We start from the raw sequence: 57,671 nt of genomic DNA on the forward strand, positions 1-57,671 counted from the left end.
ATCGCAGTGCGAGCTGATCGACCAACAGCAGTAAGGTTGCACCGGTGAGCATGCTGGCGATCAGCTGTTGTGGGAAGCGGCGCAGGCCGCAGGCTTTAACCATCGCCGGGGCAGCCAGCCCAATAAAACTGATAATCCCCACCTGGCTGGTGATCATCGCACTCAGAAATACCGCCACGCCCAGCGCAATAAAGCGTATCTGCACAGTGGCCAGGCCCAACGCATGGGCATTTTGCTCGGATAATCCCAACACCGTCAGCGGCCTGACCAGCAACAGGCTGGCGATCCATGCGCAAGCCAGCGTCACCGCCAGCACCAGACTGCTGCTCCAGCCGCTCTGCGTCAGTGTCCCGGCTTGCCAGCTAAACAGATCGCTGAGGTAATCGTGGTTGAACAGCACCAATAGCGTGTTCAGCGCGTTGCCGTACAGGCTGAGAACCATGCCAACCAGAATCACGCTCAGTGGCGCGAATCGGCGACCCGCGGTGAGCGTCATCAGGATCAAAATGGCGACCATCGACCCGATCAGCGCCAGCAGCGGCAAGCCAATGACCAACAGGCCCGGCGCGAAAACCAACGCGGCGGACATCGCCAGATTGGCACCGGCAGCCACGCCGAGCGTTCCCGGTTCGGCCAGCGGATTTTGCAGTACCTGCTGAAACAGCAAACCGGCTAACGCCAGGCCCGCACCGCACAGCAGGCTGACAGCGATGCGCGGCAGAAGGCTTTGCTCAACCAGCAGCGATGACAGTGAGACGGGGTAGCGTGCCAGCAGCGTGGTGTAATTGACGGTGACCAGCGTCAATGCCGCAATAAAAGCGGCGCACAGCAGCACCATGGCGCTTATCGGTTTCATGATGCTGTTTCCAGCACGCGAGTGATATCGTCCGCCAGCCCAAGCGCCGTCGCGAGGCTACCAAACGGGAAGAAATGATCCAAACGGGTGACACGCCCTTGCGCCACCATCGGCAAGTGTTGCCATAGACCATTCGGCTGTCGGGCGCGCATCAAACGTGTCATCGCCGTCGGTAACTCGGTATAGAAAAGCCAGTCGCACGGCAGATCGGCCAGTTCCTCAATGCGCACTCGCGCGACGTGCGCAGCATTCACTGATTTTTGCCAGGCGTTTATCAAACCGAGCTGGCGTAAAACGGCATCGGCAAGACTGCCGGTGCCGTAAAGCGTTGCGTACTTGCCATCCTGATCCAGCACCATTACCAGCACGCGCTTGTGTTGAGGGGTAATCAGGCGCTGGCGATAAGTGTCCATTGCCGTATCGACCTGTTGCAGCCACTGTGTCGCGCGGGAGGTAACCTTCAGACGCGCGCCCAGTTGCTGGGTCCAGTCATGCAGGGTTTGCCATAAATCACCAGACGTCGCAAACGCTGTGACGGTTTCCACCGGGGCGATGGTCGCCATTTTGGTCATGACGGCGGCGGGGAGTGCATCGCTGATAATCAGTGCGGGGCGCAGGGCCGCGAGCATTTCCAGATTGGGCTCCCAGAAAGGCCCAATATCCTGCACGCTGTCAGGCAACAGCGGGCGCGGAATGCGTTGGCGAAAATAATGGCTATCGGATATCGCCAGCGGCGTGACGCCCAGGCTCAGCAGCGTTTCCGCTGCCGCCCAGTTGATCGCCACAATACGGTGGCGATCGGGAATGACCTGGCCCGCACGTGCCGCGATGGGCAGCACGACGAGCATTTTCAGGCAGGTACGACGACTGATGTTGAACATCAGAAGTTCAGCTTCAGCGAGCCTATAAAGGTGCGTTCCTGGCCAGGATAGCAGCTGGTATCGCCATCACAGGTGCCGACGTAGTGATGGTCAAACAGGTTTTGTACGTTGAATCCGACCTGAATGTTTTTGTTCACCTGATATTTCACGCCCGCATCGACCAGGGTGAAGTTCTTAACCGGAATGGTGTTGGCGTTGTCGCCGTACATACTGCCGATATAGCGCACGCCAGTGCTCAGCAACAGCCCATCGAACACGCCCTGATGGAAGCCATAGTTCAGCCATGCCGATGCCATGTTTTTCGGTACGTTAGCCTGCTGCTTGCCCTGATCGCCATTGTTACTTTTGCTGATCTCGGCATCGGTGTAGGTGTAGGAAGCCAGTACATCGAGGTTGGCGTTAAGCTGGGCCTGAGTTTGCCACTCGATGCCGCGTGAGCGCACTTCACCTGATGCCACCTGATAACCGGTGGCGAGGCCATCGACGATTTCATTGGTGAGCACGTTGGATTTGGTGATATCAAACGCGGCCAGTGTCATGAGCAGATTACTGTCCGGTTGATATTTCAATCCAATCTCATACTGGTGCGCCTTGCTTGGGTCGAAGGTGCGGTTCTGGCTATCGGTGCCGCTGTTGGGCACGAAGGATTCAGCGTAGCTGATGTACGGCGCCAGTCCGTTGCCGGCCAGATAAGTTAATCCCGCGCGCCCCGTCCAGGCATCTTTGTCCACCCATGAGCTGCTGCCACTGAGGTTGTTCTGCGTGCGCATGCTGATATCGTCATGACGACCGCCGAGCGTCACCAGCCATTGATCGGTCAGATGAATTTGATCCTGCATGTACACACCCAACTGGGCGGTGGTTTGATCGTTGTTATTTACTGCGTTGGTGGGATCGGCAATATCCAGACCGTAAACCGGATTGGTGATGCTCAGTGAAGGCGCAACGGCGCTGAAGCGCTTGGCGTTGGCATCCAGCCAGCTGTAATCCACCCCGGCCAGTAGCGTATGGGCAACAGATGCCGTGTTGAAATCCATCTGCAACTGGTTATCGATGTTGAAGGCTTTCATGTGCTCATCAAAACGAATGGCGTTGCGTGACACGGTGTTAGTGGTGAAGTCCGGATCGCCCGGCAGCAGGTTGTTCAAAATGGTATCAGTCTGGCCATAGCGCAGGTTCTGACGGAATTTGAGGCCTTCTGAGAGCTGCTGACTGAACTCATAGCCCACGCTGTATTGTTCCTGGCGGAAGCGGTTGTAGCTGTAATCCCCCAGCAGGGTGTCGGTGGTTTTGTTGCCTGGATTGGTCAACACGGCCACGGTGCCGCCGGAGGTGTCACGCAGATAATCAGCACGCAGCGTCAGGCTGGTATCGGCGGAGGGCAACCAGGTTAAAGTGGGGGCGAGGTAGAGGCGATTATCTTCAACATGCGGGCCATCGCGATACTGGAACTGGGTATCGCTATCACGTGCCAGACCCACGACGCGATACAGCCACTGACCTTCATCATCCAGCTTATCGCTCATATCAAACTGCGCCTGACGGCGATTGAAATTCCCCAACTGGACTTCCACTTCATGCACACCGCGCGCGTCAGGCATTTTGCTGACGCGGTTCACAATGCCGCCTGCATCGCCAAGACCAAAAAGCGTAGAGGAAGGACCGCGCACAATATCAATACGCTCCAGCGCGTAAGGCTCGGTGCGGAAATAGCTATAGCTGTTGTTGAGTTGGCGCAGACCATCACGGTAATCATTAGTGGTCAGGGCGTTAAAGCCACGGATATAAATCCAGTCATAACCTTTAGGATCGACGCCATAGGTTTCAGTCTTCACTCCCGGCACATAGCGCAACGCTTCGGTGACGCTTTGGACATTCTGGCGGTCCAATTGCTGACGCGTGATCACCGAGACCGACTGTGGCACTTCCAGTAGCGGCGTATCGGTTTTGGTGGCGCTGGTGGTTTGTTGCGGCACGGTGGAAGCGCCACTCAGGGTTTTCGTTACCGTCAGCGTCTCTTCGCCAGCTGCCGAGGGCGTGACGGAGACGGTGTCAACGTTCTGCGTCCACTCCAGTCCGCTTCCCGCCAACAGTTGACCCAGCGCACTATCCAACGTCATCGAGCCTTTCACCGCCGGTGCGGTTTTATTGGCGAGGGATGCCGGTGCGGCAATCAGTTGCACGTTAGCCTGTCTGGCTAACTGGTTGAGTGAGGTCGCCAGTGGCTGCGAGGGCAGTGACAGTGACAGCGTTGCTGCGGCGAAAACGCCGGCAGCGGGAAATGCCACCGCCAGCGCGACGGCAATGTGCGAAGGTCGAAACGCACGTGAAACAGAAAAACCAGCCATTCAGGATCCCCAGAGTTAAGATGAATAATAATCATTCTCTTCTGAAGACGAAGCGCGGGGTAAAACCCTGACGTCGATTTTAATTATTTTTTAACGTCATGCCGGTTGTGACCACAGTGGATTGATTTTTAATGTTTTTTATTTTTACCGGCAGGACGCGAGGCAATGCGTTAGCAAAGCTATCCACCCGATCGGTATCAAAACTGCCGCTGATGCGCAGTGCGGCAACAGCTGGGGAATTGAGTTTGAGCGAAACATCGCCGTAACGGGCGAACTCTGCCAGTGCCATATCCAGACGCGTGTCATCCAGCACGATGCGGTCGTCACGCCAGGCGGCGATGCTGTCTGCGGGCAGCGTCGAGCGTGAAATCAATCGTCCCTGGGCATCGGTCAGCGATCGTTCCGAGGCGTGCAGCACACTGATATGCCGCTGTGCATGTGGAATGTGTAGATGCTGCATTGCGCGCCACCAGCGGTTCTCCCAGTTGCCGCGTGGACCGACGCGCACCGCGCCTGAGCTCACGGCGACATCACTGCCTTCACCACTCATGGTATGCGGCAGGTAACGGACCCGGAATTCGGTGCCCACTACGGTTACGCGGGTTGGGCCACTGAGCACCTCAAACGGCTGGCTCGCATTGTGCGTGACCTGGAAGAAGACTTGCCCCTGCGCCATCTCCACTTCCCGGCGATTGGCAAAGTAGCGCACGTTGAGCTGGGTACCGGCATCCAGCGACAGTGTGGTGCCGTCGGGAAGTCGCACGGTGCGCATCTCGCCACGTCCGGTGTGCCAGCTTGCGCTGTAAATCGGCGGGGCGAAGGTGTTACGCAGCGGGAAGTAAAGCACGGCTGCCAGTAACAGCAGCGCACAGGTCGCGGCAACCGGGCGCCAAACATTGCGGCGCGTTGGCGCGGGGCGCAGATGCGCAACGGCAGCAGCAGGAATAGCCGACGTCTGTTGCCACAGCCCGCCTAAATCCTCGTATTCTGCCCGATGGGCGGGCGTTTGCAGCCAGCGCTCGAAAGCCTGCTGCTGCTCTCGCGTCATGCCCTCCTGCTGACGGAGTAGCCAGTGGATCGCCTGTTCGGCAATTGTCTGCTCATCATGACGCGTCATCGTGCCTTCCCTGTCGATTGTTCGTCACGCCAGCTGTCGCGGCTGGCACGACAGGCCAGCATGGCGCGAATGATGTGTTTTTCCACCATGTTGGTTGAAATTCCCATGCTCGCGGCCACTTCGCTTTGCGACTGCCCCTCAATGCGATGACGGATAAAAGCCTCCCGGCAGCGCGGCGGCAGGGTCTCAATGGCAGCCACAATGTGATCGATATATTGTTGGTTCTCAAGGCGATTGTCCGGTTGCTCGTAACCGGGTGCCAGTAACTCGTCGGTGTCAGTATCTTGCGAGGGATCATACTGTTTCTGCAGGCGATAGCGGTCGACCAAAAGATTTCTGGCGATATGGTAAAGCATTCCGCGGTGCGAGGAAATCTGTTCCGGTGCAGCCAGCGCACGGCTGAATGTTTCCTGGGTCAGTTCCTCCGCGAGGTGTTTATCCCGCAGTTTACCGCTCAAAAAGCGGAACAGTTCCGTGTAGTAACGCTCAAACGCTGACAAGATGGATTCCCAACAACCGCACAGTGATTCATGCATGAAAGAGTGGCAGGCTGTATTTGAATGAAAATCGTTATCGTTATCAAGATGGGATGAGTGGAAAAGGTAAAAAAAGCGTTGTGGAGGAAGATTAGGGGCGCGGTAGGGGCTTTGGGTGGTCTTTGCGGGGAATTACCTGGCAAGTTCGGACAATTTATACACGATTAAGCTTCTTCCTTTCAGCAGCGATTTCACGCAGTGAACGCGGGCTTTCGCCGCTTTCCAACCCTTCAACTACGGCATTTCGGACAACTTGATCATGTGATTCCTGTTGTTCCAGCAACCGTAAAGCCGAACGCATCACTTCACTGGCTGATCCATAGCGCCCTGAATCAACCATTCGCGAGATGAAGTTATCGAGTTGTTCACCCACGCTAACCGACGTTATTTTTCTCATTGAACTCACCGTGTATTAACTGTTAATACAAAGGAGCATAGTTTGCGCAAGTAGTGATGACCAGTCAAATGGACTTTCTAGATTTGGAACCTCATTCGCAAGGCGGATTTTTACCCATAAAAAAGGGGAACCGAAGTTCCCCAATCTACCTGCCACTTAACGTAAAACGATTACGTCAGTTAGAAATTCACCTTCACACCCAGCAGGGCGCTGGTATCCGAATAGCCTTTGTCGCCCATCTGTTGAGCGATGTTGCCCCACAGGTTGACGTTTTTGGTGATCTGTCCTTCAACACCGACTTTCAGCTCGCCCAGGTTACGCGTGCCTTTCTGGCTGACCTTCACGCCGTTAAGTTCGCTGCCAAACTCCTGGGTGTTGTGGATCCAGTTCGCTTCAACAAACGGCTGGAACACACGATCTTTGCCGTCATCAATCACGTTGTGGCCTTTGATAAAGGCACGGACACCTAAACGGGTCTGAATGTTTCCATCACCAGTGCCTTTAACGCGGGTGCCATTTTGCTCGCGAATTTCATCCGCTTTGACACCCATCCAGGTGACTTGCGCCTGAGGCTGCACGTAATAGCTCTCACGCTCGTTCTTCTCGCCAATTTTCCAGGTGTAACCGGTCTCAAGTGACGCGGTAATCCCTTTCGATTTGTAAGACTCAGCCGCCAAAGAATCGCCTTTCACGGTGTTGTCGAACCAGCTGTACTGCGCCCAGCTATCAAGGTAAGCGCCAGATTTCTCTTCATTGTCCTGTAACCAGGTCGCGTAGATACCCGTGCTGTAGCCATTGATGCTGCCATCCGCTTTCTGACCAGACAAATGGTTGCGGCTGTTACTCTGCTGGTTGGCATAACCGGCCATCACACCAAGGTGATAACGGTTGGCGCCATCCGTGGTCCACTGCGCAATATCGCCACCCATTTGCATCACATAGCGGTTGGCCTGCGTTTTCATCTGGCCACTGCTGTCGCTGGAACGGGTGTGACCACCGACGTTGCGCAGCCACATGCTGGTGACTTTCTCCTCGCCCGTCAGCGCATCGACATAGTGGGTTTCACCCAGGCGGTCATGTAAACGCGTGTTGAACAAATTATTTGCCGCAGCCATATTCGCGGAGTAGGCGGCTGATTCCGGGCGGTAGATTTTGATGATGTCATCTTTGTCGCCGTTATCACCACCATCGCCTGGGTCTACTACACCACCGAGCACGTTAGTCAGATACCAGTTATTGCTGTTACTGCTCTCACCGCGCACCAGGTTGTAATCATACGCCCCGGCGACAATACGGCCGTCCTTCACAAACTCACCGTCAGATTTGCCACCAACATTGATGATTTCGATGCCGTTGATGGTTTTGGCACCGCTGCCGCCCGCATTATTGACGCTGACTCTCGTTGTGCCGCTGGTATCACCAGCAACGATCATTTTATCAGTGACCGAATTATCATCGCCCAGAGCGGTGTTCAGAGTGATATGACCGTTATTACCGCTGTAGTTGCCCGCGATATGCAGCTGATTGCCTGCCGCTGCGCCAGCTCCACCTACAATGATGTCGCCGCTGTTGACTAAATTGCCGCCAACGTTGAAACGCACCGCGTCAGCCGTCGCTTTCACCGAAACCGAGTTCAGGCTTCCCAACTGCAGGGTACCGCTGTTGTTCACGTTGCCCGCAGTGCCGCCAAAGCCACCGGCAACGGCACCTTTAGCAATATTCAGGTTGCCGGAAGAGAGCGTGACGTCATTACCTGCGCTGCCAAGCTGTAAACCACCTGCATTGACCTGCGTATCACCGCTGTACTGCGCCGCCTGCTGGCTGAGCGTTACCACTCCTGAACCGTTTTGGTTTAACTGACCGCTACCGGTGATGGCGTTGTTCAACAACCAGCTGTCGCTGCTGGCAAGATTCAACGATCCTTCATTGGCGATGTCAGCTGAACCGAGGCTCGACTGAGCTGAAGCCGTTAATGTGGATCCGTTTTCAATGCTAAATTTACCCGCAAAATCACTGTTATCGCCCAGCAGTGCAACATCACTGTTCTGAGCGATACTGGTTTCACCCGCACCACTCAGGCTGTTAAACAGTGCACCGGCCGCGTTTTTCAGCGCCAGCAGACCTTCGTTGACAATATCACCGCTGCCCAGACCGCGGGTGTTGTTCAACTGCACGTCCGCGCCAGAGGCAATTGAAGTCGTTGCATTAAGTCCAGTATTGCTGCCATTGACTGTCAACGTGCCGCCGTTGACATTCAGGGCACCGCTGCCCTGCAGGCTGCCATCAACCGAACCGCCGTGAGTGATACTCAGCGCGCCGCCGTTGAGGTTTGCCACTGATCCTGTCGACGTGTTTAATGCGCCGATAGTCTGGTTGTAGCCATTCATGTCAAAGCCAGTATTGGCCGCCATTGCCAGCTCTGAAGTCTGACCCAGCACGTTGTCATTGTTCATCAGCAGGGTGCCACTGCGCACATCCGTTTTGCCGCTGTAGCTGTTGTCCATATTAGATAGTGAGACAGTCTGACCCGCGCCGGTATCAATCGCCAGATCGCCGGTGCCAATCAGTTTCGCGCTCATATCCGCAGCATTGCCGTTTTTACCAAAGGCGTTAAGCACCAGCGCATCGCTGCCCTGAGTTAACAGGTCCAACTGCGTCAGGCCATACATCACATACAGTCCGTCATCAGCCTGACCGCTGGTCAGGCGATAGTCGTAAGTGGCATTCGCCACCACGTTGCCATCCTGCAGCACACTCGTGTTCAGGCGATCGGTGATCAGGTTGCCGCTGGTGTCACGCAGCTCCAGGTTACCGCCTGATCCATTAACAGGAATCGCGCTACCCGCCAGTTTGATGCCCTGATCGCCTTCATCCTGCTCCAGTAATGAAACGGTTTGCGGTGGTAACACATGGTGGTTGTTAACCGAGCCAGGATTGATTTCAACGGTACCGCGTCCGCTGATATCCATCAGTCCAGAGGTTTGCACTACGCCTTTAGCAACGGTATCGCCCGGTGTACCGGTATCGAATACCACGGTGCCACCGTCAAAGTTCAGTCCACCGATTTGCTGCACGCCATCGGCTACGGTGACTCGGCTATCCGTTCCTGCAAGCAGGGTGGCATGGGTGAGGGCCTGAGTATTCAGTCCATCAAGTCCGAAAGTACTGTCAGTCAGCGCCAGCGTACCAGTGAAGCTGTTAGTCGCGTTATTGGACGTAAACTCGAAAGCATTGCCGCCAGTGCTTGCCGCAATTGTCCCCGCACCACTGATGTGGCTGGCAAACTCGGTATCGGTGTTCTGTTTCAAGGCCAGTGTGCTGGCTTGATCAATGTTGAAGCCCGTACCTGCTGCATCATCCTGCGCATCACCCAATGGCAACAGGATGTTGTCCAGCGTTAGCGTTGAGCCATTTTTCAGGTTGACCGTTTCAAAACCGGTGATGGTTTTGCCGCTGGCTGCCAGCGTCAGATCCGATTTGTCCAGATTCAGCGTATCGCCTGTGCCGTTACCCGCATTCAGCGAGGTGAACAGGTTGGTGTCCGCCGCCTCAATGTTGACCAGGTTGAAGGTATCGTTACCACCTGCGGTGGTGACATCCGTTGCCGTACTCCCTTTGTGCAGATCGACGGTGTGATCGCTGGCCGTGGTGAGGTTGACCTGACCGACGATATTGCCACCTTCTGCATTGGTAAAGTGAACTCCTACTAAGCCACTGGTGATTTCCATCGCCACCTGTGCCGCAGAGTTGGCAATGATATCGCCACTGTTGGTGAAGCTTGTCAGCGAGCCGTTGTCGACATCCACCACCGGATTTAGCGTTGATTTAGATACCAGACGGCCACTTTGCTCGACTGACGAAGTAGCGCCAGTCACTTTCAGTGCGGAAACGCCTGATGCATTGTTCACGTTGACGCTGGCACCGGATTTAACATCACCGGTCACATTGGTCACAATACCGTTGCCGTTAGCGCTGTTGACATCAATCACCAGTGCGCGGGAATCTGACATATCAATGCTGCCGGTCGCGGTAGAGCCATCGACATTTTGCAACAGCAAGCCGGTGCCGCTTCCATTAACCGTAATAGTGCCGCTGTTGGTCTTGTCCATGCTCGCAGCCGTGCGTACACCTGCACCGTTATCAACAGTGATATGCGTGTTATCGAGTTTAATGCCGGCAATTTCAGCGCGATTTTCAATCCCGTTGCCGTTGCCAACAGGGTTCATTTCAATGGTGGCATCTTTTACCGTCAAGCCAGTCGCGCCGCTGTCCAGCAGAATGCCGTTTGCGCTACCGCTGGCCTTAACAATGCCGTTACCGTTGAGGTCGAGATGAGCACCACTGCCGACTTTAATAGCAGCTTCGCCGTCAGTGGCTTCAATCGTACCGGTATTACTGACGGTAGAATTTGCGCCCTGAATATCAACCGCTACACCGTTGACATGGATGTCACCGATATTATCCAGCGTGCCGCCATTCACCAGCACACCGGTGGTACCCGCAGCGGTGAAATTGATATTCCCACGATGCTCAAGGGTGCCGCCGTTACGGGCAATGTAACCGATAGCATTTGCCGCTGTGGCAACGCTGCCGTCCAGAGTGGCGTAGCTGATCAGTTTCGCATTGCCACGGTATGACGCATCGCCACCACCAGTGATATCGTTGTAACTGCCGTCAACGATACCCGCAGTGCTGTTGGCACCACTCAGTAACAGGGTAGTTGCATCAGCCAACGTGCCCTGAGCATTACCCATCACTTTGATGCCGGTTGCGCCTTCGCCGCTGGCGGTAATAGTCATGTTACCGGAGTTGAGTTGGCTGATCTGACTGTTGCTGGTGACCAGCAGGGCAGTGGCATTTTTGCCGCTGCTTTCAACCACAGAGGCGCTGCCTGTACCATCAAAGCTAGCCCCGCCATCAACGCGATAAAGTGTTGAGTTATCGGTGGTAACATTCTGCGTGCCAGAGCTGTTATCAATCACTTTTGAGCCCGCGCCCAGCACGTAATAACCGGTTTGGTTTGCTCCATCGAAGTTCATCAGGCCCGTGCCTTCAACTTCAATGGTGCCGCCGTTACGCGCATGTGCGCCCACAGCACCATCGCCTTGTAAGTCAATCGTGCCAGCGTTAATGACTTTTGCACGTGAGCCATCCGCCCATAGCCCGTAGTTCGCTGTTTTAGTGTTGGTATCCACCCCTTTTTTGACTGTGATCGTGCCAGCATTTTTTACTGCACTATCAACAATATCGGTAAATATAGATGTTGCCATCATGGCGACTGAGTTGATGCCATCAAGAATGATGGTTCCCTTCTCGGCATTGACAATATTAGTCGCGCCCTTAGTAGCTAAAATACCGACGTTTTGTAGGGGTGCACCACCCAGCGCACCTTCTGCAGCACCCAGGAGGTTAATTGTGCCGTTATTAACTACGTTGCTTGAGCCTGATTCAGCAACTGCACCATAACTACCCTGTGTTTTTGTGCCCAGGGTTAAAATGCCGTTTTCATTGTTATTGAACGTACCCTGTTTTACATAAACAAGTCGGCTACCGGGTGCCGCGGAAGTAATATCTTTTGTTGGATTTGTCTTCAGTTGTTGCGCTGCGCGACCAAGATATAATTCGCCCCCTGCCTGGTTAATCAGTTGAGATGTGATGTTGTTAAGTTGAACGCCAACGGTAAACTTACCGCTGTATTGTGGATCAGATTTTCGCTCTACCGCAGAGACATTAATATTACCGCTATTCGTCAAAGTCGATGCATTAAAGAGATTGGCGCCAACGTTAGATGCGTAGCTACCATTAGGCGCAATATTGATGATGCCATAGTTGTTTACTAATGAATTGTTCGAGACTATTGCCTCATTATGCCCCTGATAAACTGTAGCTTTTACCCCGCCAACTGAGTAATTTTCCATTTCAGCGTTGGTGCCAGCATCAATAACTCCGTGGTTATTGATTGTTGAATTGTTTCTGGCACTAACGACCATTGAACCAGCACTGTTATTATTAAATGTCCCTAATGAACCATTATTATTTAGAATGCCACCATTATCTAACCTGACAACAGAGATGTCGGTAGCGTAACCCTGAATGTTTGCATCTGCTGAAATATTAACTTCTCCACCATCGCCTAAAATATAAGCAACGCGGCTGTAGTTGATATGTTGGCGAACAGCATCTTTCCCATCAATAACTTCGTCGATATAAACGAGTTTAGGTAAAGCAGGAATTGCCTTATTAAATTCGTTATTGTATTGAGACGGTAAAATCAGTCCGCTTTGTACCGCAGCGATTAAAGCACTGTTGTAAGCCTTAAGATCTTCCACATTGTTAACATTTTGCTGGCCGATAGCGCTGTTAAAAGAACCTGAAAATTGTGTTCTAACATTTAGCAGTGGGTCATTAGGATTTTTTGCTTCATTATTGAAGTTGCCAAGAAATACAACGGTTTTACTATTGTAATCAATAGCTGATCCGGAGTTGACCTTAAACACCGAAGATACAATCGAACCATTCTCTTCACTCCCTTTCATGTAAAGTTTCACCCGGTTCGCATCCATATTGAACCAATCAGTGGCAGTTTTATCTCCTACAGAAACATCCAGTTTTGCCCCACCTGAAACCTGTATCAGATTACGATCAACATATTGGCCATCAATTCCCACTGCATATGCAATAGGGACTGACATGCCCATAACATCTGTCATTTTGAGGTTGCTATTGTTATAGCCCTGGAAAGTGGCTGTATTTCCAGTTCCTTCATCATAATATTCATAACTTACTGTTTGGCCAGTAGCTAAAGTGCCGTTTTTAAGATATTCCAGGTTCTTATCACCACTAGCATCACGTAATTTACCCAGAGCAATCGCCTCTCGTACAGACATGCGAACATACCCTTGATCACCAGCTGAAATTGAACTCCAGTTGCTTGAAGCCAGTCGGGAATCTTGCGTTATTGACTGAATATTACCGCCATCTTTTGACGTGAAGGTATTGAGCTCAATATCTACCGGTAATGCCGCTAGAGCAGGCGCGCCCATTGCCAAAGCAAGCGCACTCAGAGAAAACAATCCCATTGAACGAACCATGTGAGAAGCACTTCTTTTGCTCCCACAGTTTGACTTGGTTTTACCTGATGTTAATTCAGATGTGACATCGAAACGCCCTAATGTGCTGTTCCATTTAACTCTAAAAATCTTATTCATGACGTAACCTAATTTATTTAAGACGTAAAGAACCCTGCCCGTGAGAGGCATTCTTTGATGTGATAATGATTTACTTCGTCAACAGAAGTACGCTAATGAGTAACCAGAAGCCTGAGCAAAATGCGATCAGCGCAAGCCAGGTTGTTGCTCTTAAATTAACAGTCGACGAAGGCAGATGTTTTTTTGTGATATTCATTACTACTCCAGATACGGATATCAAAATCATGGCACCGTACGTCTCTACGTCCTCAGCCATGAATACCTGATTATTTTCCCATCCGTCTGAATTAAAAAGAATGAGAAGATCTTACGCGCCCTGTAGGACATGGACTACAAATCCTCAGGAAAGCCCAATTAATGTGATTGAAATCTAAGGTTATAGGAGTGATAGAAATATTTTGTAGGACATGGACTACAGAGGGTTAATACGCGTTGTTTGTTCTTTATTGCTGGGCTACGATTAATAAAACGTCAAAACTCCAAAGGATTGTCATGGCCAATTTCATCATCATTGATGATCATCCTCTTGCCAGACTAGCTATGCGACATATGCTTGAAAAAGAAGGGCATAGCGTTGTTGCTGAATCAGGCGAAGGAGAGGGTGTTGACCAGCTGGTTAGTCAAAATCGTGTGGATGCACTGATTGTTGATATTGATTTGCCCGGGATGAATGGCATTGAAATGATATCTCTATTACGTAAATCAGGTGTCAAATTGCCCGCCATCGTGATGAGTGGGAAAAATGCGGACTATTATTCTGTGGAAAGCATGAAAGCTGGTGCGAATGGCTTTATCAGTAAGAAGAATAATCTTGAAGACCTGCTACAGGCTATCAATGCAGTGTTTTCTGGCTACGGTTATTTCCCTCTTAGAATGCATAAAGCCTATGAAATATCCGGGCCTGAAAATGATAATGATAAAATACAATTACTTTCCAAAAGAGAGTTTGAGGTGTTGAAATACTTATCTGAAGGCAAAGAGATCATCAATATCGCTAATCGCATGAAAATTAGTAATAAAACCGTCAGCACCTATAAGACAAGGCTCATGGAAAAGCTGGGACTAAAAAACCAACGTGACATTCTTGATTTTACCCGCAGGAATCATATTAGCTAATGCTACGAAATATTTTAATTTCACTTGTTTTATCTTGGTTTTTTTCTGTCTCTGTCTTCGCTGAGATGGCGAATTTAAGATACAATTCGATCAATGCCGATGCCATTTCAGCGCCAAATCTAACTGATGTTGAGTGGCGATGGCTTGGTAGAAAACAAGAAATTAATCTCGGTTTTTATGGGCTCGCGCGCCCCCCTCTCGTGAACATTGCACCAGATGAAGAATTATCAGGTTACATCCCCGATCTCTCCTATCTAATAACGCGAAGTTTGGGGGTGAGGATGAATACAATTCATTTCACAACTAAACCTGAAGCGATGGATGCACTTAAGAACGGCAGTATCGATTTACTTCTTCAACCTGCAGGTGAATCATTGGCTGGTGAGTCGGAAATGTACTCAAGCGTTGACGTCCTCCCTGCCACTCCGGTCATTATCAGTCGCCTTGCAGACATTAAAAGTAAAGAGTCAAAGAATCTCCCATTGACTCTCTCACCTGCATATCCCGCCCCCATGAATGTACTGATGGGAATGAGCCAGGTTCCTGACAGCCGAGCATTGCTTCCTGCACTAGAAGCTTACTACCTGATTCAGCGAAACTTTGCTGATACGCTTGCCATTACTGGCGCTTCCAGTGAAGCCCTTCCTGACTATCATTTCCTGCTCAGAAAAGATGAACTCTTGTTAACCCATGTCATGAACCAAGCTTTGGCGCATTTGGCACAGGATCCAGCAGGCCGTTCTTTGGCTTCCCGTCGAGACGAAGATAATGTTGTGCGCTTTTTTACTTCAGCATTGCCACTAACCTCTACTGAACAAAGATGGCTTAAGCAGCATCGCGAAATTAGCGTCGCTTCATCATCATTTATCGCCCCATTTTTCTTATTAGAGTCCGATGGCGAGCAACGTGGGGTGATGCCAGACTTGCTGTCACTCATCAGCGTGAAGACTGGACTCAAATTCAGATTTGAAGAAGAGGATGACAGTCAGAAACTGAAAACGCGACTGCAGAATGACAACATCCTGATGACCGGTCCGATAGTGTGGAGTGAAACGCGTAATAAAGAGTTTCTACTTACCCGACCGTTTATGTACAGCCCTGAAGTGCTTATCACCCAAGCAGGCTTTGATGAGAAGAAAATTAAAACCGCAGCGCTAGTGCGTGGTCAGGATGCTACAGAGTGGTTTATCAAGCATCGACCTGATGTTCAGGTAACATACGTAGGGAACCCCGGCCTGGCAATGCATTGGGTGGCAGAAGGTAAGGTGGATGCCACGATTAATACGTTGTACAGCAGTCGATATTTTATCGAAGGTCTTTATCCTGACACCCTCCAGATAAGACGCTCTTTACCTGTCCCCGATGCGGCTATTACTCTTGCTATAAATCGCAGTGAGCCTGAACTCTTCGGTGTGATGAATAAGGCCATAGCGGCACTGCCACCCAGTGCTATCTCCCGGATAGTGTCGCGCTGGCAAAGTATGCCTGCCGCGCGTTTTGAAACCTGGAATATTTACCAGCGCGAGTTCTATATTGGGGCAGCAGCAGCATGTCTTATTTTACTGAGTGCTGGAATATGGGCATTCTTTCTCCGGCGCGAGGTCAAACGCACACGCAAGGCAAAAGTACTTCTTAGAGAAGAGATTTTATTTCGTGACCGATTGATTAATGGGCCGCCGAGGCCCGTATACGTGGTGGACCTCGACGGTACAATCCTTCATGCCAATAAAGCGTTCAGTGCATTTTTCACTACTGAGCAGCAGCCATTGTTGGCATTTAACCTCTATGACACTCGGCATCCCTTGTTTCCTGTATGGACGAAGCTCATTCAGCAACTGGATAATGCCGCGCCGGTCAATGAGGCCGAATTTGATATCCATGTTGGGAATGATGTACGAACGGTAAATCACTGGATGACTGCTTATAAAGATAACGCCGATCACGTGGGAGGTATCATCTGCGGCTGGCAGGATGTCACGGATTATCTAAGTATGCAGAACGAATTAACACTCGCCCGCACCGATGCGGTGCAGGCGAGCGAGACCAAAAGCCGATTCCTTGCCAGTATGAGCCATGAAATCCGCACTCCGCTGAGTGCCATCGTTGGGCTATTGGAGTTACAGGTACAAGAAGGCCGCAGTGATGCAGAACTGATTCGCGTCGCGCATGACTCTTCACTCAATCTGCTGGAGTTGATTGGTGACGTATTGGATATCTCTCGTATCGAATCAGGCAAGATGACGTTAAATCCTGATTGGTGCCGAATCAGCGCATTAATTCAGCCGCTGGTGAATACCTTTAGTGGCCTGGCACGGCAGAAAGGATTGACACTGACCATGGACCTTCCTCCGATTGAATGGGAGATTCTGGTCGATAGCCATCGATTGCGACAGATCCTTTCTAATCTCATCGGGAATGCAGTGAAGTTTACAGAACAGGGCAATGTGCTAATTAATGTCATGTTAAATACAAGTGACGAAGAGCACCGCCTGGCTATCGAAGTTATCGATACCGGGCCGGGAATTGCTTACGAAGCGCAGCAGAGATTATTTTCGCCATTCGAACAGGGGGGCCACTCGACTTCAGGCGGGAGCGGATTGGGACTTGCCATTAGTCGTGAACTTGCTCAGTTGATGGCAGGGGATGTCACTTTGCGCAGCATGCCAGGTAAAGGCACCACACTTCGTATAGCCATCCCCGTTAGCGTCAGGCGTCCTGAATTCAGCGAAACTGATGCCTCTGAAAAACCGATTACAGCGCTTACATCTTTGCATATTCTTGTTGTGGATGATCATCCGGCCAATCGCCTGCTTATCACAAGACAACTCACTCTGATGGGACATAGTGTGTCAGAGGCGAGTAATGGACAACAGGGTCTGGCGCAGTGGATGAATGAAAACCCCGATGTGGTGATTACCGACTGCAGTATGCCAGTAATGGATGGTGTTGAGATGTCACGTCGTATTCGTGAGGTGCATGATGGTGAGGTGGTGATAATTGGGATGACCGCGAATGCGCAGGAGTCCGAACGGCAACGCTGCCTCGCGGCGGGCATGAATGATTGTTTATTCCGACCAGTAAGTCTTCAGCACCTGGCTTCGGCGCTTGCAACGCTCATTGAAAAGGATCATTCAGATGAGGAAACGCTGGATGATTGGCTTGACCTTGCAAAAGTAGCGGCTTTCCTTCCTGAGAGCCCCAAAGAAATCAGTCAATTTATTTCGACAGTGATAACGGAATCTCGGCAGGATATTAAGCAGGCTAAAACAGCTGTCATGAATGCTGATTATGCCACTGCCCAACGTTACTTCCACCGAATGGCTGGAACCTTAGGGGTTATTGGTGTGCAGAGAATGACTGATATCTGTGAACTGCTGGAAGAGTTAACCGCAATGCACGAAGAAAAAGATATTTTACTGTTTCATCTTGTCAATGCCGAACAACACTTAGAGAAATTTAATCAAGTTTTTTTGATTTCAGAAGCTTACTGCCCATAACCAGGACATTTCATACAAATGCGTCCAGCCTTGTCTGATTCGCATATTCCTCCCTGGCGTGTCTAATACTGATTGCCATCGAGGAGAAGATATATATGTTTAAGTTGACAGTGCTGGATAATGACAAGTGGATCGCTGAAGGTATTGCTTACTATTTTGCGGAGAGGCATATATTAACCTGCATACCTGAGACAATAAAGTCGAAAGAAGTAATCAATTTGGTTGCCGGTTCTGACATTGTCATCAGTGAACTTTCGGCATATGGTCGGGATGTGCAGTTTTTTTCAGAAATATTGGTTAAAATAAGTACAAATTTGCCTGGTATACGTCTGATACTGCTTACCGATATCCATGTGCCTGCGCTTATCGGCTATATTCAGAAATTAATGCCAAATGTCACTATTCTCTCAAAACGTAGTGATATTAAAGTGCTGGCGGATGTGGTCTTTAACCGCGATGGAGGTGGAAATTTAACGGAAGATAGAATATCCATTGATCAGAATACGTTACCTTTAACCTCAAAAGAATTCAGTCTTTTACGCTCACTGGCCAGTGGACAGAGCCTCGTCAATATTGCTAAAGCACTTAATGTAAGCGGTAAAACAGTGAGTCATCATCGAACGAGTATCATAAAAAAACTGAACTGCTGTAACGTCATGGGATTAACTCAAGCATTAGTAGATATGGGTTTTTCACTGCCAAACACCTCAACCCCAACTCAACAACTATAATATTCCCTGACGGTCTGCCCGGTATGGGCACACAGATCATGCTGGCTGTTTCTCTTGCTCACTATCATCGGTGCTTTTGCAGAAGGATAACCCATGCGTACTTTTCTGGTGGCGTTGTGCGTCTCGTTGAGTGTCTGGACATTGCCGGTGCTGGCGGCGGGCACACTCAGTGACGGCTGGGAATGGCTCAAGCAGGACGTCTCGCAAACCTGGGAGCAGCCACAATATTACGACCTCTATTTGCCGTTCATCAGCTGGCATGCGCGTTTCGCCTACGACAAAGACAAAACCGACAACTACAACGAATCGCCGTGGGGCGGGGGTTTTGGTGTGTCGCGCTACAACGAGGACGGTGACTGGAGCGCGCTGTATGCGATGGCATTTAAGGATTCGCATAACATGTGGCAGCCGATTATCGGTTATGGCTGGGAGAAAGGCTGGTATCTGGATGAGGCACGCGATGTGCGTTTAGGGCTGGGGCTGACGGCGGGCATCACCGCGCGTGATGATTTTGCCAACTATGTGCCACTGCCGATTGTCCTGCCGCTGTTCTCCGCAGGCTATAAAAATCTCAACGTGCAGTTCACCTATATTCCAGGTAGCTACAACAACGGCAATGTGCTGTTTGCCTGGTTCCGCTATGGCTTCTGACAGGGTGCAGCGTTCACCCACGCTTAAGTGGCTGAAGAGAATCGCCTTGGGCGTGGTTTCTTTGCTGATCATGTTTTTACTGATTCGCGGCTATCAGTCGGAGCAGGGGCCACCGCTACATCGCTGGCACACCTGGGCGGCTGATGAAATGACTGTGGATCAAATAGATCACGCCACCTTCGCCGATTATCTGGCGCAGGAAAATGTGATCTTCCAGCAGATGAAACACAACGTCTCGGACCAACTGAGTGACGAAGAGAAAACCTCGCTAAACCGCTATTACGCGCAAAGCCCGGTCTATCCGGCAGGATTTGCCACTGACTGGAATCGCTCGTTTGTGCTGAAACCGACGGGTGAAATCAAAGGTGCGGTGGTGCTGCTGCACGGATTAACGGATTCGCCTTACAGCATGCGTTATCTGGCACAGGCGTATCAGCAACAAGGCTATGTTGCGGTAGTGCCAAGGCTTCCTGGTCATGGCACCGTGCCGGGTTCACTGACCAAAGTGGACTGGAAAATGTGGCTGGCCGTGACGCGTCTGGCCGTGCGTGAGGCCACGCGCTTAGCGGGAACGCAAGTCCCGTTGCATCTGGTGGGCTACTCCAACGGCGGCGCGCTGGCGATGAAATATGTGCTCGATTCTCAGCAGAATCAAAATCTTCGCAAACCGCAGCAGGTGTTGCTGTTGTCACCGATGATTGGCGTGACGGCTTACGCTCGATTTGCTGGATTAGCCGGTTGGCCGGCGGTGTTCCCGGTGTTTGCCAAAGCCGCGTGGCTCAATATCGTGCCGGAATATAATCCGTTTAAATACAATTCGTTCCCGGTGCGAGCGGCGCGTCAGTCCTGGCTGCTAACCCAGGCGTTGCAGGAACAGATCGTGCAACTCGCCCGCGATGGCGAAATCCGTGGTTTACCGCCGGTGCTGACGTTCCAGTCGATTCTCGATTCCACCGTGAGTACTCGCGCGGTGGTCAATGCGCTGTATCGTTATCTGCCGGATAACGGCAGCCAGTTAGTGATTTTCGATATCAACCAGGCGGCCAACTTACGCGCGCTGTTCCGGCCTGCACTGTATTCAGCGGTCAACGACTTACTGCCTGCCGCGCCGCGTCATTACGCCACAACGGTGATCACCAACGCGTCGCCCACCACCTATGACGTGGTCGCCCGCATCACGCGTGCCGGTCAAACCAACGAAGTGACGCGCTCGCTGCATCTGGCGTGGCCGCAGGATATGTATTCCTTGTCGCATATCGCCGTCCCTTTCCCGCTCACCGATTCGCTGTATGGCCGCGAACCCATCGAGAAAAATCGTTATGGCATCAGCCTCGGCACCATTTCACTGCGCGGAGAAACTTCCAGCCTCACCGTGGGGCTCGACACGTTGATGCGCAATACCTCGAATCCGTTTTTCGCTTATATGATGGCGCAAATTAATGGACGGATTGCCTGCGGTCAGCAGCCGGATCTGCAACAGTGCCTTAAAGAGTAATGACTTTTTTCAGCAGCGTGCTGGAGAGAATCAGCCGGGCAATCAGCACGGAGAGGGCAAAGGTCACCACAATGAGCGTGAGTTTGGTGGCTAGCGAGGTAATCGGTATGAGCGCGGTGACGATGTGAAACACCGAATAATGCATGATGTACACCCCGGTCATGGTTTTACTCACGGTAGCCAGCAGGGTTTCTTTGAGGGCTACATGACGACGAAAGCGCACGCCGCTGGCGGCTAACACCAGTGCCACCACCAGCAGGTAAATTTGTGAGCCGGTGAGGAGGAAGGCATTGCGATCGGCTTTAAACAGCGCGAAGAAGAAGTGCTGCTCGTACAACCAGGTGAACAGATAAATAAAGGGCAGGGCGCAGGTGGCGACGAGGGCGACTTTTCTCTGATTCAGCCAGTCGGCAATCACCGGTTCACACAATAGCTGGCCAGTAAGATAAAACAGCAACCAGGTCCAGATGCGGTATTGCGGCGCGAGACTGAAAACCCGCACGTCGGGATACAGCACCGATAGCAAATCGTAGCCATAAGAAAACGCCAACAGAGCAACGACCAGCGCGCAAAATGCGAGGCGATGCAGGCTGAGCCAGGAAAGCAGCGGATTGAAGCTGTAAATCACGATAAACGAGAACACAAACCACGGCTGAATCAGGTAACCGCGCTGGTAAGGTTCCCAGAGATAGTAAATCGTCATCCAGAACAGAAACACGATCACCACATTGCGGATCTTGTTGAGCTGCCAGCGAATATCCTGCTCGGCCTGGCTATCCATAATGCCCGCCACCACAAAAAACAGCGGGGTGGCGATGGTGGAGATAAACGTCAGGAACGCCAGAATCCAGTGGTAATCATAATCGTAGCGATCCCAGGTGTTATACAGCGTAAAAAAGGTCACGGCCGCCATGCAGCCGAGTGTCTTAATGACATTCAGCCCGGTGGCGTTCATGCTGACGTCGCTTTCTCAGCGCGGTGGAAGCAGGCGTAAATCACCGGCAGGACCAGCAGCGTCAGTATCGTCGCAAAGCCCAATCCAAACATAATCACCACCGCCATGCTCTGGAAAAACACATCGCGCAGCAGCGGTGCCAGGCCTAACACCGTGGTGAACGCGGTCAGCAGAATCGGGCGCAAGCGCGATGTGGCGGCATACAGAATCGCGTCATGCTGCGCTTTGTCCTGTTTCTGTTGCTCAATCTCTTCCACCAGCACAATACCGTTACGGATCAGCATGCCGCTCAGGCTCAGTAAGCCAATCAACGCCATAAAGCCAAACGGAATGCCGGTGAGTAAGAAGCCTGGCGTCACACCAATCAGCGCTAACGGCACCGTCAGCCAGATCGCCACCGCGTTTTTCAGTGAGCTAAACATCAGCACGGTGATCACAAACATCACCAGATAGCCCAACGGTAAAGTGGTGAATACGCCTTGCTGCGCCTCGCTGGAGTTTTCGGCATCGCCGCCCCATTCAATGCTGTAACCGTGCGGCAGTGAGATCTGATCAATTTGCGGTCTCACCCGCGCCAGAATATCGCCGGAAGTATCGCTGCTGAGCGGACTGGGATCGGTCATCACCGTCAGCACGCGGCTGCGGTCGCGCCGCAGAATTAAAGGATCTTCCCATTCAAGATTGAAGCCACTCACCACATTGCTGAGCGGAATATAGTGCTGCTGGCTTTGACTCCACACCAACACGTTGTTGAGATGATTGGCATCCTGCCGTTCGCTGGCGGGCGGACGCACCACCACTGGCAGTAAATCCGCGCCTTCACGATATAAACCGACGCGGCTGCCGGTGAAATTCATTTGCAGCGCGTTATCGATCTCCTGCTTATCCACGCCCAGTTCGCGCCCTAACGCCGGATTGAACTGCGGACGAATCACCTTGCTGCGGTTTTGCCAGTCATTGCGCACGCTGTCGGTGGCGGGATCTTGCGCGAGAATATCGCCGACTTCACTGGCAATCAGGCGCATGCGATCGGGATCGGGGCCTTTAATACGCACCTCAATGGCGCTGCCACCAGAAGGGCCAAACATCACCCGTTTAGTACTGGCGTTCACCTGTGGATACTGACGGGCGATATAGTCATCCACGCGGCGTGACAGTGCGGCGATATTGCGCTGATCGTCCATGCGCACCATGATTTGCGCATAGTTGCTGTACTGCCGCTGCCCATTGTAAGTGAGGATAAAGCGCATGCTGCCCTGGCCGACGGTGGTGACCGTAGACACCACGCCTTGCTGCCCGGTGATCGACTTCTCAATATCGCTGGCCATTTGTTCGGTAGCTTTGATGTCCGTGCCGTACGGCAGCCACAGATCGACAAAGAAGATCGGCGTGTTAGACGAGGGGAAGAAGTTCTGCCGTACGCCGCCAAAACCCCAGATCGCCAGCGCCAGCAGGGCAGCCATCACCGCAAGCGTGACGGTTTTCTGCTGCAACAGTGCGTTGAGCGTGCGTTGGTAGAGTCGATAAAAACCGCCATCGTAGGGCGAGGCTTCAGCGGCGGGCGTTGCCGTGTTACTCGTTTTAAACAGCCACCATTTGATCAACACCGGCGTGATGGTCAATGCTGAGAACCAGCTCAGCATCAGCGAAATCAGCAGCACCTGGAACAGCGATTTGCAGTATTCACCGGTGGAATCCTGAGACAACCCAATCGGTGCAAATGCCAGTATTGCAATGATCGTGGCACCCAACAGCGGGAAAGCTGAACGCCGGATAACAAAGTTGATCGCCGAGGTGCGCGATGAACCTTGCTGACGCGCAATCAAAACCCCTTCGACGATCACAATCGCGTTATCCACCAGCATGCTGAGGGCGATAATCAATGCACCCAGCGAAATACGCTGCAGCTCAATGCCCCACAAATACATGATTAGCAGGGTGCCCAGCACATTCAGCGCCAGCGAGAGTGCGATTATGATGCCGCTACGCACGCCCATAAAGATCAGCAGCACACCCACCACAATCGCCAGCGCCATCAGGAAGTTGGTGATAAAGCCGTTGACGGAGTGCGCCACTTCCGCCGCCTGATCGTAAAACGTATTAATTTGAATGCCAGCCGGTTTTTCCGCCGACATCTGCTGCAGTTTGGCTTCCAGTGCGCGCCCCACATCTATCACGTTGACGCCAGGGATAAAGGAGACGCCCATGGTGACCGCCGGGCGGCCGTTAGCGTGATAGATGCTGGAAGGGGATTCACTCAACCCGCGAGACAGCGTGGCGATGTCGCGTAAGCGAGTGGTGGCGGTGTCACCAACGGGGCTGATGAGCAGGTCGCTCAGCTCATCGATATTTTCAAATTCCCCGGTGGGGTGCAGACGAATCGATTCGGTGCCGGATTTGATTTCTCCCGCGCTGGAGACCACATTCAGGCGGCTGAGTGCGGCGGAGAGTTGGGCCGGGGTAATGCCGCGCGCCGCCATTTTCGTCAGTGAGACATCGACATTAACTTGCTGCGGGATGGCACCGCCAATCGCCACCTTGCCGACGCCGGGAACCAGCACCAGTTCTCGCCGCAGCTGTTCAGCGTATTGCACTAATTCAGGATTACTGAAATTGTCACCGGAAATGGCAAAGAAAAAGCCGAATACATCGCCAAAATCGTCATTAACGAAAGGCGTCGCCACGCCGGGTGGGAAAAAGCGTGACGCATCACCCACGCGCCGCCGTAGTTCATCCCAGATTTGCGGCAGTTCATTAGAGTGATAGCGCGAAGCAATATTCACCGTGATTTGCGACAGGCCGTTGGAGGAGATGGAACTGACGTTGTCCAGAGAGGGTAATTGCTGCAGCGCATTCTCTAACGGCAGCGTCACCTCTTCTTCCACCTGCTGCGCAGAAGCTCCGGGATATTGTGTGACGATCACCGCCGTTTTGATGGTGAAGGCAGGATCTTCCAGGCGACCAATATTGAGCAGGGCAAAAATACCCCCCAGCCCTAACAGCAATATCGCCAGCCAGACGCGAATCGGGTTATCAATAAACTGTTTGGAGATGTCCATTACAACCCTCGCTCACGCGTCCAGATGCGTACCGGCTGTTGCGCATGCAGTTCATTCACACCAGCTGCGACCACGCGTTCACCGGCTTTCAGTCCATCGGTGATCACCACCCCCTGGTTGGTGACTTCGCCGACGGTGACTTTACGATCTTCCAGCTTGAGCTGATCGCCGCTACCTTGCACCACCCAGACATGAGGTTCATTGCGCTGGTGACTGTCGGGGTTAAACACCGCTTCGACCGGCACAACCAGGGCCGCATGATTCACATTGGCGGGAAGGTTGGCAAGATTGACCGTAACGGTGCCACTGACGCCACCCACGGCAGGAAAATCGGCAGGACGCGGCATGGTTAAGATCACCTGCCAGGTCAGCGTGTTGCTGCTACTGCTGCCGGTGTGCTCTTTGTATTCAGCCTGAAATTCGCGATCCGGCAGGGTGTTAATCCTCACCACCGGGCGGTACGTCATGTTGCGGATATCCAGCGCAGTGAACAGGTTTTCCGGCACGTTAAACAACACATCAAGTAGATCGGTGCGCGTCAGGGTGGCGATGGTTTGGCCCGCCGCGATCACCTGATGATTACGCACGTTGACCGTCGCCGCAGTGCCGCTAAATGGGGCGCTTAAGGTCATCTGACTTAACTCTTCGCGGGCGATTTGCAGGGTGGCATTCGCGGCATCACGGTTGGCGCGCTGGACGTCCATTTCAGCCTGAGAAATCGCCTGACGACCGGCCAGCGTCTGGAAGCGTGCAAACTGTCGTTGAGCCAGCGTGGCGGCGGTCTGGCGTTCGTTAACGCGCTGCTGCGCCTCACGTGCCACCAGCCTGGCAATCACTTGCCCCTGTGTCACGTTGTTGCCCTGACGAATCTCCAGGGCATCGATCTGTCCACCCCGTTTAAAGGAGAGATCTGTGGAATCACCCGATTCAATGCGTGCGGGAAAGATGCGTTGCTGAGCCTCACCGGAAGCCACCACCTCAACCACTTTCACCATGCGTGGCAGGGGAGCGACTTCCGTTTTTTTTTGATCGCAACCTGTTGTTATAAATATAACAATGGCGATCAGCGGGAAATAACGCATCACGAGTTTGTCCTCAATCAGCAATCTTGAATTAATTATTGGCGTTATTATTAGCGAGGTTCTTATTCGCCGAGCATAGAAACGACGGCGTAGGTAAATAACCCCACGGCAGAACAGGTTACAATAGCGATAACCACATAAAGACTCAGGCGCAGCAGACTATAGTCCGGCATCGTTACCTCCATTAACAGTGGGCGAATTAGAGTCATCTCACTGCGGTCGGATAGGAGTGACGGTTAGGGTTTATTTGTTAAGCATGAGCATAGCTGTGGATATCCAAAAATGTAAAGTTTGATAAATGCCATATCTTTGGCGCAACTCATGGAATTTAAATCTGATTTATTTGTTTTAATCAGAGCTATAAACCAGCTTAACAACATAAAAACAAAGTGTGGCTTTTCCCGCTATTTCATTAACATAGGGGTGGGTTAATTTATTTTCGTTAAAAATAGCTTATTTATCTTTGGTTTAAAATTCCTCTGAAAACTAATTTTTGATTGCGGATGAATTTCCTCATAAAAACAGAGTGAGTTGAATGGCCTGTGCTACGTTTATAACGTTCATTTATCTTGTCAAAAGTTCGGCGTATAGATTATTTCCCTGCTCAATTTCGTTGAGCAGCCATTAATGACATGTCTTTCAGTTATAAACGGGACTCACCTCAGGCAGTACGTGGATGTTCGTCTTTGTATTTAAAGAGGATCTGTTAATAACGCGATGTCACCGCCTTGATTTCCGAAACAGGATTTGAGGAGAAAGCGATGAATACTGCTAAATCGGAAAGGTCGTACTATCAGCTTTCTGTCGATGAAACCTTGAGCCAGACAGAGAGTTCAGTTGAAGGTATCTCGGGTAGTGAAGCCACGGCCCGCTTACAAAAATACGGTGAAAATGCCCTGCCGCAAAAACCGGGCAAGCCCGCATGGCTGCGCTTCCTCGCCCATTTTAATGATGTGCTGATTTATGTGTTACTCGCTGCCGCGCTGCTGACGGCGGTGATGGGCCATTGGGTCGATACGCTGGTGATTCTCGGCGTGGCGGTGGTCAACGCGTTGATTGGTCATATCCAGGAGAGCAATGCGGAAAAATCCCTGCAAAGCATACGCAATATGCTCTCCAGCGAAACGGTGGTGATCCGCGCGGGCAAGCACGAAACCCTGCCGACCACCGCACTGGTGCCGGGGGATGTGGTGGTGATCCGCGCCGGGGATCGTATCCCCGCTGACCTGCGCGTGATCGAAGCCCACAATCTGCGCGTGGAAGAGGCGATACTCACCGGGGAATCCACGGTGGTGGAGAAAACCACCGATGCACTGACGGGAGAACTTCCGTTAGGCGATCGCACCAACTTGCTGTTTTCGGGAACGACGGTCAGTTCCGGTGGTGGTACAGGGCTGGTGGTGGCTACCGGTGGAGATACCGAACTGGGGCACATCAACCAGATGATGTCCGATATCGAAAAGCATCGTACGCCGTTGCTGGTGCAAATGGACAAGCTGGGTAAAGCCATCTTCCTGATTATTCTGGCGATGATGGCCGCGCTGTTTGTCTTCAGCCTGCTGTTCCGCGACATGCCGGTCTCCGAACTGATGTTGTCGTTGATCAGTCTGGCAGTGGCCTCCGTGCCCGAAGGCTTGCCCGCCATTATCTCCATCATCCTCTCCCTCGGCGTGCAGACCATGGCGAAGCAGCAGGCGATCATTCGTAAGCTGCCGACGGTGGAAACGCTGGGCGCGATGACGGTGATCTGCTCGGATAAAACCGGCACGCTGACCATGAATGAGATGACGGTCAAAGCGGTGATCACGGCGGATCATATTTACCGGGTAGACGGAGACAGCTATGAACCGGTCGGTGCGATTCATAAAGCGGATGACGCCGTGCCCGTTACGGTCACTGGCGGTTCTCTGCTGGAACAGTATCTGCGCACCATCGATCTGTGTAATGACAGTCAGCTGATTAAGGATGAGAGCGGCTACTGGAAAATCACCGGTGGGCCGACTGAGGGCGCGCTCAAGGTGCTGGCCGCCAAAGGGCAGTTGCCGGTGGTCACGACCGAGTTACGCAGTAAAATCCCGTTCGATTCTCAATACAAATACATGTCGACGCTGTACCGCATTGGCGATGAAGAGCGTGTGCTGATTACCGGCGCGCCGGATGTGCTGTTCCGACTTTGTCAGCAGCAGCAAACCGAACACGGCCTTCAACCCATCGATATCGGCTGGTGGGAAGGCAAGATTGAAGAGTATGCGCGCGAAGGGCTGCGCATGGTTGCAGCGGCATGGAAACCGGCGTTACCCGGACAAACTGAACTCACCCATCAGGATCTGCAACAGGGCGTGATTCTGCTCGGGATTGCCGGAATGATGGATCCGCCGCGCCCTGAAGCCATCACCGCCATTCGTGACTGCCTGCAGGCTGGCATACGCGTCAAAATGATCACCGGTGACCACCCGCAAACCGCGATGAGCATTGGCCAAATGCTGGGGATTGGCAATGCGGGTTCAGCCATTACCGGGCGCGAACTGGAAGTGATGGACGATCACCAATTAAGCGATGCCGCGCAGGCCTACGACATCTTCGCTCGTACCAGCCCGGAGGATAAATTCCGCCTGGTTCAGGCGTTGCAGAGTAAGCAAGAAGTGGTCGGCATGACTGGGGACGGCGTGAACGATGCACCCGCCCTGAAACGCGCCGATGTCGGCATTGCGATGGGCATTAAAGGCACCGAAGTTACCAAAGAAGCTGCCGATATGGTGCTAACGGATGACAACTTCGCCACCATTGCCAGCGCGGTACGGGAAGGGCGCCGGGTTTATGACAATCTGAAAAAAACCATCCTGTTTATTATGCCCACTAACCTGGCGCAGGGGTTGCTGATCATCATCGCGCTGCTGGCGGGTAATCTCATTCCGCTGACGCCAGTGCTGATTCTGTGGATGAACATGGCGACGTCGGCCACGCTGTCGTTTGGTCTGGCGTTTGAGGAGGGTGAAAAAAACATCATGCGTCGGCCACCGCGCGATCCCAAACTGCATGTGATGGATGGATTCGCTATCTGGCGCGTGGTGTTTGTTGGTTCAATGATTGCGATAAGCGCGTTTGTGCTGGAAGCCTGGCTGCAGCCGCGTGGCTATTCCCCGGAGTTTATCCGTACCGTGCTGTTGCAGACGCTGGTCACCGCGCAATGGTTCTATATGCTCAACTGCCGTGTGTCAGATGGCTTCTCACTGAGTAAAGGCCTGTTGCTGAACAAAGGTATCTGGATCGTCAGTGCGGTATTGCTGGTGCTGCAATTACTGATCATCTACGCGCCGTTTATGCAGTTGCTGTTCGGCACCACTGGACTGCCATTCCGCTATTGGGTGATCACCTTCATCATCGGATTCGTGATGTTCCTGATTGTTGAGGTTGAGAAACCGCTCACCCGCCGATTCAGAACGGCTTGAGTCTGTTGCCGCCCGTCGCGCTGGTGACAGCGCTGCGGGCGGTGTTTTAGACGATGCATGTTGATTTCGGGCTAAAAGATTGGATTTAAACGTCCCAGGACATTCGCTGTCATCAAGTCACAGAGGAAAATGTCGCACGGGCTCAACAACCTTCATCGGTTTCTTTCTCTTCGGTTTTGTCGCCCTGCACAACGCTGGCATGGTCGCATTATCCTTCGCTAACTCGATGGTTTTGTTAACAGTGATGCAGCACGGGCAGTAATGAACATTCGCATATTGCGCTGCAGCGACGGTGAATGCCTGACCGTGGTTATACATACTGCCAATAAAAGCCCGTGAATCGATACCGGGTAACTGTTCACATCCTGCGGTATGCAAAAGCAAGCCCCTGCGGGCGTGATCGCATACGTAATACTTCGTTGCCTTGTACATTTTTATTTATCCGTTTGCTGTGTGAGTCAATGGACTCATTAAAGTTTGTCGTATTCGATATCTTGTAAATTTGAACATCTCACTACGGCCTGGAACTCAGATTGCCCACCACGGCTAGCCAAAGTAAACGGAACGATTATACGTGTGCCATTTTTTGCTACGCCTTCATTGTGCAACAGAAGAGAACCCAGGGTGATTCTGTTTTTCCCAAACATTTCGGTATGGGCTTTTTCAAGCAGGTCTTTTTCTACGGCAATAAGCGCATCACGACTGTGAACGGTCAGACAGGCTATTTCATCATTTTGATTTTCTATGCTCTGCGAATATACCTCATAACCCGACGCAGACAAAATGATCCCCAGGGCACAAAGTGCCCCAACCTTAGCAGATGTTTTCATTTTAAATTCCCTTGAATGTTTCACCAACAGTCTCTGGTCTAACTAACGGAAAATCAAGAGTATTTATGGTTGATTTGTTGAAATGAATTGATGTGTATTGCAGATGTCGGCTGGTCATTATCTGATAATGGACGGGATAAAATCTGATTATTACGTACCACAATAAAATCCTGTGAGATTTATTGAAGAGTAACTCAAACAAATAAACCGTGCATTAAAGCCAAAGTACAACAAATAACCTGGTTAAGGATTTGTTAATGATTGAAATGTTGCAGACTCATGACATTTTTTCATTGCAGAAGTTATGGTCAGTTGGTACCAGATGATAAAAACTCACAGCCTGCTAATTCAGCAGCGCTGTTTACAGTGATCAATGAATCACCGTGAAGCTGGAACCGCGGGTAGTGCCTCTGATCAAATCAAAAGATCAGTGTGTTAAAACGGCAAATGGTTTAACCTTGAAATACTGTCAGCAGTGGATTTTAAGTAACCCCAATAAAATCAGTGTTTTGAGTGGGCTTTTATTGAGTGACCTTTTGATTGACTGCGACTTGTTCCAGGGGGGGCCCGGTTAGCGGGCTGAGATTCTACCCGCCAGTGTTATACACGCGGGCAACGTAGTGACCCTACGAACCTGATCCGGCTAATACCGGCGTAGGGAGCGGAACACAGGGCGACACTGCGTCCTGATCCCATCTTTGTGCTTTGTAGCGGACAGACTCGACTCATCAGGCCCGGCCTGAGAGATTTCGCGCAATCGCAACAGGTGGACCCGCATATGACTGAAGCTGCTTTGATCGACGCTTTGCTGACCTTTCTTCAGCGTCAGGACACAACCGACGACGATTTTAACCGCCTGGCGCTCGCCATCTTCGCGTATCAATTCGAACACAATACCCCTTATCGACGCTTCGCCATGCAACGCGGCCGCACGCCCTTTACGGTGAAAAACTGGCGCGCCATTCCGGCGATTCCTATCACAGCGTTTAAGGGTCTGACGCTGAGTTGCCATGCCACCGATGACGTCGAAGCGGTGTTTATGACCAGCGGCACCACCGGCACAGTGAAGGGGCGCAGCTATCATCCGACGCTTGATGTCTGGAAATGTTCGATGACGCAGAATTTCCGCCAGCGCTTTATGGCGGGTGAAGAGCGGATTCGCATGGGCATTTTGTTCCCTGATAATCGGGCGCTGCCCAACTCTTCGCTGGCGCATTACCTGACGTTAGCAATGGAAAAATTTGGCACCGCCGAGAGTGAAGTGCTGCTGGATGACAGCGGTATCGCAATGGATCGCCTTTTCGCTGCGCTTGAGCAGGCGGAAGCGCGAGGTGAACCCTATGCGCTACTGGGCGCGAGCTACAGCTTTGTGCATCTGCTGGATGAGATGCAGCGCCAGAAACGCTGCTTTGCGCTGCCAGCTGGCAGCCGCATTTTGGATACCGGCGGATTTAAGGGGCAATCACGCGAAATTGAAGCCGAGCAGTTTTATGCCGAACTGAGTGCGGCGTTAGGTGTGCCGCGCACACACTGCATCAACATGTACGGCATGACTGAACTGAGCAGCCAGTTTTATGACGATGGCAACGTGGCCTGTCCCTCCGTGAAATCCGGCCCGCACTGGATCCGCACGCGCGTGGTCAATCCGCTGACGGGCGAAGAGGTGGCGGAAGGTGAGATTGGCGTGCTGGTGCACCACGATCTGGCCCACTTCAATTCAGTGTCTGCCTTACTGACCGAGGATGCTGGCCGGGCAGTGGCGGGCGGCTTCCATCTGCTGGGCCGGGTTACCGGAGCGGATGCGAAGGGCTGTTCGCTGGCGATGAAAGAGTTCCTTGCTGCAGCACAGGGTGCAGTGTGAAAGAGGTCGCGGGTTATTTACCGGGATGTTTATCGCCTGAAGAGGTGCAGTGGCGCACGCTGAGTTTTAGCCATCACGGCCAGCAATTGGATGTCGACGTCCCCGATCTGAATCCGGCACAAATTACACTTCTGAGCGCCCATCTGCGCGATCACGCTCGCGCTTATCTCAAGACGCTGAGCGTGGCGAAAATCGTGACGATTATTGATGAGGCCATTGCGCGTTTGCTGGATCGAAGCCATCCGCTGCGCCGCAAGGCCGAAACGCTGCTGCCGATTGTCACCGGTTATGACGCCGGGATGATTCGCCTTGGGCTTACCGGATACCTCAAAACCTTTCGACAGCCGCAGCTCAAGCGCTTTTTGGCTGAGGACTTCAGCGATCCGCAGCTGCTGGATGACTTCCAGCCGCGACCTAATGGCGGATTTGCGCGTGCGTTTGGCCCTGACCTTCTTCTGCATATCTGGGCAGGGAACGTGCCAGGTCTACCGCTATGGAGTCTGATTTGCGGACTGCTGGTGAAAGCGGGCAGCGTGGGTAAACTGCCCGGTGCTGAACCGTTGATGGCGGGCTGGTTCGCGCAACTGCTGGCTGAGATCGACCCTCAACTTGGCGAATGCCTGGCGGTGGTGTGGTGGAAAGGCGGCGAAGCAGAAGCAGAAAAACACTGGTTAACACAGCCTGATGTGGTGATGGCTTATTGTGGCAACGCCGCACTGGCTGCTATCAAACAGCAGCTACCGGTTACCACGCGTTTTCTACCGCATGGCCATAAAATCAGCGTTGGGCTGGTGGCGCGTTCGGCGCTGGATACAAGGCAGGGCGTCGATCTGGCGCAGCGCGTGGCTTATGACGTCATGCGCTATGACCAGGCGGGATGTTACTCACCGCAAATGCTGTTTGTTGAACGCGGCGAACGCATCTCGCCACAGGAATTCGCGGAGTATATTGCCCATGAACTGCGTGCGCTGGCGCGCAAGTATCCGCGTCGCGCGCTGTCTTTGGCGGAAGTTAACAGCGTGGCGGCCTGGCGCAGCCGTGAAGAGATTCGCGCGCTGCAGGACGATCGCATTCTTTTCGGCGAGCCAACGGACAGCTGGGCGGTGGTCATGGTGGATGGCCCCGAAGCTCTGATGCCGTCGGCACTCGGACGCACCCTCAAAGTGGTGGCCGTGGATGAAATTGATGATGCGATTGCATTGATGACGCAGCAGAAAATCTACCTGCAAACGGCGGCGGTAGCGGCCGCGCCTCGGGAGCTGTTTCATCTCGCCGCACGTCTGGGGCAAGCCGGCATTACCCGCATTACCGCCTTTGGTAGCATGACATCGCCCGCCGCCGGATGGCATCACGATGGCCGCTTCAGCCTGCTGGATCTGGTCACTATCACGGAAATAGAGGCATCTGCTGAAACCGCCGCTGAGCGTTTTGCGCCCTATGCGGATTGAATCCACGTTTTTACAGGAGGTAAACGATGAAATTTGCTGATCAAACGATTCTGGTGACGGGTGCGAGCAGGGGGATTGGCGCGGCTATCGCGCAGGCGTTCGCCGCTGAGGGTGCGCTGGTGGTGGTGAACTACCTGCGCAGTGAAGCCGCAGCGATGGAAGTGGTAAAAAGCTGTGAAGCACTGGGCGGTTCGGCCATCGCGATTCGCGCTGATGTCACCTCGGCGGAGCAGGTGGCGGCGATGATGGAGCAGATCGCCAACACCACCGGTCGTCTGGACGCGGTGGTGAACAATGCTTTCGCGCCCTATGTTTTCGATACCGATAACCGACAACGCTTTTGGGAAACGTCATGGCAGGGCTACCAGAGCCAGTTTGACGGTGCCGTCGGCGCGGCCTACAACGTCTGCCAGGCCGCGTTGCCGCTGATGCGTTCGCGCACACGCGGCAGCATCATCAATCTTTCCAGCGATTTGGTGGCCCGCCCATCTGTTCCTTACCACGATTACATTACGGCAAAATCTGCATTAATAGGTTTTAGCCGTTCACTCGCGGCAGAACTGGGGCCGCTGGGGATTCGCGTGAACTGCGTCGCGCCGGGTCTGGTGTATCCCACCGATGCCAGCAGCGCCACGCGAGAAGATGTGCGTGAGTTTATCACCGCACAAACGCCGCTGCGCCGCATTGCCGAGCCAGCGGATGTCGCCGGTCCGGTGATGTTTTTAGCCTCAGAGTGGAGCGAGTTTGTCACCGGGCAAACGCTGTATGTGGATGGCGGGTTGGTGATGGGGTGACGGGGGAAGTCACCCCCAACAGAGTGAGAATGGCGCATAGTTTAAGGCCCCATTCTCACATCTCATTAATCACAAAAAGCCGCTTCGACTTGCCAGACCAAAGCGATCAATATGACTCAAACACAAACGGAGTCGTTATTTTTCTTGCGGATTATCTGCTATACCAATTCGCCATTGTTCTGGCGGTAACGTACCGTTTACGGCGAAATCACCGACGATGCGATCTTTATAGATACGGGGATTATGTGATGAGAGTGTACGGGCATTGCGCCAGAAACGGTCCAGTGCCAGTGGTTTCAATGTGGCTGAAGCTCCTAATGCATCAAAGAGTGTTGAACTGGCATTAAGCAATAAGTCGGTAACCACATTGAGTGACTGAGAAACTTCCAGCTCTGCAATCGCAACGCTATGCGTTTTCTGCTGTTCATCATTCTGCTGCTGTGCTTCATAAGCGCGTTGTAATGACTGAGCGGCATGTTGCACGATGGCGCCACTGGTATAAGCTGCACTACGCAAGCGGCCAACAACCTGAAGTATTTGCGCATCATCCGCTGCGCGTGGAGCGTTACCGTTGCTGTAAGTGCGGGTACGGGCGGCGACTAATGAGGCGACTTCACCACTTTGCGCGCGGCCAATGCCGGCAAGCGTAGCCAGATGAATGAGTTGATAAAACGCCGGGGCATAACCAAAGTGCGCATCTTCGCGAATATCGGCGTGCGGAATCTCAACGTTTTCAAATATCGCGGTACCGCTGGCGGTGAGTGTTTGCCCAAAGCCGTTCCAGTCATCCAGTACGGTGACGCCCGGCGCGGTGCGAGACACCGTCACTGATACGCCTTTGTGGTTCTCATCGGTCAAACCAATATTGATCCAATCGGAATAAAGTGAGCCGGTGGTGTAGAATTTTTTGCCATCTAATCGCCAGCGATCGCCGCTGCGCTTGATTTGTGTCGAGAACACCGTCTGGCGCGCCTCACCGGTTTCACTCCAGGCTGGACCGACAATTTCACCCTGTGCAATGCGGGTGAACCATTGCTGCCTGAAGGCTGTATCACTGCTACTGAGCACATTTTCGACGAAGCCGAAGTGACCGCGCAAGGATTGCACCAGGTTTGAGTCTGCTTCGCCAAGTTCGATCAGCAGATTAAACAATTCTGGTAAAGTGGCCTCCAGCCCGCCAGCGCTTTTGGGCAGTCTTAATGCGGTGAAACCGCTCTTTTTAAGCCATTCAATCTCTTCTAATGGCGGTTGACGTTCGAGTTCACGAGCAATGGCTCCGGCGCGAATGCGGGTAAACAGCGGTCGAAACGTCTCTGCGAGCTGTTCATATCTTGCTGAAGAGGGCGCTCCCCATCCTGATTCAATCTGCGACATGGCATTAGCCTCCACTCAAAAAATACGTTCATGTCGAGGCACTATGCATTTCCTTCTTACCGTCTTTTAATGTTAATTTCTGCTAAGGATATTAATCTGGCGGTTAATATATTTATTTCCATTATCTGGAACAGAAATTCATTTTTTCATATTAATTCCCGGTAATGATATTTGCTGTTGGGGATATCTATGTTCTATTCAGGAACGATTCCAATAAAGCGATTAATTCATTTTCCAGTTAACGATAAATGTGTGGATGTCTCGCCACATTTATAGGTTTATCTGGACTTTTAAGGGAAATTTTAAAAAATGATGCGAATATCTACTCGTCGCCTGATGATTCCCCTGTTCAGCGTATTAACTGGCGTGATGTCACAAACGGTTGCACAGGCAGCAACGCCTGAATACAGTGACGGCACGCTGGTTTATCTGCACGAACAGGAGCCGCCCTGCCTGTGGGGCGGTTGGGTGCAGCAGGCTTATCTGGCCCGGCAGGTCTTCGATTATTTAGTGAGTTACGATGATGGGAAAATACGACCCTGGCTAGCCACAAGCTGGAGTGAATCCCCCGATCGTAAAACCATTACATTTCATTTGCGTCATGATGTGAAATTTACTGATGGTGACGTGTTTAATGCCGACGCGGTTATTGAAAACTATCCTGCATGGCAAAAGGGAATTGGCTGGCACGGCTTCACTTATATGACCGGATTCACCAAGGTAGACGAGTATACCGTGGCACTACATTTATCCGAACCCAATCCGGAAATATATAATGTGCTGGCAAACGGTCATTATGGTTTTCAATCCCCCGACTCGCTGGCTCAAAACAGCAGTGAAGAAAAATGCCTGCGTCCAGTGGGAACCGGGCCGTGGAAAGTAGCGCACTGGGTGAGGGGGGAGGGTATCAGTTTTGTGCGTAATGAGGATTATCAATGGGCACCGCCCAATGCACATCATAACGGCCCTGCGTATATCAAGCATTTGGAGTGGAAGTTTGTCCCCGATGCGACCACCCGCTGGGGAGCCTTAGTCAGTGGAGGCGCCGACGTTATTTATCAGCCGCCATCAGCACAGTGGCAGGCATTAAAACGTGAATATCAAACTCTTTCCTATGTCGCCACAGGGCGACCTCAGGCGTTCTCGTTCAATGTTCAGCGTGCCCCCTTCAATGATGTGCGGGTGCGTCAGGCGTTTGCCTACGCGCTGGATCGCAAGCAAATCGTTAAAACCGTATTCAAGGGTGCGGTGCCCTATGAAGGCAATGGTTCACTGAGTAAAAGTACGCCGCTCTATCTCAATGTTAATGATCGCTATTCACTAAATATCGCTAAAGCCAACCAGCTGCTGGATGCCGCAGGCTGGACCGGACACGATGCAGAGGGATATCGCACGAAACAGGGTAAAACGCTGGATGCGCGGCTGCCCTTTATCCAGGCGATCATCGACCAGGAAGGCGCGCTGATGCTGCAGGCGGTGCAGGATCAGGTGAAACGGGTGGGCATCAAGCTGGATCTCATCCCGCTCACGCAGACCGAAGGCTTTGCCGGTGCGCGCTCACGCCCGAATGACAAGGAAATCAGTTTTGGTTATTGGGTGTGGCCATCACCCAACATCCTCGACATTGTTTACAACCATTCTCTCAATGGCGCTTTCAACGGCAATAACACCACCTTCTTTAACAATCCTGAGGTCGAAGCACAGATTCTCGATGCCCAGCGGGATCCGGATCCAGAGCAACGCCTGCAGAAGTTTGCTGTTTTGCAAAAGTGGTTTGACGACCAGGCGATTGCCATTGGCGGCTACAACTTTACCTATAACGTGGCGGTCGCCAACAACATCCGCGGACTTTGGCAGGATCAAGGCAACGGATTACTCAATTTTAACGACGCCTATTTTGAACAGGAGAAGCCATGAGTGACGTCATCTCACCGCAACGCAAGCTGGTGGCGAATCCGTCGCGTTCCTTAACTCGACGGGTTGCGGTCCGTCTTGCCGGCGCGCTATTTGTGCTGTGGGGCACCATTACCGTGACTTTTCTTGTGCTCTCGGTATTGCCCGGCGATCGCGCCACCATTCTGCTTAACATTACTTCCGGACAGGTGATTGAACGCACCTCTGAAGAACTTGCGCCAATCAATGCCCAATACGGTTTTGATAAACCGATAGCGGAACAGTACCTCAATTACTTCTGGCAATTACTGCAGGGCAAGTTGGGTTATTCCTTTGAGTTGCAACGGCCCGTAACGCATATCATCGCTGAACAGCTGTTACCGACCTTTACCCTGGCAATTTCGGCGTTGTTACTGGCATGGGTGATAGCCATTCCCTGGACGTTGCTGACCGCAGGACGCAGCAAAAAGCTTGGTGCACTGGGTTCCGCTGTTGAAACCATTCTGGCGGGATTGCCCCAGTACTGGATTGGTATTCTGTTGCTTATCGTGTTCGCCATCGGCCTGCGCTGGTTCCCCGTTGTCGGGGGTGCAACGCTGTGGGGCACAGTCTTGCCTGCCATCACGTTAGCCATTCCACTGGCCGGTTTTATCGGTCATGCCATCCGCAGTGAATTTGAACGCAGTATGCAGCAACCTTTTGTGTTATCCGCTCGTGCGCGTGGCATGAGTCTCTCTGGCGTGCGCCTGCGCCATGTGCTGCGTCATGCTCTGATCCCTGCCATTACCTTAAGTGGATGGGCGATTGGCAATCTGTTGTCAGGAGCGGTGCTGGTCGAAGCAGTCTTTGCCCGGCCGGGTCTGGGCAATGTGCTGGTTAACGCCGTAAGCAACAAGGACTTTGCCCTGGTTTCCGGCATTGTCATCTTGATTAGCTCCCTGTACATCTTCATCAATCTGGTGGTCGATCTGATTTACCTGATCGTCGATCCACGTCTGCGAGGTCAAGCATGACGACTCATCTTGCCGATTATGCTGGGGTGAAGGGCCGGCGTTCAGTCTGGCGCCACCTGAGAGGTTTATCTGACGTATTGCCATGGTCTGTTGTGCTGGCCGCTCTTATTGCTGTTTTCTTTGTTACCGCCGCCATTGCGCCCGCATTGCTGGCAACCCATGACCCTTACACGACCGATTTGATACGTGCGCTGCAGGCTCCCTCGCTGACAAACTGGCTCGGCACCGATGATATTGGCCGCGATTTGTACAGCCGAATTATCTGGGGTACGCGGCAATCCCTGCTAATTGGTGTTGGCGCTATGGCTATCGCCCTTTTTGGTGCCGTGGTGTTTGGCTTCAGTGCCGCCCTGGGCCCACGCTGGCTGGCAGAACCGATCAATCGTCTGCTGGAAATTTTGCTGGCATTCCCCACTTTGCTACTGGCATTGCTGTTCGTGGCGCTGTTAGGCCCTTCAGCCAGTAGCCTGCTGATCTCGGTGGGCGTCGGCACCGCACCCGGCTATGCGCGCCTGGTGCGTGCGCAAGCGATGCAGGTACAACAGTCAGGTTATGTTGAAGCTGCCCGTGCGCTGGGGCACCCCTGGCATCGATTATTCCTGCAACACATCGTACCAAACGTGTTTCGTCCATTGGTTTCCCTGGTTGCACTTGGGATTGGTCAGTCTGTGGTTTGGGCCTCGGGCCTGTCTTTTCTGGGTTTAGGGGTAGTGCCACCCTCACCGGAATGGGGTGCATTACTCGAAGCTGGAAAAATCAATGTCACGGTGGCCTGGTGGCTCGAAGTCTTACCGGGTATCGCGATTGTGCTGGTTGCACTCGCTTTCACACAGCTAGGGCGTTACATCCAGCAGCGAGCAGAAGGGGAACATCGCGCATGAGTCACGACGTAATTGACGTGCAAGGGCTGAATGTCTGGGTCAACAGTGAAAGAACTGCACCCAAGCATATTGTGAAGAATGTGAACTTTAGCCTGAAAAGAGGGCAGTGCCTTGCTCTGGTTGGCGAATCCGGCTCGGGTAAGAGTGTCACCGCACGAGCACTGGTTGGCTTAGCCGGTGATCGACTTGCGGTGCAAGCCGAGAGATTGACATTGCAGGGTGAATCGTTGTTAGGGCGCAGCGACGCATGGTGGCAACAGGTGCGCGGCACTAAGGTCGGCTTCATTCTGCAAGACGCGCTGGTGTCGCTCGATCCGCTTCGCCCGGTAGGCAAAGAGATCGCTGAAGCACTGGCATTGCATGGTTGGGGCACGGCATCCAGCCGACAGCAGAAAGTACATGCTCTTTTGGAAGAGGTGGGCGTCCCACAGGCAGAGCTTCGCGCTTCTCAGCGGCCAGGTGAACTTTCTGGCGGTTTGCGTCAGCGAACGTTAATCGCATCGGCCATTGCGTTGCATCCGGAGGTGCTCATCGCGGATGAACCGACGACGGCGCTGGATGTCACGGTTCAGGCGCAGGTGTTGGATGTGCTGCGTCAGATGCTGGATCGCGGGACGAGTGTGATCCTCATCAGCCATGATCTCGCAGTCGTGGCAAAAATTGCCGATCACATATTGGTGATGCAGGGTGGCAGCATTGTAGAGTCAGGTTCTGCACAACAAGTATTGCAGCATCCTCAGCACGCCTATACCCAGGGACTGATTAAAGCGATCCCCAGTGATCACACCAAAGGGCATCGTTTATCCGGTGTCGCGGCGGTAGAGATTCCATCGACTCTCGCAGCCAGAAAATTTGCAGATGAAGTGCTGTTGGAAGCACGGCATATCATCAAGCATTTTCGCGGTCACTCAGCGGTGGCCGATGTGTCATTTCAGCTAAAACGCGGTGAAACACTCGGTATTGTTGGTGAATCGGGTTCGGGTAAAACCACACTCTCGCGAATTGCTCTGGCGCTAGAATCACCTGATAGCGGAGAGGTGCTGTATGGCGGTAAACCCTGGAGCCACGCCACCGCCTCGCAACAGCGGGCGATTCGACGCCAAATCGCGGTGGTTTATCAGGATCCCCTATCCTCATTTGACCCACGCTGGCGCGTTTCCGACATCTTACTGGATGCCATCGCGCTGGATCCGTATCCCGCCAGGCAAACACCGCGAGAACGGGCCATCAGTCTGCTGCAATCCGTCGGGCTCACCGCAGATCATTTGCATCAATGGCCTGCGCGCATGTCGGGTGGACAGCGTCAGCGCGTGGCGATTGCCCGTGCCATTGCTACGCATCCTCAGGTGATTGTTCTCGATGAAGCCGTCTCTGCCCTGGATGTCACTATTCAGGCCCAGATCCTCGATCTGCTAAGCGATTTACAAACGCAGTTGGGGGTCAGTTACCTGTTTATCTCCCACGACCTGGGCGTCATCCACCACATGAGCGATCGCGTTTTGGTGATGCAAAACGGCATCGCGGTGGAGCAGGGCAATGCAGATGATGTCTTCTATCGCCCGCGCCACCCCTATACCCAGAAATTACTTGCCTCGCTGCCCCGTCTGGGTGCGGCTGAATTAGCCTGATTGCCAACGGAGAGAACATGTCTCGTGAACTGATTTATAACGGCTTTTTACATTTGACGCCTAACCACCACAGCCATGGCTACTGGCGTACTCCAGAAGGCCAGGTTCAGTACAAATACAACCAGCTTGATGCTTACGTCAATACAGTGAAAACCCTTGAAAAGGGCTTGTTTGATACGTTGTTCATTGCCGATGTAGTGGGAGTGTATGACATTGAATATGGTGATGGTAAAACCACCATCCGCGCCGGGACGCAATTTCCTGAGCCCGATCCTATTACCATCCTTTCAGCACTGGGTCTTGTGACAGAGCATCTGGGGCTGGTCGTCACCAGCAACGTGATTCAATCCCACCCCTTCTCGTTTGCCCGTCAGATATCTTCGCTGGATGAATTTACGCGGGGTCGCATTGGATGGAACATCGTGACTTCATATCTCTCTAATGGCTTTCGTAATTATGGCTTTGATGAGATTGTGCCGCACGATGATCGTTACGAATGGGCACAGGAATATCTGGATGTCGCTTATAAATTGTGGGAACTATCCTGGGAAGAGGGCGCGGTTGTTCACGATCCCGCGACCAACCGCTTTTTCGATCCCGATAAGATCCATAAAATCAATCATGTCGGTAAGCGATATCGTGTAGAAGGCCCGCATATTGTGGAACCTTCACCACAGCGCAGCCCGGTATTTTTCCAGGCTGGCAATTCAGAAGCGGGCCGCCATTTCGCCGCCCGTAATGCCGAAGTGACCTTCCTGCCTTCACAAACGCCTGAAACTGCAAGCAAAGATATCGCTACTCTTAACCGGGATGTGGTGAATTATGGCCGCCAGCCTGAAGATCTCAAAAAGCTGGTAATGCTTTCAACAGTGATTGGTTCCACTGAAGAAGAGGCAAAACGTAAGCAGCAATATCTCTTCGACAATATTGATATCAATGCATTACAGGGGTTCTATAGCGGAGGTTCAGGTATTGACCTGGCCAATATCGATCCTGATACGCCACTAACGGAATTAAGTCGCCGCGAGGAGTTCAGCCAACATATGCGTTCTAAATTCCGTATCGCTGTCGATGCGGATTATGGCCAGGGACGTGGGCTGACCTGGCGCGAATACCTGATAAAACATGCTTTATTGCCCGGCCGTTTTGCCGGTACGCCGGAGCAGATCGCCGACAAAGTACAGCAGTTTGCTGATGCAGGCGTGGATGGCTTTAACGTGGTTCCGGTCACGACATTGGGCTGGTGGGAAGAGTGGGTTGAACATGTGGTGCCGGTATTACAGAAGCGTGGTCTTGCTCAAACGAACTATAAGCAGGGTACATTGCGTGAGAAAATTTTCGGTAAAGAGAGCCGGTTGCCAGACTCTCATCCGCAAAGGAAATTGCGCTTGAAATAAAGATGATCTCAAACCCACGTTCTGCAAGGTGGGTTACTTTCATGTACCGAAAATGAATGTTTCAGACGATTTCGATTCGGGGGGTTAATTATCACTGATGCCTATGCAGAGTGGCCAGGGTTTCGATTTCGGGTCTGATTAAAGTAGTGAGTTCAACGAATGGATGGTGCATCAGTTATAATGCATCGGGATCCTATTATGGACGAAAATCATTTATAGCTTTGCTAACATTGCTCAGCTTAAACAGGGAGGTTTAATGAATACCGCAACTATCCGCGCCGTCATCGGTGGAACGCTTTTAATGGCATCGTGCTTATCGGCGTCTGCCGCACAGCCTTTGCCTATATCTCCAGAACATCCTAACTCACAGCGAATCTCCGTGGAGATGCAAGGGGCGGGAACGGATATCATATTGATTCCGGGGCTGGCGTCTTCACGCGACGTTTGGGCTGATTTATCTGCAAAATTACGCAAGAGCCATCGCATTCATCTTGTAGAGCTGGCGGGATTTGCGAGTACGCCTGCCATTGCCAACCCGGACGGGAAAATCATGGCTCCGGCAGTTGACGCCATTGCTGCATATATTCACGCCCAGCACATCAAAGCCCCGACGATCATTGGCCATTCTCTTGGGGGAGAAATGGCATTGATGCTGGCTGCCCGTCATCCTGATCTGGTGGGTCGCGTGATGGTCGTTGATGCATTGCCCTTCTATTCGTTATTGTTCAATCCAGCGGCGACCAGCGAAACTGTCGCCCCGCAGGCCACTGCCACGCGAAATTTAATTTTGGGACAGTCGCCGGAGCAATTCGCCGAGTTTCAGAAAGCATCCCTAGCTCGCTTAGCCAGGACCGAAGCGGTAAGGCCAGCACTGGTGGCGGCAGGAATCCATTCCGATCGTAAGACCATTGCCGATGCAGTGTATGAAGTGATGATTACCGATTTGCGTCCCGAACTGGGCAGCATTAAAGCGCCGATTGAGGTCGTATACGCGTACGACACGTTATTTGGAATACCTGCAGACAGCGTGGATGCGATGTATAGTCAAGCCTATGCTGCAGCACCCGATATCCACTTCACACGGATCGATGACAGTTTTCACTTTATTATGCTTGATCAGCCAGAACGGTTTTCCGACGCGGTTGAGTCGTTTTTGAATGGCGATGCAAGCGAAATGCAGTCGCAAACTGATTGAAATTTGGGAGGGATGGTCGGAATAGACCGTGGCCTCGGTTCAACAGAGTGTATGGCGCAGATATTGCGCAGGATGCATGTCTGACATGAAAGAGATGTGGGGACGAGACGGCAAGGGCCGCTGTGAGCGAGCAGCATAAGTCGCTGCTTCGTGATCTGGAATAGAGCTTTATTGGTGCGACGGGTGAGAAGAACAGTCCTCATTCAAAAGCTTTCTCATGTTTCTGCTTTCGTTGTCGATAACCTGATTGCTGGCTGAGTGATGGTTTCACTCAGCATTTATTTTCATTTCAAGCGATAAGGATATTTATGAACAAGCTTTGTGTTGCGGCGTTGTTGGCTCTGAGTTTAACCGGCTGTGCTCAGCAAACTTTCGTAATGAAACAGAATCAAGTTGGCGCGGCGACGAAAACCACCAGCCAGCCGTTCTTTGTTTCAGGTATCGGTCAGCGTAAGAGCATTGATGCGGCGCAGGTGTGCGGCGGCCAGGAAAAAGTGAGTCGGGTTGAAGTTCAGCAGACGTTTGTTAATGGCTTACTGAGCGTGGTGACGTTTGGTATCTACACGCCACGAGAAGCGCGCGTTTATTGCGCCATCTGATAATGCGTCAGGCCGGTTCACCGGCCTAATCCTGCGCCTGTTGTTAAATCGCATTAGTATATTGTAACTATTAAATTCTGCTGTCGTACCGCTGCGCGGCTTGCCTGCTGACGACGTTACTCGAAACGAGTTAAGGCAACGTCCCCCCCTTGATTAAGGATAGCGTTGCATCGAGCTATTCAACTCACAGGGACAACAAGACCATAACGGTTATATCTGCACTCATCAGACAAGCCCAGGAATTACCTGTTGAGCTATATAAAACATTAACCTGGGATCGGGGAGCTGAAATGACCAGCCACACCCGGTTTACTGTAGCAACAGACATCCAGATTTACTTCGGTGATCCTCAATCTCCCTGGTAACGTGGCTCAAATGGAAATACGAACAGGTTGCTAAGACAATATTTTCCAAAGGGAACTGACTTATCAGTTCTCAGTCAGCGGAGACTAAACAGCGTTGCCAGACAGCTCAACGAAAGACTGAGAAAAACGCCAGAATATGAATCACCCGCAGAACGGTTCAATAAGTGTGTTGCGTCCATCAGTTGAGCTCATAGCACACAGCTGCCATTAGTATCCTTCCTTCCGAAGCCCCTTTAAGCTCCAAGGTAGAGAGGTCGTCAGTCCGTTTACGTTAAGCCGCAAAGTGGTTGGCTTCGCCGAACCGTCATGTGCTTCGATTTGGGCCTGACTGCTTGAGCCTTATGGCAAACCAGAGACATGATCAGGCAGTTAAAACTGCACTATTCAATTTTTCTTAAAGCCTGATTCCAGGAATCAGAGCCTAATATCACCGCACCGCACCGCACCGCACCGCACCGCAATGAAGGTTGCTACATCTTATATGACAGGTTCTGACTATTTGCTCTAAAGATCTTAAGGGGGGCTGCCGTCATCGCATTCCGAAATGGAGCAAGCGAAGCGCAAAAGCGCGGGTAACGTGGTTGCCTGAGACGTGTTACGCAGCCCCGAAAGATTGTGGATTCGGCGCTAATTTATATTTCTATAATCAGGTCCATTTATATTTTTAGTTTACCTGGCCAAATTCTTAAATCAGATCTCCCGCCTCACAATTCCTTAACTCAAACCAGGCGTTTCCCGCGCAATACGTAGATACTCATTACACCAGATGCCAAACATTAAATTTCTGAAACAAATTATATCAGCGACTTAACTTCCAGCGCAGCAGAACGTCGCTGTGCGCGTTGTCTTTCTCTGTTGAGGAATACGTTGTGTTCAAATTAAATCCGGTGTTACTAAGCCTTGTGGCGGCGCAAGGTTTGATATTCCCTATCTCACTGTCGTGGGCGGCGGAGTTAAAACCCTACACGCCTGAATTAAATGATAATAAGGTCGGCGCTTATTGCTTATGCAATGGCAGCACGCAAACACTGAGCGGCTTGCCGCAGTTTGCGCCTGGCGAAAGCGGTGCCAGCAGCGTCACATTGGGCGAATTGCAAAGCGTGGGTCGCATTATCAATGACAACCTGATTGACGCGCCGCGTTTGCAGATCGGCGAACAAAATCATGTGGTCAACGTTTACTATCCCGGCACCGATACCACCCTTAGCTATGAAGTGGTGAATTCCGATGAGATCGTTGAACTGCCCACGGTCGGTTTAAATCAGGTGGTGCCGGATTATTACGACGTCAATGATAAACAATATATTAATGCGCGCATTGCTTCAGTAAGCAACGGCAGATTAAATATCGACATCGGTGAACAGGGCGCTGCAACAAATTCCACAACTAACGGCTGGTCAATGGCCGCTAAACAGAGCCAATTATTTGCCGCCACTAAAAAAGGGAATATCAATTGGAACTCTGATAACCGTATTACCTTCACCGCCGCAACGCCGCCTTACGGTGGCGATCGTCTGGCTTACGATGTAGGCGGATTAGTCGAATATCCGCAATACGTCACCGTCAACGGTAATTTTGGTTTCAGCGAAGAGTATTACGTGAATAGCCTGAGCGATCTGCGCGCCTACAATAACACGCTGATTAGCCTGGTGCTCAACGGCCAACTCGACATCAGCGATTATCGCACCCAACTCGACAAAGGCTACGCGTTACGCGAAGGCCGCGTGGTGTATCGCATGAGCGCCAATAACGTTGGTGATGAAGTGGCTGAACCGCTGAATGATCAGGTGGTGTTGAGTGCCGACGGTGCGAACGCCAGCGTGAAAATTAATCGCGGCAAAACCCTCGAAGTGATGAACGGCGGCAGTGCGGTGATGCGCGCCAGCAACGGTGCACAAGCCACGATCAACGGCAAACTCGCCAGCACCACTTCGGGTTTGGAATTACTTAACAACAGTCGCGGCCGCAACAACGGCACCATCAATCTCGGCTTTCTTAATAACAGCGATGGCAGCGGCGTCGATAGCAGCACCGTCGGCAAGGCCGGGCGCGGTATTCTCGCCAGCAATCGCAGCCACTTTAGCAATTACGGCGTGATCAACTTCCAGCCGGGCAGTGGCGAAAGCCAGGGGCTGTGGCTGTTTGATTCACGCGCCGTTAACCACGGCAACATCAATATAGGCGTGGCAGACATCACCGGCAGCGGCTCGGCGGTTGGCGTGCTGGCAAGCGGTTCCGGCGGATTTACCAACGCGCAGGACGGCGTTATATACGTCGGTCGCACGCCGCAAAACAGCAAAACCGATCCCACCGAAGATGTAGCGGTGAATCTCAGTGGCGGCGTGAGCGCCGTGGTGGTGTCGGGCGACGCACACGCGGTGAATAACGGCAAAATCGTGCTCGGTTCTAAAGTACAACACGCGGTAGCGATGCGTGCACAATATGGCGCGGACGCGCTGCTACGCAACAACGGCGTAATCGACATCAACGGCCAGGCGCAAGTGCAGCCCGCCGAGAACATCGGCATGTTGGTGGTCGATGCGGGCAGTAACGGCAACGTGGGCAATGCGGGCACCATCAACCTTAATGGCTACAACAGCACCGCTATCAAAGTCATCGCCAACGCGGGCGAAAGCGCCAAAGCGTATTCGCGTGGTGCGATCGATATCACCAGCGATGCCGACCGCTTTGCCTTTTCCAATAACACCGCCGTTTGGGCGATTGGCGCAGCGGGCGGCAGCGCCGTCGCTAATATTAGCGGGCCGATTCGCCTCGGCGGCAGCGATGCGATTGGCATTCGCGCCGAAGGCAATGCCACGGTGAACGTTAGCGCCAACGCGATTCCGGTCGCCGTGCCGCGCGATGTTTTCTCGCTGCAACGCCAGATCAGTTTTTACACCAAAGGGGAAAACGCCAAAATCAATCTGCCGGAAAACGGCAGCTACAGCTCTGAGGTTTACGGCGGCACTATTTTCCGCGTGGAAGATGGTGCCGACTTTAACGGGCGCGGATTAACGCTAGCGGCTAACAACGCCTTCGCTACCGGCGTGTTTGGCGGCGGCGCGGGAACGGAGGTGAATACCAACGGTGCAACCTTCACTATCGCTGACTTTGCGCAAGGTTTACAGGTGACGCACGGCGCGCATGGGCTGATCAACGCCACCACGCGCTTCAATATGAACGGCGTGTCAGCGATAGCGGCGATTGTTGATGGCGTGCAGTACACGCTGCAAGGCGTGGAAATCAATCCTGCCACGGATTTCGATACCGATACGCAACTCACCAACCATGCGGCAATCAGCGGCGGCGCCAACCAGCAAATCGGGTTAATTGCCCGCAATCAGGCGCAACTGATTAATACCGGCAAGATCAGCTTAAGCGGCGTCGGCACCACCAGCATTTCCGCTGAGGACGGCGCGAAAGTGACCAACAGCGGAGAAATCAACGTTGGCGGGCGCAGCCGAGGATTGTTTGCTGATGGTTTACCCTTCCTCGGCGACCGCACCACGCTGACCGAAATTTTTAACACCGGAACCATTAATGTACGCAGCGGAGAAGATCTCACGCCGCTCAATGCTTATGGCTTAATTTCTTATCATCAACTGGCGCGTATTAATCAAAACAGCACCATCAACCTCTACGGCGGCGGCGCGGTTGGCGCTTATGCTTTCGCCGGTGGACGCATTACGTTCGGCGCGGACAGTCGCGTGGTGTTTAATGCTGATGAACAAACCGGTTATCGCGCCGCTGGTAACGGCACGCGCTTAGTCAGCAACGGTAACAATGTGAATGTGAGCACCGCGAATTCAAAGCTATATGAAATCAGCGGTGGCGCGTGGTTGTACACGCAAGGTTTTGGCAATGTCACGCTGAGTGGCAACAACAGCATCGGCATCCAGTTATCTGGCGCGGAATCCCTGGTCAGCAGCACCGATAATTATCTTACCACCGGCTATAACGCGACGGTGATGAACGCCAGCGATGGCGCGCAGGGCGTAATCACCAGCAGCATTCAACTTAACGGCCCAAACAGCACCGCTGCGCGAGCCAGCGGCGAAGAAGCAGAAATCTACGCCGCTTCAACTATCACGGGCAACGCGGATTACGCCACGGCGTTTAATGTCAGCGGCAACTCGCGCATTTTCAATCAGCCCAATGCATCAGTGATCCTGACAGGGCCGAACAGCACCGGCGCACGTGTTTCTGGCGGCGGTAACTTCATCAACCGCGGCACGATTCAAATCAACTCGGGAACCGGCGTGGATGTTACCAGCGGCTTTGGCCAATACACGCCTATCAACAGCTCGCTGCAGGTCAATAACGGTATCGCCGCGTTGCGCGTTGGCAACGGCGGGACGATGAATGTGCTGGGCGATGGACAAGGTAACAGCGCGATTCAGGCCAGCGGCAGCGCGGACGGCGTGCTGTTGGATGAAGGTGCGCAGGGCTTCGCCGCCAGCAATGTGATTATTGGCAGTTACGGCAGCGGTAGCGTGATCAATAACCGGGCAGAAACCGCCAATATCTCGTTGAACAACGTGATGTTAGATGTCACACGCGGTAACGGTGTGCGTTCGGCAACTTCGTTTGATCCTAACGGCAGCGCGCTGATCAACGTCAGCGGCGGCACCGGTTATCGTTTCGAGAACGCTGATGGTTCTACCTCCAGCAACGATCTGGTGATCGGCAAAGATTACGCCATTCTGGTTTCAGGTCCGGGCAACGGCGTAATTGCTAACACCACCGGTAAAGTGATTTCGCAAGGCTCGATTGGCATCCGCGATTTTAGCGGTGGATCGGCAATCATTACTAAAACCGCCAGTCAGGTGATTAACCAAGGTTCAATCGTCTCGCTCAGCCGCGTTGCGCCGCTGATCGACCTGCGCGGCGGGCAAACGGTGTTTATTAACCAAGGCACCATCAGTGCGCCATTCCCCGATCAGGTGGTGGTTGCGGGTGGCGGGACGGATGATGTGATCGCTTTGCTTGACGGCGCGGTGATTGGCGATGTGAACACCGGCAACGGACGCGATGAACTGATTGTCACCGGCGGCTCCATCAAAGGCAGTTTGACGATGGGCAACGGTGCGGCAAATCAGGCCACGGTGCAGAAGGTGAGTCTGGCTGATACGCGCCATATCACCACGGAAAATGGCGCGGGCAGCACGCTCAATCTCAGCCAACTCAAGGCGCGCGGCGGTTCGTTCGCCAGCGATGATGCGGCAAAAGGCACCAATCTGGGTTCAGGCTGGAGCACGCTGAACTTCCACAACACCCAATGGACGCTGACCGACAAAATCAAACTGGCGCACAGCACCATTAACGTGGATGCAGGAAGTACGCTGTTCGCGGGTGACAACGTCAATCCGCTGTTGCAGGGCGCGAGCGATGATTCGCTGGTGGTGAATAACGCGGGCACCCTGGATCTCACCAACGGCGGCAACACGGCGGCCAATACCTTAACCATCGACGGCGAACTGGCATCGGCGGGCGGCAGCGTCAGGCTGAACGCCACAGCGGCAAGCAGCGATGTGGTGCTGGTGAATGGCGCGGCATCGGGCGTGACGCAGGTTGAAGCAAAACTCGCGGGAGCGCCGCTGTTCGACAGCAACGGCGATGGCGTGATCGCTGCGAACGAAGGCGTGTCGCTGGCGCAGGTTTCCGGCAGCGCGAATGCCAACAGCTTTGTGCTGAAAAGCGGCTATGTCGCATCCGGGCCGTGGCAATACGGTTTATACAGCTTCGCACCGGGCAGCAATGACGCAGCCCGCAGCGCGGTAGGCGGCAGCGCGTGGGATTATCGACTGGCGAACACCTTCGTGTGCGAAGACGGCAGCCTGTGCCAGCCGTCAGCAGGCAGCGCACAAAGCGGCGCACGTCTGGCGGTCACGCCGCAGGTGCCGTCCTACCTCTCTGCGCCGGTTGGTCTCGCTTATTATTCGCTGGCAATCACCGACGATCTGCATAAACGCCTCGGTGAACTGCGCCAGCAGCAGGCAAATCCGGATGCGGTTGGCGGCGAGATGTTCATCCGCTACATCGGCTCCAACCTGAAATACCAAACCAGTCAAAGCGTCAGCCATTACGGCTACGACTTCGATCTCGACTACAGCGCTGTCCAGCTCGGCGGCAACGTCATTCGCGTGGATGGCGCGGACAGCAGCCTGCGCGGCGGCGTGGCCTACACGCGCGGTAATACGCGCATTCGCCCGCACGCAGCAGATGGCTACAGCTCGACCAGCTTCGACAGCGATACGCTATCTCTGTACGGCACATGGCTGCGCGACAGCGGTTTTTACGTGGACGGCTCGCTGAGCTGGGGCTGGCATCGTGGCGCGACTGACATTGCACGGCAGAAAGATGTCGCCAAACCAAAAGGCAACGGCTGGACGGCTTCGGTTGAAACCGGTTATCCGCTGGAACTGGGCGGCGGCGTGCGCATCGAACCGCAGGCGCAGATCACCTGGCTGCAAATGAAGATGGACAGCTTCACCGACCGCGAAAACACCCGCGTTTCCTACAACGATTACAGCCAGACGATTGGCCGCGTCGGCGCGCGCGTGGATAAAACCTGGCAGGACATCAGCGCGAATCAGTACACGCCGTATCTGCGCGTGAATTACACGCAGGGTTGGGGCGGCACCGCGAAAGCGAAGATTGGCGCTGCGGATGTTAGCGGCGGTGAAATCTTCGAAAGCGGCAAGTTCGGTAAAATGTGGGATGTCGGCGTGGGCGGCACCGCGACGGTGAACAAGGATGTGGCGCTGTACGCGGAGGCGGATTACCGCAAAGAGATCGACGGCAACGGCGCGAAAGGCTGGCGTTACAACGCGGGCGTGCGCTGGTCGTTTTAATTGAACCGGTCGCCGTTATGGCGACCGGAAATATTTCACGTTTTAAAACCTGCGAGTTAAATGGAGCTGCGTCTCCGGTTTCCTGGTCATTAAACCTGATACTCTCTAAAGCCAGATGGCCCCCTTCGGCTCCCCGGCGTCTCGAGTCGTCAGCCCGACTGCGCTAACCGGCAGAAACGGCGTTTTGGGCCTTACGGTTTGGGTCTGATGCCAGGGAAGTAGTGACTACTATTGTATAACTGAGGATGGCGATGGCGTCTCGTCTGGGCACGATGCCCGTTAAGAGCAAACAGCGGACTTCGCAAAAGATAATAAAGCGGGTTATGTGGCACGATTAATATGCCGTAGCGTGGGTTATTACGGTTACGCAGCCATCATATCTGAGCACGTTTGCAGAAAATGAAAGCATCGCACGCCCTTAATTTGGCTTCATAAACTGCAGTGGCTCAAGCCAGCCTTGACTATTTTTTACACTGAACCTGACTCATCATGATTGTGCCCGCATTTGCCTAAAGCACATGCATTGCCTCTCCGTTTCACCAAAGCTTGTGCATGACGCAGAACCTCGCGCGCTTCCAAAGGCCCGCCGTGCCCCATGTGAAAACGCAGTCCACCCTTTTCCACCATTCGAATCAGTTCACGCGACACGGTGGCGGGATCATCTTCGAACGGCGGCCGGATTGCGCGTCCCTTCAGTAGCATGCCACCGATCAGAATGCCTGAGGCGATCAGATCTCCCACCATCATATCCTGCGAGCGCAGCTCTACCGCGATTGATCCTGGTGTATGCCCGCCCGTGTGCCGCACGACACCCTCTACTCCAAAATCGAGGAGATTGAAGGCATCGCCGTTGTTCATCATGATGTCAGGGAGAAAACCGTCGTAAGGTTCATGCGGAATTGGCGTCTTGAGAAACAGTTTACCGACCCAACTCGTCGTGCAGTACGTCATCGGTTCCTTGCGGCTATAAAAATCTGCGTCGGCCTGATGCGCAAGAATGGGCGCCCCCGATAATTCACGCAATCGTGCAGCGCTGCCGGCGTGATCGGTGTGGGCGTGCGTGACGACGATCAGCTTAATATCGCGAAACGTCAGGCCATATTGGGCAAGCGCCTTGCCGATTTTGCGCTCTGAACCGGGAATACCCGTGTCGATGAGTATGCAGCCTGCTTCACTGCGGATGAGATGGGCGTTGACCATACCGAAGGGTAAAATCGGAAGGGTAATGATCTGGGTCTGAAACATGGATTATCCCTGGATGAGCAAGCGCCGATGAAAAGCGGGTGTTTAGTTCTGATGATAGGCTGCCGTTGTGTGCGTTACGGCCGCCTCAACATCACTCAGCAGCCAGAACGATAAAGTCAGCAACGACGAGCGGATGCGACAACATCGGTACATGGCTGGAAGCGACACGTTTGATAGTTGCATTCATGCGCGCGGCCATGCGTTCCTGCTCCACAGGCAAGATAGCCAGATCGTGTTCACCAATCAGATAGAAACTAGGGCGAGTACGCCATGCGGCCTGTGTCAAGGTGCCGCCGAGAGCTGCGCCATTGATAGGGCCCTGTGTTGCATGCAAAATTTTCTGTTCGATGGGATCGAGATCCTGTGCGAAAAGGGTGGCGATACCTTCAGGAGTGAGCGACAGAAAACCCTCGGCGTCTGGCCTGATCTCGTTGTTAAGCGGAGCTGCTTCAAACTTCGTGAAAAGCGATCCTGCCGACTCTCCCGCATCCGGTGAGAATGCGTCGATATAAACAAGCCGTTTTACCTTGGGATCGTTGCCCGCTTGTCCTATCACGGCACCGGCATAGCTGTGCCCAACCAGAACGATATCTCCTTGCGCCAGCGCGATTGCACGGCTAACTGCCGCGACATCGGCGTCGAAACTGGTCAGCGGGAGTTGGACGGCTCTGACAACCATGCCTTTGTTGCTCAGCAACGGTATGATTTTGGCCCAGCTGGAACCGTCTGCCCAGGCACCGTGAACAAGGATGATGTTAGTGATACTCATGATATTTCCCCTGATGTGTAGGCCGGTATTCGAAGAAGACCTTGTAGCCGACCCATTCATCATCGCGACAACTGAACCTGGCAGCAATCGCCTTGCTACGCTGAAAGCTGCCAAGTGTCTGTGATAATCTGCCAAAGTCAGTTTTAGTAGATTAGCGACCGGGAACCCGGATCATTTTTGACAACAGTAAGAGGCCCTGATGGCAAAAAGAGACGTTGCAATTGTCATTTTCGAAGGCGTTCAGGCGCTAGATGTTGCAGGTCCGCTGGACGTGTTAGCAACGGCTAATGACTTTTTGCCCGAAGAAGACCATTACCACTGTGTTCTGGTCGCGGCCAGCACACAGCACTTGCGCAGTTCCAACGGAATGCTGGTGGTTGCTGACCTCAGCTTCGAGCAGGCCGAGCGATCTTTTGACACCGTTCTGGTGGCCGGCGGTCCGCATCTTCCTACCACTCTGCCTGACACGGCCATGTCAACGTGGCTAAGGACGTGGGGGGTTACGGCCCAGCGATATGGCTCGATTTGCACCGGCGCTTTTGTTCTTGGTCATGCCGGGCTTCTCGATGACCAAACTGTCACCACCCATTGGCTTTGTTCCGCGCAGCTTGCTAGTCAGTTCCCCTTAGCGCGGGTCGAGCAAGATCGGATCCATGCACGCGACGGTCGCCTGGTGACATCCGCTGGCGTAACAGCCGGCATAGACCTGAGCCTCGCTTTGGTTGGAGAGGATCATGGATCTGCCATATCGCTTGCATGTGCCAAGATACTCGTCGTTGTGGCGCAACGGCAGGGTGGTCAATCCCAGTTCAGCCCGTTGCTCATTGCAGAACGCGCCCCTGAAACCCCACTGGGAAAGGTACAAACCTATGTTATGGAACATGTGGGCGAAGCCTTTCCGGTTGAGCGGCTGGCAGAGATTGGCGGCGTCAGCCCGCGCAGCATTGCACGTCTCTTCGTTACGGAACTGGGCATCACACCACATGAATTCGTGGAAGGAGTACGCCTGGATCAGGCTCGCAACTTGCTTGAATCGACAGAACTGCCTCTTAAGACAATCGCTTTCGACTGTGGCTTTTCCGGTCCCGATCAGATGCGTAGTGCTTTTCAGCGGCGGATCAACGTTACGCCGCTGCAATATCGTGCAAGTTTCAGACGTGTTTAAGCAGACTTAACACCCACACCACGCCAAATTGATCCTTCACCATTCCAGATAAAGGAGACCATGGTGAAGGCTGCAGCGGCTGGATGATCTCTGCCTGCTCAATAAGTTTGCTCCAGTAACTTACAACGTTATCTTCTTTGGTCTCTTCGACTACGACATACATTGCATTTTCGCCAGGGTGCCATGACTTAGCGGACTGCACATCGTAAGCCATGATCCGAAAACCGCTGTCAGCCAAGAGTTGCCCCCACATCACATCGTCTGGCGCCTCTGCCGAACCAGCATCGTGCGCATCAGCGTAAGTGACCACGCTTAGCTGGCCTCCAAACACCGATTTGTAGAACGTCAATGCCTGACGGGCTTTGCATTTGAAATTGAGATGAGTGGTAACAGTGGCAGACATGATGTATCTCCTGGATTGAATGAAATCTCATTCTAGAGGGACATGGTGTCAGTTTCTGGCAGTAGGGTTCGTCCGACGAGGTGTTCTTTGTGTCGTCTTTCACTGAGCAGAGCCTGCCGACACTTGGGGAAGTGAATATCATGCCGGGATTCTGTTTCTGAATGGCGCAGGATTTCGGGGCAGGGTTACCTGAGGGCTGGGAAGCCTTAACATGCGAATGACGCCCTCAGCCACCTGCTGTGGTCTTATAACAGCCAAAAAGATCAGTTCTGCCGGAAGTAAGGCCTTCTCCCATAAAAGCTTCGTTTTTCATCGGTTAGCAGGCCGGGTCTAATCACAATATACGCTTTTGTGCTTTAACGGCATGGGTCTGCAAGTCAACGTTAATATCTGCATCGGGCAGAGGCCACTCTGCCTGCTTTGATCGCGCTTAAAGGCGGCATTGTCGTCAGGCGGCTTAAAGTTCAATGCAGTCGCTATTGGGTGGGTGACGTTTACGCCATTCTGTTGGAGGCAGGTTGAAGTGCTGTTTGAATGCGCGAGAGAAGTGCAATTGGTCGTTGTAACCTACCGAACAGGCAATGACTTTAATCGGTAATGACGCATCCTGCAGCAGGTTTTTTGCCATGTTCATACGTACATTGAGGAGATATTGTTTAGGTCCGACGCCAAATGATTGTTGAAACATGCGACTAAGATAGCTGCGGTCAAGACGGCAATGCTGTGCGATGTCGCTGATGCTGATCGGGTTTTGATAGTTGCGTTCAATAAAGGTAGTGGCTTGGTCGAGATGCTTGTTTTTGCCATTCGAATTAACCATATTTCCTTTGCCGTGGCAGATTAAAGCATCAAATAGCAGGCAAGTTAATCCTGCGAGTTTAATGGATCGCGCGGTGTCTTCTTCAATTATTAAATCCAGTGTTTGTGCGATTTCGGCAATGCCCTGTGTATTTTTTGCTGCCCATACTGGATTGTCACGAAGTAATCCACACAGTTCAAAGGTGCGCTGTGCAATAAGGCCATCCACTTCCAGCCACATATATTCCCATGGATTTTTTTTATCTGCGACGTAGGTGGTGATTTGATGTGGAAAGATTAAAAAAGCTTCGCCTGCCGTGATGTTCCAGTTGCCTTGTTCCGTAACCAGGCTGCCTGAACCATTGACAACATAATGCAGTAAAAAATGTTGCCGCACGGCGGGACCAAACCGGTGTGCCGCGGTACAGGCCTCATGACCAAACTGATAAATATTGAGTCCGAAATGCAGCATATGTTCCGGCAGTAAGTATTTCTCCATATCACATCCGTTAACTTGAAGTTACACAAGCCTTTGTAGCACAGAAGCCATGCGGCACATGCCCTGTAATCATTGCGAAAATACTTTGTGCGAAGTGCATCACACTTTGTAGTACGCTCTACTATTCTGCTATAGCGATGTCACATTTATACATATCACTTCGCTCGCTGCATGATTATGTTTAGGTCACTCAGTCGAGAATGGCTTAATAAAGGTGATGAGATGAAAATAACGTTCATTGGAGCGGGGAGCACTGTTTTTGCTAAAAATGTGCTAGGTGATGTGTTAGCAACAGAGACTATTTCTGATACTGAAATTGCATTGTACGATATTGATGCTCAGCGGCTTGATGAATCATACAAAATGCTGACGAATATTAATTCAAATATTAATGCGGGTCGTGCGCGCATTGAAAAGTATGCAGGTGTGGAACAGCGTCGTGCAGCCTTAAATAAGGCAGATTTTGTTATCAATGCTATTCAGGTTGGCGGATACAAACCAAGCACGGTGACTGATTTTGATATTCCAAAAAAGTTTGGCTTGCGCCAAACCATTGCTGACACGCTCGGCATCGGTGGGTTGTTCCGCGCGCTGCGTACCTTGCCTGTTATGTTTGATGTGGCGAGGGATATGGAGGAGGTGTGTCCTGATGCCTGGTTACTGAATTACACCAATCCGATGGCGTCGTTAACCGGCGCTATGTTGCAACACACCGGCGTGAAAACGGTAGGTCTTTGCCACAGCGTGCAGGTGTGCGCGGAAACATTACTGAAAAGCGTTGATATGCCAACTGATAACGTGGTGTTCAATATCGCGGGCATCAATCATATGGCGTGGCTGCTGGGTATTCGCCGTAACGGCGAAGATTTGTATCCTGAAATTCGCCGCCGTTCACGCGCGATGAACAGCAAACACGATGACATGGTGCGTCATGAAATCATGCACCAATTCGGTTACTACGTGACGGAATCCTCTGAGCACAACGCGGAATACATGCCGTATTGGATTAAGCGCAATTATCCCGAACTGATTGATCGCTTCAACATTCCGCTGGATGAGTATCCACGTCGCTGTGTTGAGCAGATTGATCATTGGCATATGCAGCGTGAGCAACTTACCAATAACGAAAACCTCACGCACACGCGTAGCCATGAATACGCTTCATACATTATTGAAAGCATAATGCTTGATAAGCCTTACAAAATTGGCGGCAACGTGTTGAACAACGGGCTTATCACCAACTTGCCACGCGAAGCCTGCGTGGAAGTGCCTTGTCTGGTGG

At 52.6% G+C, this 57,671-nt stretch carries 36 protein-coding genes, 2 pseudogenes and 1 riboswitch (2 of these 39 only partly in view); of the genes and pseudogenes, 20 read left to right on the top strand and 18 right to left on the bottom strand.

Going from position 1 to position 57,671, the window contains the following annotated elements; all coding sequences use genetic code 11:
* The 8 genes and pseudogenes from fhuB to LBW88_RS13955 form a co-directional block, all read right to left on the bottom strand.
* On the bottom strand, positions 1-856 hold the 5' end (the start) of the coding sequence (fhuB, locus tag LBW88_RS13920; protein WP_224932865.1) for a Fe(3+)-hydroxamate ABC transporter permease FhuB. It extends 1,064 nt beyond the left edge of the window; the window shows 856 of its 1,920 coding nt (coding positions 1-856); it begins with the start codon at positions 854-856; its stop codon lies off the left edge, out of view.
* A complete protein-coding gene (locus tag LBW88_RS13925) occupies positions 853-1,737 on the bottom strand; it encodes an ABC transporter substrate-binding protein (RefSeq protein ID WP_224932866.1) in 885 nt (294 codons plus the stop codon). Before LBW88_RS13925 ends, fhuB begins: the two co-directional genes overlap by 4 nt.
* A complete protein-coding gene (locus tag LBW88_RS13930) occupies positions 1,737-4,085 on the bottom strand; it encodes a TonB-dependent siderophore receptor (RefSeq protein WP_224932867.1) in 2,349 nt (782 codons plus the stop codon). Before LBW88_RS13930 ends, LBW88_RS13925 begins: the two co-directional genes overlap by 1 nt.
* Before the next feature lie 79 nt (positions 4,086-4,164).
* Positions 4,165-5,202 carry a FecR family protein gene (locus tag LBW88_RS13935; protein WP_224932868.1) on the bottom strand — a complete coding sequence of 346 codons (1,038 nt, stop codon included), beginning with the start codon at positions 5,200-5,202 and terminating at the stop codon, positions 4,165-4,167.
* The gene (locus LBW88_RS13940) at positions 5,199-5,702 is read right to left on the bottom strand and encodes an RNA polymerase sigma factor (RefSeq protein WP_224932869.1); all 504 of its coding nucleotides are present in this window, start codon (positions 5,700-5,702) and stop codon (positions 5,199-5,201) included. Before LBW88_RS13940 ends, LBW88_RS13935 begins: the two co-directional genes overlap by 4 nt.
* Positions 5,703-5,892: 190 nt before the next feature.
* Positions 5,893-6,135: a type II toxin-antitoxin system ParD family antitoxin gene (locus LBW88_RS13945; RefSeq protein ID WP_100700223.1), complete on the bottom strand. Its 243-nt coding sequence runs from the start codon at positions 6,133-6,135 to the stop codon at positions 5,893-5,895.
* A gap of 179 nt (positions 6,136-6,314) precedes the next feature.
* Positions 6,315-11,405, bottom strand: coding sequence for an autotransporter outer membrane beta-barrel domain-containing protein (locus LBW88_RS13950; protein WP_224933012.1), 5,091 nt, complete (start codon positions 11,403-11,405; stop codon positions 6,315-6,317).
* A 1,821-nt stretch (positions 11,406-13,226) separates the two neighbouring features.
* Positions 13,227-13,394 (bottom strand): annotated as a pseudogene (locus LBW88_RS13955) (ESPR domain-containing protein); the annotation flags it as partial.
* Positions 13,395-13,835: 441 nt separating this feature from the next.
* On the opposite strand from LBW88_RS13955, the gene LBW88_RS13960 reads away from it, so the two are divergent.
* From LBW88_RS13960 to LBW88_RS13980, 5 genes are all read left to right on the top strand, one after another.
* A complete protein-coding gene (locus LBW88_RS13960) occupies positions 13,836-14,459 on the top strand; it encodes a response regulator (protein WP_224932870.1) in 624 nt (207 codons plus the stop codon).
* A complete protein-coding gene (locus LBW88_RS13965) occupies positions 14,459-17,956 on the top strand; it encodes a response regulator (RefSeq protein ID WP_224932871.1) in 3,498 nt (1,165 codons plus the stop codon). Before LBW88_RS13960 ends, LBW88_RS13965 begins: the two co-directional genes overlap by 1 nt.
* 95 nt (positions 17,957-18,051) lie before the next feature.
* Positions 18,052-18,687 carry a response regulator transcription factor gene (locus LBW88_RS13970; RefSeq protein WP_224932872.1) on the top strand — a complete coding sequence of 212 codons (636 nt, stop codon included), beginning with the start codon at positions 18,052-18,054 and terminating at the stop codon, positions 18,685-18,687.
* A 93-nt stretch (positions 18,688-18,780) separates the two neighbouring features.
* On the top strand, positions 18,781-19,338 hold the full coding sequence (gene pagP / locus LBW88_RS13975) for a lipid IV(A) palmitoyltransferase PagP (RefSeq protein WP_224932873.1): 558 nt from the start codon (positions 18,781-18,783) through the stop codon (positions 19,336-19,338).
* A complete protein-coding gene (locus tag LBW88_RS13980; protein WP_224932874.1) occupies positions 19,328-20,833 on the top strand; it encodes an alpha/beta hydrolase in 1,506 nt (501 codons plus the stop codon). The genes pagP and LBW88_RS13980 overlap by 11 nt, the downstream gene beginning before the upstream one ends.
* Here the strand turns inward: LBW88_RS13980 and LBW88_RS13985 are convergent.
* Genes LBW88_RS13985 through LBW88_RS13995 form a run of 3 tightly spaced genes read right to left on the bottom strand, consistent with a single transcriptional unit; the run spans position 20,823 to position 25,932 of the window.
* The gene (locus tag LBW88_RS13985) at positions 20,823-21,788 is read right to left on the bottom strand and encodes an acyltransferase (protein WP_224932875.1); all 966 of its coding nucleotides are present in this window, start codon (positions 21,786-21,788) and stop codon (positions 20,823-20,825) included. The two genes, LBW88_RS13980 and LBW88_RS13985, sit on opposite strands and share 11 nt — an antisense overlap.
* On the bottom strand, positions 21,785-24,847 hold the full coding sequence (locus LBW88_RS13990; protein ID WP_224932876.1) for an efflux RND transporter permease subunit: 3,063 nt from the start codon (positions 24,845-24,847) through the stop codon (positions 21,785-21,787). The genes LBW88_RS13985 and LBW88_RS13990 overlap by 4 nt, the downstream gene beginning before the upstream one ends.
* Positions 24,847-25,932 (bottom strand): efflux RND transporter periplasmic adaptor subunit, encoded by a 1,086-nt coding sequence (locus LBW88_RS13995; RefSeq protein ID WP_224932877.1) that lies wholly within the window; start codon positions 25,930-25,932, stop codon positions 24,847-24,849. The genes LBW88_RS13990 and LBW88_RS13995 overlap by 1 nt, the downstream gene beginning before the upstream one ends.
* Positions 25,933-26,690: 758 nt before the next feature.
* Between LBW88_RS13995 and LBW88_RS14000 the strand changes: the two genes are divergently transcribed.
* Positions 26,691-29,378 carry a cation-transporting P-type ATPase gene (locus tag LBW88_RS14000; RefSeq protein WP_224932878.1) on the top strand — a complete coding sequence of 896 codons (2,688 nt, stop codon included), beginning with the start codon at positions 26,691-26,693 and terminating at the stop codon, positions 29,376-29,378.
* A gap of 117 nt (positions 29,379-29,495) precedes the next feature.
* Here LBW88_RS14000 and LBW88_RS14005 read toward each other — a convergent pair whose 3' ends face one another.
* Entirely contained in the window at positions 29,496-29,810 is a 315-nt protein-coding gene (locus tag LBW88_RS14005) for a hypothetical protein (protein WP_224932879.1), read from the bottom strand.
* Positions 29,811-29,848: 38 nt separating this feature from the next.
* Entirely contained in the window at positions 29,849-30,208 is a 360-nt protein-coding gene (locus LBW88_RS14010) for a hypothetical protein (RefSeq protein ID WP_224932880.1), read from the bottom strand.
* A gap of 549 nt (positions 30,209-30,757) precedes the next feature.
* Positions 30,758-30,887, top strand: a riboswitch (TPP riboswitch).
* 99 nt (positions 30,888-30,986) lie between these two features.
* Here LBW88_RS14010 and LBW88_RS14015 point away from each other — a divergent pair.
* Genes LBW88_RS14015 through LBW88_RS14025 form a run of 3 tightly spaced genes read left to right on the top strand, consistent with a single transcriptional unit; the run spans position 30,987 to position 34,311 of the window.
* Positions 30,987-32,069: a long-chain fatty acid--CoA ligase gene (locus tag LBW88_RS14015; RefSeq protein WP_224932881.1), complete on the top strand. Its 1,083-nt coding sequence runs from the start codon at positions 30,987-30,989 to the stop codon at positions 32,067-32,069.
* On the top strand, positions 32,066-33,517 hold the full coding sequence (locus LBW88_RS14020; RefSeq protein ID WP_224932882.1) for an acyl-CoA reductase: 1,452 nt from the start codon (positions 32,066-32,068) through the stop codon (positions 33,515-33,517). The genes LBW88_RS14015 and LBW88_RS14020 overlap by 4 nt, the downstream gene beginning before the upstream one ends.
* Positions 33,518-33,543: 26 nt before the next feature.
* Positions 33,544-34,311: a 3-oxoacyl-ACP reductase gene (locus LBW88_RS14025; RefSeq protein ID WP_224932883.1), complete on the top strand. Its 768-nt coding sequence runs from the start codon at positions 33,544-33,546 to the stop codon at positions 34,309-34,311.
* Between the two features lie 135 nt (positions 34,312-34,446).
* Here LBW88_RS14025 and LBW88_RS14030 read toward each other — a convergent pair whose 3' ends face one another.
* Positions 34,447-35,685, bottom strand: coding sequence for an acyl-CoA dehydrogenase family protein (locus LBW88_RS14030; protein WP_224932884.1), 1,239 nt, complete (start codon positions 35,683-35,685; stop codon positions 34,447-34,449).
* Between the two features lie 309 nt (positions 35,686-35,994).
* Here LBW88_RS14030 and LBW88_RS14035 point away from each other — a divergent pair, with 309 nt between their 5' ends.
* From LBW88_RS14035 to LBW88_RS14075, 9 genes and pseudogenes are all read left to right on the top strand, one after another.
* Entirely contained in the window at positions 35,995-37,602 is a 1,608-nt protein-coding gene (locus LBW88_RS14035) for an ABC transporter substrate-binding protein (protein ID WP_224932885.1), read from the top strand.
* Positions 37,599-38,591 carry an ABC transporter permease gene (locus LBW88_RS14040; protein WP_224932886.1) on the top strand — a complete coding sequence of 331 codons (993 nt, stop codon included), beginning with the start codon at positions 37,599-37,601 and terminating at the stop codon, positions 38,589-38,591. Before LBW88_RS14035 ends, LBW88_RS14040 begins: the two co-directional genes overlap by 4 nt.
* A complete protein-coding gene (locus LBW88_RS14045; protein ID WP_224932887.1) occupies positions 38,588-39,472 on the top strand; it encodes an ABC transporter permease in 885 nt (294 codons plus the stop codon). The genes LBW88_RS14040 and LBW88_RS14045 overlap by 4 nt, the downstream gene beginning before the upstream one ends.
* Positions 39,469-41,100 carry a dipeptide ABC transporter ATP-binding protein gene (locus tag LBW88_RS14050; protein WP_224932888.1) on the top strand — a complete coding sequence of 544 codons (1,632 nt, stop codon included), beginning with the start codon at positions 39,469-39,471 and terminating at the stop codon, positions 41,098-41,100. Before LBW88_RS14045 ends, LBW88_RS14050 begins: the two co-directional genes overlap by 4 nt.
* 17 nt (positions 41,101-41,117) lie before the next feature.
* Positions 41,118-42,497, top strand: coding sequence for an NtaA/DmoA family FMN-dependent monooxygenase (locus tag LBW88_RS14055; RefSeq protein WP_224932889.1), 1,380 nt, complete (start codon positions 41,118-41,120; stop codon positions 42,495-42,497).
* Between the two features lie 256 nt (positions 42,498-42,753).
* Positions 42,754-43,692 (top strand): alpha/beta fold hydrolase, encoded by a 939-nt coding sequence (locus LBW88_RS14060; protein ID WP_224932890.1) that lies wholly within the window; start codon positions 42,754-42,756, stop codon positions 43,690-43,692.
* A gap of 308 nt (positions 43,693-44,000) precedes the next feature.
* Positions 44,001-44,291 carry a Bor family protein gene (locus LBW88_RS14065; RefSeq protein WP_009089453.1) on the top strand — a complete coding sequence of 97 codons (291 nt, stop codon included), beginning with the start codon at positions 44,001-44,003 and terminating at the stop codon, positions 44,289-44,291.
* Between the two features lie 197 nt (positions 44,292-44,488).
* Positions 44,489-44,842: pseudogene (locus tag LBW88_RS14070) on the top strand (IS30 family transposase); the annotation flags it as partial.
* Positions 44,843-45,525: 683 nt separating this feature from the next.
* Positions 45,526-51,510, top strand: coding sequence for an autotransporter outer membrane beta-barrel domain-containing protein (locus LBW88_RS14075; RefSeq protein WP_224932891.1), 5,985 nt, complete (start codon positions 45,526-45,528; stop codon positions 51,508-51,510).
* A 468-nt stretch (positions 51,511-51,978) separates the two neighbouring features.
* On the opposite strand, the gene LBW88_RS14080 is transcribed toward LBW88_RS14075, so the two are convergent.
* Both LBW88_RS14080 and LBW88_RS14085 read right to left on the bottom strand, forming a co-directional pair.
* Positions 51,979-52,755 (bottom strand): MBL fold metallo-hydrolase, encoded by a 777-nt coding sequence (locus LBW88_RS14080; RefSeq protein ID WP_224932892.1) that lies wholly within the window; start codon positions 52,753-52,755, stop codon positions 51,979-51,981.
* Positions 52,756-52,846: 91 nt separating this feature from the next.
* Entirely contained in the window at positions 52,847-53,524 is a 678-nt protein-coding gene (locus LBW88_RS14085; protein ID WP_224932893.1) for an alpha/beta fold hydrolase, read from the bottom strand.
* Positions 53,525-53,723: 199 nt separating this feature from the next.
* On the opposite strand from LBW88_RS14085, the gene LBW88_RS14090 reads away from it, so the two are divergent.
* Positions 53,724-54,689, top strand: a complete 966-nt coding sequence (locus LBW88_RS14090) for a GlxA family transcriptional regulator (RefSeq protein ID WP_224932894.1) — start codon at positions 53,724-53,726, stop codon at positions 54,687-54,689.
* Here LBW88_RS14090 and LBW88_RS14095 read toward each other — a convergent pair.
* Positions 54,676-55,092: a VOC family protein gene (locus LBW88_RS14095; RefSeq protein ID WP_224932895.1), complete on the bottom strand. Its 417-nt coding sequence runs from the start codon at positions 55,090-55,092 to the stop codon at positions 54,676-54,678. The two genes, LBW88_RS14090 and LBW88_RS14095, sit on opposite strands and share 14 nt — an antisense overlap.
* A gap of 457 nt (positions 55,093-55,549) precedes the next feature.
* Entirely contained in the window at positions 55,550-56,389 is an 840-nt protein-coding gene (locus tag LBW88_RS14100) for an AraC family transcriptional regulator (protein ID WP_224932896.1), read from the bottom strand.
* Between the two features lie 222 nt (positions 56,390-56,611).
* Between LBW88_RS14100 and LBW88_RS14105 the strand changes: the two genes are divergently transcribed.
* A protein-coding gene (locus LBW88_RS14105; protein ID WP_224932897.1) for an alpha-glucosidase/alpha-galactosidase crosses the window boundary here: on the top strand, positions 56,612-57,671 show its 5' portion. Its footprint extends 245 nt past the window's final position; only the first 1,060 of its 1,305 coding nucleotides appear in the window; it begins with the start codon at positions 56,612-56,614; its stop codon lies off the right edge, out of view.

Source organism: Pantoea sp. alder81, from assembly GCF_020179835.1.
GTDB lineage: Bacteria > Pseudomonadota > Gammaproteobacteria > Enterobacterales > Enterobacteriaceae > Pantoea.

Coding starts and splice junctions, on each gene's coding strand:
- LBW88_RS13925 (WP_224932866.1), bottom strand. CDS start 1,737: ATGTTCAACATCAGTCGTCGTACCTGCCTGAAAATGCTCGTCGTGCTG.
- LBW88_RS13930 (WP_224932867.1), bottom strand. CDS start 4,085: ATGGCTGGTTTTTCTGTTTCACGTGCGTTTCGACCTTCGCACATTGCC.
- LBW88_RS13935 (WP_224932868.1), bottom strand. CDS start 5,202: ATGACGCGTCATGATGAGCAGACAATTGCCGAACAGGCGATCCACTGG.
- LBW88_RS13945 (WP_100700223.1), bottom strand. CDS start 6,135: ATGAGAAAAATAACGTCGGTTAGCGTGGGTGAACAACTCGATAACTTC.
- LBW88_RS13950 (WP_224933012.1), bottom strand. CDS start 11,405: ATGGCAACATCTATATTTACCGATATTGTTGATAGTGCAGTAAAAAAT.
- LBW88_RS13960 (WP_224932870.1), top strand. CDS start 13,836: ATGGCCAATTTCATCATCATTGATGATCATCCTCTTGCCAGACTAGCT.
- LBW88_RS13965 (WP_224932871.1), top strand. CDS start 14,459: ATGCTACGAAATATTTTAATTTCACTTGTTTTATCTTGGTTTTTTTCT.
- LBW88_RS13970 (WP_224932872.1), top strand. CDS start 18,052: ATGTTTAAGTTGACAGTGCTGGATAATGACAAGTGGATCGCTGAAGGT.
- pagP (WP_224932873.1), top strand. CDS start 18,781: ATGCGTACTTTTCTGGTGGCGTTGTGCGTCTCGTTGAGTGTCTGGACA.
- LBW88_RS13980 (WP_224932874.1), top strand. CDS start 19,328: ATGGCTTCTGACAGGGTGCAGCGTTCACCCACGCTTAAGTGGCTGAAG.
- LBW88_RS13985 (WP_224932875.1), bottom strand. CDS start 21,788: ATGAACGCCACCGGGCTGAATGTCATTAAGACACTCGGCTGCATGGCG.
- LBW88_RS13990 (WP_224932876.1), bottom strand. CDS start 24,847: ATGGACATCTCCAAACAGTTTATTGATAACCCGATTCGCGTCTGGCTG.
- LBW88_RS14000 (WP_224932878.1), top strand. CDS start 26,691: ATGAATACTGCTAAATCGGAAAGGTCGTACTATCAGCTTTCTGTCGAT.
- LBW88_RS14005 (WP_224932879.1), bottom strand. CDS start 29,810: ATGTACAAGGCAACGAAGTATTACGTATGCGATCACGCCCGCAGGGGC.
- LBW88_RS14010 (WP_224932880.1), bottom strand. CDS start 30,208: ATGAAAACATCTGCTAAGGTTGGGGCACTTTGTGCCCTGGGGATCATT.
- LBW88_RS14015 (WP_224932881.1), top strand. CDS start 30,987: ATGACTGAAGCTGCTTTGATCGACGCTTTGCTGACCTTTCTTCAGCGT.
- LBW88_RS14025 (WP_224932883.1), top strand. CDS start 33,544: ATGAAATTTGCTGATCAAACGATTCTGGTGACGGGTGCGAGCAGGGGG.
- LBW88_RS14030 (WP_224932884.1), bottom strand. CDS start 35,685: ATGTCGCAGATTGAATCAGGATGGGGAGCGCCCTCTTCAGCAAGATAT.
- LBW88_RS14035 (WP_224932885.1), top strand. CDS start 35,995: ATGATGCGAATATCTACTCGTCGCCTGATGATTCCCCTGTTCAGCGTA.
- LBW88_RS14040 (WP_224932886.1), top strand. CDS start 37,599: ATGAGTGACGTCATCTCACCGCAACGCAAGCTGGTGGCGAATCCGTCG.
- LBW88_RS14045 (WP_224932887.1), top strand. CDS start 38,588: ATGACGACTCATCTTGCCGATTATGCTGGGGTGAAGGGCCGGCGTTCA.
- LBW88_RS14050 (WP_224932888.1), top strand. CDS start 39,469: ATGAGTCACGACGTAATTGACGTGCAAGGGCTGAATGTCTGGGTCAAC.
- LBW88_RS14055 (WP_224932889.1), top strand. CDS start 41,118: ATGTCTCGTGAACTGATTTATAACGGCTTTTTACATTTGACGCCTAAC.
- LBW88_RS14060 (WP_224932890.1), top strand. CDS start 42,754: ATGAATACCGCAACTATCCGCGCCGTCATCGGTGGAACGCTTTTAATG.
- LBW88_RS14065 (WP_009089453.1), top strand. CDS start 44,001: ATGAACAAGCTTTGTGTTGCGGCGTTGTTGGCTCTGAGTTTAACCGGC.
- LBW88_RS14080 (WP_224932892.1), bottom strand. CDS start 52,755: ATGTTTCAGACCCAGATCATTACCCTTCCGATTTTACCCTTCGGTATG.
- LBW88_RS14085 (WP_224932893.1), bottom strand. CDS start 53,524: ATGAGTATCACTAACATCATCCTTGTTCACGGTGCCTGGGCAGACGGT.
- LBW88_RS14090 (WP_224932894.1), top strand. CDS start 53,724: ATGGCAAAAAGAGACGTTGCAATTGTCATTTTCGAAGGCGTTCAGGCG.
- LBW88_RS14095 (WP_224932895.1), bottom strand. CDS start 55,092: ATGTCTGCCACTGTTACCACTCATCTCAATTTCAAATGCAAAGCCCGT.
- LBW88_RS14100 (WP_224932896.1), bottom strand. CDS start 56,389: ATGGAGAAATACTTACTGCCGGAACATATGCTGCATTTCGGACTCAAT.